The organism is Aeromonas sp. NJAU223, assembly GCF_051125555.1.
GTDB lineage: Bacteria > Pseudomonadota > Gammaproteobacteria > Enterobacterales > Aeromonadaceae > Aeromonas > Aeromonas veronii_G.
The window spans coordinates 1,579,861-1,637,531 of record NZ_CP144204.1; the positions used below are offsets into that span (position 1 = coordinate 1,579,861).

Consider the following 57,671-nt stretch of genomic DNA (forward strand, 5'->3'; position numbering starts at 1 on the left):
AAGCTGGGGCTGGTAGCTCTTGATGAGGCTCGGCAAGTCCACCGAGGCCTTCAGCCAGAAGGCGTGCAGCTTCTCGCCCACCAGCGGAATGGCGGCGATGCTGTCGGAGGGCGCGGGTATGGTCAGGGTGTTGTTCTCCACCTTGTGAACCAGGGAGCTGACACTGTCACCCAGGGAGCTGACCATGGCGATGGTGGGAACGACGATGAGCACGATGCCCAGCAGCACCAGCAAGGTGGAGGCGCGACCCTGCTTGCCACCGAGGCGGGCGGCGAAGCGCTGATGGAGCGGATAGAGGGTCACCGCCAGGATAAGACCCCACAGCATCATGTTCATGAAGGGGGAGAAGACGGTAAAGCAGAAGGAGGCCAGACCCAGGATAAGCCCGAACTTGATAAACATATCCAGGAATCGGGTCACCAGCCTTTTTTCGACTATGACGAGATCGTTATTTTCCATTCTGGTATGACTCCGGCAGGTAGTGAGCACATAACGATGTTGGCCCGACAAAAAAGCCGGGCCAACGGGGATACTGTGATGCAGTAATAAATGAACCTGAGTTCAATAATTGGGTTCGTCTTGGCATTGCTGCATACCCGTGCTTCATTTATGGCACAGGCAATGGGCTTGTAAAGACGGTTCCTAACTATTTGAAATTTATTTGATTGATGGTTCTGATTTGATGGCGGCAAAGCATAAATAGTCCACGCGAGGCGCACAAGTGAACTATTGTTTGCAGTTTAGCCTGGGTTCAGAAAACGGATAAATTCCGGCAGCGATATAATGATGTTCCTACCGAGAGTGGCGATTGAATTATATCCCTGAGACATTCATGGATGGTCTGTTCTGCTTTAATATGCCACTTATGTAGTATCTCGTTCTGGATAAGGGATTTTGTATTAATGAGACGGGATCCCTTATCCTGTACTCCTTGCACCGCCGTCGCGGTGATTCAATCCGGGATGACATCCATGTACCTCTTCGCGCCCCTCTCCAAGCCCCGCATTCTTCCATTGCTTGCCCTGTCGTTGGCCGTGTTGCTGGGGGGCTGCGGCCCTGAACCGGCGGAGCCCAAGGCGGGATCCACTCCGATGGCGGGCACGGAAGAGCCCGGCGCACCTGAACACATCAGCCAGGCCAGTGCGCGGCAATACCGGAATGCCCCGGCGCTGGCCCTGGTCTTCTCCGGCCCGCTCCCGCCAAGGCGCAGCTGGCAGAGCTGGCTTGGGGTGACGGAAGGGGGCAAGCAGGTGCAGGGGGAGTGGATCCTGGCCGAGGATGGTCGCACCCTCTACTTCCCGAGTGTCAAACCCGACACGGCCTATGAGGTGAGTCTCAAGGCGGGGCTGGGGCCCAGAGCCCAGCACTGGACCCTCAAGACCCGGCCGCTGGAGGCGGGGGCCTCCTTTACCGCCAGCGGCATGGTGTTGCCGCTGCGCCAGGAGCTGCGCCTGCCCATCAGCGCGGTCAACGTGGATGAGGTCAATATCGACTTCTTCAGGATTGATGCGGACTATCTGCCCCGATTCCTGGCGCAGTACAGACCCGGCGCCGGCATGGGCAACTGGGATCTGGAGCAGGTCAGTGCGCGGGCCAAGCGGGTGTTCAGCGGCCGCTATGCCCTCGCGCTCGATCCCAACCGCCGCGAGACCCGCCTCATCAACGTGAAGGAGCCGCAACTGGCCGAGGCCGGGGTCTATTTTGCGGTCATGTCCCCCCTTGGCGATTACCACTGGCGCAAGGAAACCACCTATTTCGCGGTGAGCGACATGGGCCTCAGCGCCCGCCGCTATCCGGATCAGCTGGAGGTGTTCGTCAGCTCCCTGGCCAGCGCCTCACCCCTCAAGGACGTACAACTCTCCCTGCTCGACGAGAAGGGCAACCGGCTGCAGGTGCAGCGCTCGGATGCCGAGGGCCATCGCCGCTTCGAGCAGGTGCAAGGTGCCCGCTTGCTGCTGGCGGAGCAAGGCAAGCATCTGGCAGTGCTGCGCCTCGACGGCGCGGCGCTGGATCTCTCCGCCTTCGATCTGGGTACCCAGCCCTGGCAGGCGCAGCAGCTTTATCTGTTCAGCGGACGGGATCTCTATCGCCCCGGTGAGCGGCTCGACAGCGAGATCCTGCTCAAGGGGCAAGATGGTCAGTTGCTGCCCGGCATGGCGGTGGAGCTGGAGGTGAAGCAACCGGATGGGCAGTTGCTTGAGCAGCGGCGGCTGTTGCCGGACAACCTGGGGGCGGCGGGCTACAGCCTGCGATTGCCACAGGATGCCCCCCTGGGTCGCTGGACCATCCAGCTGAAAACCGCCGCCGGCAGTCGCTTCGAGTGGCCCTTCCTGGTGGAGGAGTTCCTGCCGGAGCGGCTGAAACTCCAGCTTGGCACCGGGCCTGACGGGGAGCTGCTCGGCGATGTCGAAGCGCTCTCGCTGTCTCTCAAGGGGGATTATCTCTACGGCGCCCCCGCCAGCGGCACCAAGGCCAAGGCGGAGGTGACCATCAGCCGTGCCCTCATGCCCTTCGGCCAGTGGCAGGGATTCACCCTGGGAGACGTGCGGCTGCAGGATGAGGAGAAAGAACCCGAGCCCCTTTCCCTGACGCTGGATGAGCGAGGGGAGGGGATCGTGTCCCTTGTCGATCAGCTCGACGACGTCAAGGCGCTGGGTCCGCTTCAGGTGGCATTCCGGGTCTCCCTCTCCGAGCCCGGTGGCCGGGCGGTGAATCGCAGTCGCACCCAATACGGTTGGCCGGCGGGCAGCCAGTGGCCCGCCCTCAAGGCGGACTTCGTGGCCGACAGGGTGGAAGGGGGCAGGCCCCTGCCGTTCCAGATCCTCAACCTGGATGGACAGGGGCAGCCGGTGGCGGGGGTGGTGAAGGTACGCCTCATCAACGAATACCGCGACTACTACTGGCACTATTCGGGGGGCGAGGGCTGGAAGTATGAATACAATCCCCAGCCCTACCTCGAGCAGGAACTGACCCTGCCACTGGATGGCAAGGGGCCGACGCCCCTGAGCCTGCCGCTGGCAACCGGTTGGTATCGCCTGGAGGTGGAAAACAGCCAGGGCCATGTCTCCAGCCTGCGCCTCGAGATCGGCAGTTACGCCTGGAGCGGCGGCGGAGAACAGGCCCGCCCCGACAAGATAGCCATCAGCCTCGACAAGCGGGCCTATCAGGCCGGTGACAGCGCCAGGGTGACGCTGGCGGCGCCGCGCGCCGGCAAGGGGTTGCTGATGGTGGAGGATGGCGATGGCCTGCGCTGGTGGCAACGCATCGAGCTGCACGCCCAGGAGGGGGACGCGACCACGGGTCGAGGGGAGTTCGAGATCCCCATCCGTCCCGAGTGGCAGCGCCACGACTTGCACATCTCGGCCCAGATTGCGGCCCCGGATGGTGACGCAGTGCCGAGCCCGGCGCAGGTGCAGAGCCTGCGCTCGGTCGGTCTGGTGCCCCTGACCCTGGACAGGGAAGCGCGTCGTTTGCCGCTGACCCTGAGTGCGCCGGACAAGGCGGTGCCCCTGACTCGCCTCGAGGTGAGCGCGAGCTCCACCCCCAACAGCCGGGGGCGGGTGGTACTGGCGGCCGTGGACCGGGGCGTGCTCAATATCAGCGACTATAAACCCCTCGACCCGTTCGAGATTTTCTTCGGTCGCAAGCGCTTCGCCCAGGACCTGTTCGATAACTACGGCCAGGTGATCCCCCCTCAGGACGGCAAGCTGGCGCGCCTCAACTATGGCGGTGATGCCCCGGCCCTCAAGAAGGGGGGCGCCCTGGAGAGCCGGGTCGAGGTGGCGGCGCTCTGGAGTGGCGAGGTGAGCTTCGATGAGAGCGGCAAGGCGGTCATCCCGCTGGATTTGCCGAACTTCAACGGCGAGCTGGCGCTGATGGCGCTGGCCTGGAACGAGCTGCAGGTCGGTCAGGCGGAACGTGCCGTCAAGGTGGTCTCCCCCCTGGTGGCCGAGATAGGCTGGCCGCGCTTCGGCGCCCGCGGGGACGAGACCCGCGCTCTGGTGCAGTTGCGCAACATGAGCGGCAGCGATCAATCTCTCTCCCTGGACTGGACCCTGAGTGGTGGCCTGCAGGCAGGGAGCGAGCTGCCCGCTACCCTTGCGCTCAAGAATGGCGAGGAGCGCTGGCTCACCCTGCCCCTCACCGTCACGGGGTCGAGCGGGGTCGCGCGTCTGGCGCTGGCTGCCAGCGGCGAGGGCTTTGCCATGAGTCGCGACTGGTCCCTGCCCCTGCGATCCCCCTGGCCGGCCCAGACCCGCCAGCGTTACCAGATGCTGACCCCCGGTCAGCAGATGAGCTTCGCCCCGGACGAGCTGGCAGGGCTTGATAGCACCAACCTGCAGGGGCTGCTGAGCCTCTCGGGTACCCCGCCCTGGGATCCGGCAGCCCAGTGGCAGGCTCTGGCCGATTATCCCTATGCCTGTCTGGAGCAGACCTTGTCGCGCGCCTGGCCCTATGAGCTCACCACGGCCGCCGAGCGGGAGGCCTGGTCCAGGCCTCTGCCCAAGCCCGCCAAGGCGCAGAGTGAGACCGAGGTGCCGCGGGCCCTGATGCAGCGACTGCAACGGTTGCAACTGCCAAGCGGCGGCTTCGGTCTCTGGGATGGTCGATCCGATGAGGAGCAGTGGCTCACCGCCTACGCCGCCGACTACCTGCTGACCCGCAAGGAGGCTGGTGAGTCGGTGCCTGAGGCCATGCTCAATCAAGCCTTGAACCGCCTGCAAAGCTATCTCACCGATAGCCAGTATGGCGAACGCTGGAGCAGTGCTCCCGAGCACAGCCGCTTGGCCTATCAGGCCTACAGCGCTTATGTGCTGGCACGGGTGGGCAAGGCGCCGCTCTCCACCCTGCGCCTCATCTGGGAGCAGCAGGCCGATCACGCCCGCTCCGGCCTGCCGTTGCTGCATCTCTCCCTGGCCCTGTCCGCCATGGGGGATCAGCAAGGCGGCGCCGAGGCTCTGAACCGGGCACTGGCGACCGAGCGGGGGGATGATTATCTCGCGGATTATGGCTCCCCCTTGCGGGATGGGGCGTTGACGCTCGCCCTGCTGCGCCAGCACAAGCTGGCGCCGGATAGCTGGAGCGGGTTGAGCGCCAGGCTGGCCGACACCCTGGCCCACCGCCAATGGCTCAGTACCCAGGAGCGCCTCGCCCTGTTGCGCCTGGCCCAGGTCGACCCCGCCGTCGACTGGCAGGCCAGGATGGTGAGTGCCAGTGGCGAGCGCTCGCTCTCTGGCCACGCGAGCCAGCAGCTCGGCGCCCCCGAGGCGCTGACGATGAGCACAGTGGGCAACGAAGGGCAGGGTTCTCTCTATGTGCAGCGCACCCTCATCGGTTACCCCGAACAAGCCCCCAGCCGCGTGAGCCAGGGGATGAGCGTGACCCGCAGCTGGTTCAACGGGGATGGCAAACAGCTCGATCCCGCCAAGGTGCGGGTCGGCGATCTGGTGGTGGTACGGCTGAACGTATCGAGCGAACAGGCGGTGCCCGACGCCCTGCTGGTGGAGATGCTGCCGGCGGGCTTCGAGCTGGAAAACCCGACTCTTGGCAACAGCATCAAGCTCGAGGAGTTGCGGATCGACGGCAAGCCCGCCTGGCAGAGCGACTGGAATGACTACTTGAAGCATCAGGAGTTCAGGGATGATCGCTACACAGCAGCCCTGGACTTGAGCGAGGGGAGCAACCAGCAGCTGGTCTATCTGATGCGGGCGGTGACCCCGGGGCATTATCAGGTGCCGCCAACCCAGGTGGAGGATATGTATCGTCCGGAGATCCGGGCGGTGGGGCAGGATATCCACGAGGTGACCATCTCTGAGTAGGGCTCCCATGCAAGACGAGGTGCGTCCGGCCGGTTGGTGGCAGCGCGCCCGCCGGCAGCTTGGCGGGGGTTGGCGGGGGCTCTCCCGCCAGCTGCGCCGACTGCCGTTGTGGCTGCGTCTGCTGGGGGCGGGGTTCGCGCTGTTGTGCCTGCTGCTGGTGGCGCTGGACAGACTGTTCCCGCCGCCGCCGCTCGATCCTGCCTACGCGCGGGTGGTGCTCGACAATCAGGGCAAGCCCCTGCGGGCCTTCGCCGATACCAGCGGGGTCTGGCGTTATCCGGTCACCCTGTCGCAAGTCTCCCCCCGCTACATAGAGGCGCTGCTCGGCTATGAGGATCGCCACTTCTGGTGGCACCCAGGGGTCAACCCCGTCGCCATGGCGCGAGGGGTCTGGCAGTGGATCTACTATGGCCGGGCGGTCTCCGGTGGCTCTACCCTCACCATGCAGGTGGCGCGCCTCATCGAGCCCTACCATCGCAGCGTGCCGGGCAAGTTGCGCCAGATGGCGCGGGCGCTGCAACTGGAGTGGCACTACGACAAACGCACCCTGCTCACCGTCTATCTCAACCGGGCTCCCTTTGGCGGCAACCTGGAGGGGGTGCAGGCGGCGAGCTTCGCCTATCTCGGCAAGAGTGCGGCCAAGCTCACCCATGCAGAGGCCGCGCTGCTGGCGGTGCTGCCCCAGGCCCCCAGTCGTTACCGGCCCGACCGGCATCCCGAGCGGGCACGGGCTGCCCGCGACAAGGTGATGCAACGTCTGGTCTCGCAGGGAACCTGGGCGCCATCGGTCTGGGAGCAGGGACGCATCGAACCCGTGCTGGCCCGGGGCCACTTCACTCCCATGGAGGCGCCGCTGTTTGCTCGCCTCGCCGCCAGCAGCCAGCCGGGGGCCCTGGTGCACACCACCATAGACGGCAACCTGCAGCGCTGGCTGGAAGGGCGGGTGGAGAGCTATATCCGCCGCTTCCCCGAGCAGACCTCGGCGGCCCTCTTGCTGGTGGACAACGCCACCATGGCGGTGCGCGCCTACGTGGGCAGCGCCGAGTATGGCAACCTGAGGCGTCACGGTTACCTCGACATGGTGCAGGCCATTCGCTCCCCCGGCTCTACCCTCAAACCCTTCATCTATGGTCTGGCGCTGGACGCGGGCCTGGTGCATTCGGCCTCCCTGCTGGCTGACGCCCCCCGTCTGGGCTCGGACTACAGACCCGCCAACTTCACCGGCGCCTTCCAGGGGCCGGTGACCCTGACCCAGGCGTTGCAGCAGTCTCTCAACGTGCCGGCGGTGCAGGTGCTGGAGGCGCTGGGGCCGGACAGCTTGGTCAACCGACTGGACAACGCCGGAGTGCGGCTCGCGCTCTCGGACAAGCCCAACCCCGCCATCGCGCTCGGGGCGGCGGGTATCCGGCTGGAGCAGCTGGTGGCACTCTACAGCGCCCTCAGTCGTCAGGGTCAGGTGGCGATGCCGGTCTGGCTCTCGGGGCAGCAGGCGGTGTCCCGCCCCCTGCTGAGTCCCGGGGCTGCCTGGATCATCTGGCATATCCTGAGTGCCCAGGGGAGGGCGGATCAGCCCTTCACCAGCGAGGCGACCGGCCGGGTCAATCGCCTGGCCTGGAAGACGGGCACCAGCTATGGCTATCGGGACAGCTGGGCGCTGGGGGTTTCCGGCCGCTGGACTCTCGGCGTCTGGATCGGGCGCCCCGATGGCACCCCCTTGCCGGGCTTCTACGGTCAGAGCGCCGCTATCCCCCTGCTGCTCTCTGTTTACTCCAGGCTCGGGGACGACAGCCCCGTGCCGGTGCAACCCAATACGGTGAGCGAGGCCGATGTCTGCTGGCCACTCGGGCGGCGAGCGAGCATCACCCTGACCGAAACCTGCCTGCAACATCAAAGCGCCTGGCTGCTGGATGAGCGGGATCCGCCCACCCTGCCGGATCCCATGGATTGGCCGTCACCCCTTCGCAAGGTGGCCCTGACCGCGCAGGGCAAGCCGACCCAGGCCCGCTGCCGTGATGCCGATGACGTTGCCTGGCGGGCGCTCTGGCCCCTCTCTCTCGAACCCTGGCGCCCACCGTCGGAGCGGCGTCGGGCGCTCCTGGCCAGCGGCTGCGAGGGGGAAAGCCGGGGGGCGGATCAGCAGGCCCCCATCCGGATCGTGGCGCTGGGGGAGGGGAACCTCATCCGCAGCCAGCGTTATCGGCTGCAGCCCAGGGTGCTTGGCGGCATCGGCAAGGCGTACTGGTTCTTGAATGGCGAGCGGCTTCGCTGGGACGGGGATCAGGTGTTGAGCGCGGCAGGGCGCTATCAGCTGGTAGTGGTTGATGAGGCAGGGAATAGCGATCGCATCGAGTTTCGACTGGAAAACCCCTCCTAAACAGGATGGGGTACTTTTTAACTCCATTTCAATGCGACAAAATATTGACGTCATTCACCCCGGATGACCGATCGACGGTGAAAGGGCAGGCCCTGAAAGCCTCAGGGCTTGACCTGTCCCAGCCGGGTGAAGAAGTGTTGGCTCTTGCGCTGGTGGAAGTGGCTCTTCTTGATGGAGTGGAAGACGAGAGTGCTATCCGGGTGACTCGCCCTGAGGCGGTGGATCATCGCCATGGCCGGCAAGCCGGTACTGACGAGGGTGGTGAGCGGCAGACGCCGGGTATCGGGTCCCAGCAGCAGGTTGAGCCCTTGCTGGGCCTGCTCGAACCGGGTCAGCACTGCGGAGTCGGCATAACCGCTGCCGAGCATGGCGAGCAGGGCATCGAGGGCCTGATGGAACTCGGCCAGCTGCTGGCGAAAGCCGCTGCGCCCACGCAGGGCAACAAGCTCGGCAAAGGAGATGTCGGCGAGGTGAGTGGGTACTTGCAACGGGATCTCGAGGTGGAAGCAGTCCTGGCCGCCGCGATGGTGGTAGCGGGATTCGAGCAGGTGCAACAGGCGGTCGAGGTAGTCGTGATCCGTGATGAGGACGCCCTCATTGGCGAGCGCCCACTCACGGGCGAGGCGCATGGAGAGCAGGTTGGCAAAGCGCCGTGCCATGCGTATGCCTCCGTCGTCCCGGGTGGCGAAGCCGTGGGCAAGGCAAAAGCCGTGCAGCCGCTCAAGCCCTGCCTGAGACGGGCAGAAACAGTCGTGATTGGCGCCCTGGCGCCAGCGCGTGATCAGCTCCTTGTTGCCGAACACCTTGTGGCGCACGAAGTCCGGGGCGATAAGGCCGGCGATCTGGGTTTCAATCTGGGGGCTGATGGCGGAGAAGAAGTCGGCGCTCGGCCGCTCGGCCAGCAGATCCGTCTGTTGGCGCAGGGTGTCCAGCAGGGCGGTGAGGCCGCTTTTCTCGCTGACGGTGAAGACGAAGGCGAGCCGCTCCAGATAGAGCAGGGCAAACTTGAGCCAGAGTTCATCCCGCACTTCCATGCCGGGGTAGTAGATGTAGGTCTTCATCACGCCTATCTGTTGTATGTTGTTGGGGTTGCCAGACCGCAGGCAGAGGAATATACGCAACATGGCCGGTCGGCGGCAAACATTGTGTGGGGAAATGGGCGGGATATGCGGGGGAGTGCTCAGCCTGTAGGCGCTGGCCGCAAACTTCTGATATAATCCGCGCCCTTAAATCGAGGCCACCCGAGTCATTATCATGAAGTTCATTATCAAGCTGTTCCCGGAAATCACCATCAAGAGCAAGTCGGTTCGCCAGCGCTTCATCAAGATCCTGCAGGGCAACATCCGCAACGTCCTGCGACGCTTCGACGACGACGCCCGGGTGCGGATGGACTGGGACAAGCTGATCGTGAGCTCCCGCAATGACCAGTTCCGCGAGCAGACCATAGCGGCGCTGGCCTGCATTCCCGGCATCCAGGCCTTCCTCGAGGTGCAGGCGAGCAAGTTCACCGACCTGCACGACATCTTCGAGCAGGTGAAAGGGGTCTGGGGTGAACAGCTCAAGGAGAAGACCTTCTGCGTGCGTGCCAAGCGTCATGGCAAACACGAGTTTTCCTCCCTCGAAGTGGAGCGCTACGTCGGGGGTGGCCTCAACCAGCACTGCGAGAGCGCCGGTGTGCGCCTGAAGAACCCGGATGTGAAGATCAACCTGGAGATCGACGGCGAGGAGCTGTTCATCGTCAGCGCCATCCACCAGGGGCTGAGCGGCATGCCCATTGCCACCCAGGAAGATGTGCTGAGCCTCATCTCCGGCGGCTTTGACTCCGGGGTTGCCTCCTTCCAGTTCATCAAGCGTGGTTGCCGCGTCCACTACTGCTTCTTCAACCTCGGCGGCGCCGCCCACGAGATCGGGGTCAAGCAGGTGGCCTATCACCTGTGGAACCGCTTCGGTTCTTCCCACCGGGTGCGTTTCACCGCGGTGGACTTCGAGCCCGTGGTGGCGGAGATCCTCGAGAAGGTAGACAACGGTCAGATGGGGGTGGTGCTCAAGCGGATGATGATGCGTGCCGCCGCCAAGGTGGCCGACGAGTTCCAGATCCCCGCGCTGGTGACCGGCGAGTGCGTGGGCCAGGTCTCCAGCCAGACCCTGACCAATCTCAACGTCATCGATCGGGTGACCGACAAGGTGATCCTGCGCCCGCTCATCACCTGGGACAAGCCGGACATCATCAGCGAGGCGCGCCGCATCGGCACTTTGGAGTTCGCCGAGACCATGCCGGAGTACTGCGGCGTCATCTCCAAGAAGCCGACGGTGAAGGCGGATCTGGCCCGCATCGAGGCCGAAGAGGGCAACTTCGACTTCGCCATCCTGGACAAGGTGGTGAGCGAGGCTCGCTACCTCGACATCCGCCGCATCGGCGAAGAGACCGCGGCCCAGGTGCAGGAAGTGGAGATGACCCAGGAGCTGGCCGCCGGCGAGGTCATCCTGGACATCCGCTCCAATGACGAGCACGACGACAAACCGCTGGTGGTGGAAGGACGCGAGGTGCTGCACATCCCCTTCTTCAAGCTGGCGACCGCCTTCGGGGATCTGCCCAAAGAGCAGACCTATCTGCTCTATTGTGACCGCGGCGTGATGAGCAAGCTGCAGGCGCTCTATCTCAAGGAGCAGGGCTTTGACAATGTGAAGGTCTATCGCCCCTGAGTGAGCACGCGCTTACCATAAAAAATCCGGCCATGTGCCGGATTTTTTATGGTCGTCTGCCGAGCCCTAGGGGGTGATGGTCGACTCGGGGCAGGGGACAGGGGTGAAGGTCTCCTGACCGAGACAACGCCAGCCCATCTGGGCCTGACGCATCTGCCAGAGATTGTCACGGCGAAACAGGGTCAGGATGTAGATCATGTCGCTCTTGTGGCCATCGAGGGCGACCGAGAGGACCAGATCCTTGTCCAGCTGCTGGGCATGGATGCGACTTGGCATGTTCTCGTGGCCCACAAAGCGCCGCGCCACTTCACGGTAGTCATTGACCCAGCTCTGCTGACTGCTGCTGGCCTGGCGGATCTGCTGGTTGAACTGCTGCACCGGGGTCGATGCCAGGCGCCCGAACAGGGCCTGTGCGCCAGCATTGGCCGCCACCATCATCAGTATCAGGGTGGTCATGAACCCAAGTTTTTGCATGAGATAGTCCGGATTGAAACGACCCCTTTATGACAACAGAAAAGCGGGCTTGGTTCAATCTTGCACCGGCGGGGGTGAGATCTCCCGCGCCGGTGCGTGTCAGTTGCGTTGCAACGAGAAGGTGGGCAGTGACAGGTGCCAGTAAATGGCCGCCACCCGCAGACCGAAGACGGCCGTCATGCAGATGAGCATGGCGGTCACCCTGTCCATGTCGATTTCCAGGGCCAGGGTGTAGAGGATGCCGCCGAGAATGCAGGCGGTGGCATAGATCTCTTTTTGCAGAACCATGGGCACTTCCCGGGCCAGTACGTCCCGGATCATGCCACCGGCCACCCCTGTCATGGTGCCCATGAGCACGGCGATCAATCCTGATGTACCGAAGTTAAGCGCCTTCTGGGCCCCGATCACGGTGAACAGGGCCAATCCGAAGGCGTCCGCCACCGGCAGCACATACCAGGGCATGCGCCTTGGCAGCTTGACCATCCACATACCGATCAATGCCGTGGCGATGACCACCCAGATATAGAGGGGGTCGCGCACCCAGAATACCGGGGTGGCGCCCAGGATCATGTCGCGGATTGTGCCGCCGCCGATGGCGGTGACCGCCGCCAATACCATGACACCGAAACCATCCATTCGCAGGCGACCTGCGACCAGGACCCCGGAGAACGCGAATACTGCAGTACCAAACATGTCGCTGATATAAACAATCTGCTCAACTAGCGTCTGCATGGGGAACAACTCAGGTCTGATCAATGATGGGGCGGCGATTTTAGGGGCAAGGTGGGCAGACGAGCAATACTGGCGTGCAAAAGTGGGAGCCAGACCAAGTTTCCGGCGACTTGCGGCCTTGCCGGGCAAGCGCGATGGCTGCCTCCAACCCAGGGGTTGGTGGCGGGAGACATCGTCTTTGAGCGTTGCATGAGGAAAAAATGCCAACATTTTTCTCAAGACTCGGAAAGAGGGGCCGATATATAGGTCAGGCGGCGATAACAGCTCCAAAGGCTGTAAAAAAACACTAAAGCATCATCAAAACGCGCCGTTAACCTAAACATATCAGGCACAGAAAAAATAAAGCCTGAGTGAATTAAAGATAAAATTTAATAGCTTAGGAGAAAAGTTATGAGCCTGTATATCAATACCAACGTGTCATCGCTCAACGCTCAGCGTAACATGATGAACAGCACCAAATCTCTGGATACCTCCTACACCCGTTTGGCCTCCGGCCTGCGCATTAATACTGCCAAGGACGATGCGGCGGGTCTGCAGATTTCCAACCGCCTGACCTCCCAGATCAACGGTCTGGATCAGGGCAACCGCAACGCCAACGACGGCATCTCCGTAGCCCAGACCGCTGAAGGGGCCATGGACGAAGTCACTTCCATGCTGCAACGGATGCGTACGTTGGCCCAGCAGTCAGCAAACGGCTCCAACAACTCTGACGACCGTACTGCGCTCCAACAGGAGTACAGCCAACTGATGACAGAGATTGATCGCGTCGCCAAAGACACCACCTTCGGTGGGCAGAATCTGCTTAACGGCGGTTATGTGGGCTCCTTCCAGGTGGGGGCCGATGCAGGTCAAACCATTACCTTCAGAATGACCACCGCCTTTACCATGGATGGTATTGCGTCGGCAACCAAAGGCAGCGCCACCGTGGCGACCGGGACCGGGAAAGAGCCGTATGCAGTGAGCAAGGCGGCAGGGACTGCCGTCACGGCCGCAGATGTGAAGACCATCTCGCAAGCAAGCAGTGCCCAACTGGCGATGGCCAACCTGGACTTCATGATCCAGGCGGTGGATAGCAAGCGTGCCGAGCTGGGTGCCGTGCAAAACCGCTTTGATTCCACCATTCGCAACCAGTCCAACATTTCGGAAAACGTGACCGCCGCGCGCTCCCGGATCCGTGATGCAGACTTTGCGGTCGAAACCGCCAACATGACCAAGCAGAATATTCTGCAACAGGCGGCTTCCAGCATACTGTCACAAGCCAACCAGCGTCCGCAGTCAGCACTCTCTCTGCTGCAAGGCTAAACCACAGGATTTTAGAAAAAAGAAAAGGGCGGTTGTTCAGGCCGCCCTGGTAAGAAAGATGGAACAATGGGGTGTTCGGATTTACGCCTTGTTCTATCGAAAGAGAGATTTTCTTACTTGGTATACCCCTCGAGTGTTGCGCAGATCGTTCACTCTGTCATCCTCGAGGTTATTCTCCTGAGCGTAAGCTCTTCTTTGGCCGACTTGATGTCGGCCTTTTTTATGGGCGCCGGAAAACCGGCGACATATAGATTCAAGCATTTCTTATGCCAATCTTTCATCTAGTACTGCCCTTCTGTGTCAGGAACGTTGTTCTCCTATGATGCCTACTTGGTTGCTTGATGATGCATTGCGAGTGCTGGCGGTTGATGCTTGCCTCTTTGTTGACGAATGCGGCAATAAATTTCCTAAAGCTTCCGATGAGGCTGCCGTTACAGAGTGTGAAGCAAATTGAGGGGTGTTCGGAAAACCAACATTTGCGCAACTGCGGGTCCTGTGTCCGTTCAAACAGAGGACCCGCCAGATGGCACAGTCCGTTCAAACTGTCCATCTGAACGGTGGGATCCTGACTGTATCGACAGCAGAGCCCGCAGTTTCTTGTTCATCAGGAGAGATCTTTTATGGCTATGTATATCAATACCAACACATCATCATTGAACGCCCAGCGTAACTTGATGAACACCAATAAATCGTTGGATACCTCTTACACCCGTCTGGCGTCCGGTCTGCGCATCAACACGGCAAAAGACGATGCGGCGGGTCTGCAGATCTCCAACCGCTTGACCTCCCAGGTCAACGGTCTGGACCAGGGCAACCGTAACGCCAACGACGGTATCTCCGTCGCCCAGACCGCTGAAGGTGCCATGGATGAAGTGACTTCCATGCTGCAACGTATGCGTACCCTGGCCCAGCAATCTGCCAACGGCTCTAACAACTCCGATGACCGTACCGCACTGCAGCAGGAATACGACCAACTGACCACGGAGATCGATCGTATCTCCAGCGATACCACTTTCGGTGGCCAGAAGCTGCTCGATGGTAGCTACAAAGGGTCCTTCCAGGTGGGTGCCGATGCCGGTCAGACCATCACCTTCAAGATGACCTCCGCTTTCACCATCAGCGGTATTGCCTCTGCTACCAAGGGCAGTGCCACCGTCGCGACAGGGACAGGGAAAGAGCCCTACAGTGTGACCAATGGAAGCGGTCCTGTAGATGTTGCGAATATGAATTCCATTACCACGGCCAGTGCTGCGCAATCTGCCATGGCCAATCTGGACTTCATGATCCAGGCCGTGGATAGCAAGCGTGCCGAGCTGGGTGCGGTCCAGAACCGTTTTGACTCGACTATCCGCAACCAGTCCAACGTCTCAGAAAACCTGAGCGCAGCCCGTTCACGTATTCGCGATGCGGACTTTGCGACTGAAACGGCCAACATGACCAAGCAAAATATCCTGCAACAGGCGGCTTCCAGCATCCTGGCTCAGGCCAACCAGCGTCCACAATCAGCCCTGTCTCTGCTCGGCTAAAGCCACCAGCCTGACAGGCTAATTGAAATGGGAGAGAAAAGATGACAACAGAACTGGGCAACTTGTCATCTGCCAGTGGCTCTTCCGTACAGCTAAGTGACAAGAGCGGCCAAGTGGCCGCTCAATTGCTTTCTGGCGGAGTGGAAGATGCCGGCATTGCGCATCAAGGCAAGCAGGGGTCAAAGGAGTTGACACCTTCGATGAAGCAGAGCCAGGCAGATATCGAGAAACAGGTACAGAACTTGCAGGAGTTCAGCCAGTTACAAGGATGGACGGTCAACTTCAGCGTGGAGAAAGAGCTTGGTCAGGTGGTGATCAAGGTCATGGATGCTGAGACGAAGTCAATGATCCGTCAGATCCCCAGTGAAGAGTTGATTGCCATCAACAAGCGGATCCAAGCTTTACGCCAAGGAGAGGCCGGAGCCAATCCCAGGAGAGGTTTGCTGTTTGATAGCGAGATATGAACCGGTCATCGTGAATGAGGAGGCAAGACAATGGCAACGATAACGTCGGCAGGGGCCGGGTCTAATATCGATCTGGAGAGTGTGATCAGCGCGAGTCTGAATGCGAGGAAAGCTCAGCTTCAGCAACCAATCACCACCAAGAAAACCAATGCTCAGATCACTCTGTCTGGTGTGGGTCAGCTGAAATCGGCCATTGCTGCCTATGTCACCACACTCAAAGACATGGCCAAGACGGATGCGTTCAACAAGCGTGCCGTCAACATCACCCAGGACAAGGACAACCCGATCCTCAAGGTGGAGAGCAAGGCTGGTTCCTCCAATGGTCAGTACAATATCACCGTCAATAAACTGGCAACGACCAGTAAGTTTGAAGGGACCTTTGACAGCTCCACTGACCCCTTGATCACCGAAGATGGCACCATGACCTTCAAGGCCGGGGACAAGACCTTCTCCGTGGATGTCAAAGCCGGTGACTCGTTGCAGAGCGTGCGCAAGAAGATCAACAACCATGGTGATAACTTCGGTCTGACCGCCAACATCATCAATACCTCGGATGGCAAGGCCAAGCTGGTGATGGATTCTGGTGTGAGCGGTACCGGCAAGGATCTTCAGATCAGTGGCAACACGACCGGCCTGAGCAACTTCGCCTCCTCTTTGACCCAAACCCAGGACGCGGGCAGCGCCGAGATCAATGTCGATGGCAGCACGCTGACCAGTGATACCAACACCTTCGATGGCACCATCATGGGTTTGAAGGTCACAGTGCTGCGTGAGTCAGATAAAGAGACGGATGGTTCCAAAAAATCCAACAAGGTAGATGTATCGACCGATAAAGATGGCATCAAAGCCATGGTCAAGAGCTTTATCGATGGCTATAACAGCTTGGTGAGCAAGACAGAAGCCTTGGGCAAGCGTAATACCATGGTGGCTGGTCAGAGCAAAGACGATGGGGGCGCTCTCGCTGGTGACTCGGTCACTCGCAGTGTGACCAACCTGATGAGCAATACCATCATCTCTCCTTCTGATAATTCGAGCACCTTCTCCACTATTTTCCAGCTTGGTGTGAAGATGGACAACAAGGGGGTCCTCTCCCTGGATAGTGAGAAGTTCGATGAGGCGTTGGACAAAAACTTTGAGCAGGTCGTCGCCATCTTTGGTGGTGAAAATGGTGTGGCGGGAAAAATGGCTACAGCTCTGGAGGGCTATTCCAAGACCGGCGGTTTACTGGCCCAGCGAGAAGACTCTCTTAATGCAGATCTACGTACGCTAGCCCAAAAAGAAGCGGATGCCTCTGCTCAACTGGTGAAGTATGAAGCCAACCTGCGTGCTCGCTATGGTGGGCTGGACACCCTGCTTGCCAAGATGAATCAGTCGGCCTCTTATCTGAGCCTCATTAATACATCCGGCTCTTCATCTTCCTGATTTATCTCCATCACGATCCCGAATGAGGGGAGTTGTCATGTATCGCAAGAATATCAAAGCCTATACCACTCAAAGTCTGCAAGCCGAGATGGCGGTCGCGGATCCTCATCGTGTCATCCAGTTGATGATGCAAGGTTGTGTCGAGCGTATCGCCCAGTCGAAAGGGGCGATAGAGCGCAAGGATTTTGAAGGGAAATCGGTTGCCATCTCCAAATGCATGGCACTTATCAATGGCCTGCAAGATGCCTTGGATCTCTCCTATGGCAAGGTGCCGGAAGATCTGTTTGCACTCTATGACTACATGAAACAGCGTCTGCAGGATGCCAGCCGCAGCATGGATACGACGCCACTGGACGAAGTCGGTCAGCTGATGTTGACCATCAAGAGTGGCTGGGATGCAATCCCAGCGGAAGAACGTGCGCAGGCACTTGCCCGTCAACAATCAGAGAAGGTCGAGTGATGCCTACCGAGCTGGCAGAACTTCATGCCTTGGGGGAGAGGATCCGGACCATGCTGACAGTCAGCCCCCCCAGCGATGTCGAGGCCTTGATGGATACTTATCTCTCAGGGCTGGATGAACATTTCAGCGATGCGAAACCTCATGCTTTGCAGCATGAAGGACGGCAAGTGCTGCTGCAGTTTAAAGACTTGCTGGCTCTGGTCGAAAGAGAAAGAAGCCAAATAGAAACCGAGCTGTTGAGTCTGTCAAAGGCAGGACGAGCGACCGAGTTGTACAAGAAACACGCAGGATAACGACTGATGGATATCACACAGAAGATTGGCGAAATAGAAGCAGAGCTTTCTCGGTTGAGCCAGCAGCATGAACAAGAAGCGGCGATGGTCCAGATGTTGCCACTGCGCTTTCAAAACAACATGGAAGCCTTCAAGAAATACATGCCAGATATTCATGATTTTTTCGTGGATTATCAGCCGGTGCGTCCATTTCGCTTCTTCTGCAATGAAAATGGCATTCCCAATCTTCTGTGGCTGGATACTGAAATAGCACTCTATGGTGAAGACCCCTTCGCCGATGCACAACTCCAAATCAATGAAGTGCTCGAACAGAGTACGTTGCAGTGTATTGACTTCGCCCCGCAGTGGTATTTTGACGATCAAATTCATATCAAGTACAACAATGAAATTTCAAAGCTAAAGCAGAAATCCAGCCAGGGCAGTCCACTACTCAAAGATGCCTTGAGCACGGATATTCCTTTGTCATTGATGTATGGTGTAGGACTCGGTTATCAACTGGGTTATCTTTACGAGCGATGCAAGATAAGGAATCTGTTTGCTTTTGAGCCAGACCTTGACCTGTTCTATGCCTCGCTGTTCTGTTTTGATTGGCATGCATTGCTGATATATATGGAGCAAGAGTCTCTGACTCTGCATCTATTCATCGGTGTTGACGAGAAGTTATTAGCTGCAGACATGATGGAGGCCTTGCATCGCAAGGGCGCTTTTTGGTCAGCCGCATACTTCTCTTTCCGTCACTACCATTCCCCCAAGTTGGATGCCCTTATTCAGCAAGTCGAAAATGAATTTTACTTGCTCAGAACCGGTTGGGGATTTTTCGATGACAATGTGTACGCATTAGCCCACAGCCATACACACCTGCAAGACGGAACCCCATTCTTGAAGCGGGACCGAGACACCAGGCTGGCTGCGACATTGCCGGTCTTTGTGGTAGGCAATGGTCCTTCACTGGATCAAAGTATCGATTTTATTCGGCAACATCAGCATCAGGCCATCATTATTGCCTGCGGTACGGCAGTGAGTGCTCTCTATAAGGCTGATATCAAGCCTGATATTTATGTTGCCGTCGAACGCACCAAAAGTTCGGCCGATTTTCTGCGAATATTGAATGCAGATGACTTCATCAAAGATTGTGTTTTTCTGAGTGTCGATGTCATTCATCCTGAGTGCAAGGAATTCTTCCGTAAAACAGGGATGGCATTCAAGCCCAATGAACCCATGTATAAAATATTGTCCACGCGTTTTGGATCAAAGTTTGAGTACGAAGCTATTCAGTACTCCAATCCTTTCGTAGGAAATACGGGGGTGAATTATGCCGCGCTGTTAGGATTCAAGGAAGTATATCTATTTGGTATCGATAATGGATATAAATCGGCGGACAAACACCATTCCAAACTAAGCCTTTATTACAATGAAAAACAAGAGGCAAAGTACCAACAGAACCTGAAAGACACCTTCCCTGCTCGGGCCAATTTTGGCGGAGAGGTTCGTATAAACCATCTGTTCGGACTGGCAATCCATAATATGGAGCAGGTGCTAGCGACTCACCCTGATGTAAATTGTATCAATAGTAGTGATGGGGCTTATATCAAGGGGGCTTCTCCCCGCCGTGTCGAGGCATTGATACCGAACTGGTTTGATATTGACAAGCGGGCCGTCGTTGATGAGATCCTGACTAATTGTTTCCAGTCATTTGATGTTACCAGCATCGATTTCCAGGCTGCCATCAACGTACCGCTGTTTCATGAGATCATCGAGAAATTGCGCCATGACTGGCAGAATGTGGATCGTGAACACAATACCATTCAACTGATGATGCAACGACACCACGATTATCTGCTTTATCTCCTGATGAGCAATGAGGGGCATCTGTATCGGGTTCTGATTGGATCACTGAACTACTTCTACGCCAATATCATCAGCTTGATGCTTGCCGAGATGAATAGTGATGCGACTGCACTTAGCGAAAAACTGGATGTCGCCATTGGCATACTGGAGCAGTTTTTTGACGATGCGAAGAGCATCTACGCCGATGCACTAGAGCGGCATGATACCGCTTATTTTGTGGGGCTGAACGTATTCAAATAGAGTGCCTTAAGAGGGCCTGATCATTGATCACGGCCCTCTTGGGTTGCCGAGTCCAACAGCATCACCAGCTCACCTTCCAGCCAGTCGGCCAGTCCCAGCCAGTCGCTACGCTCCTGGCAAGCCAACATTGCCGCGACCATGCCGGCAATATTCGCATGCTGAGCCACGGGAATTGTGGTCAGCACTTTCTCAATCAACACAGGCAAATGTTGCGCACTTTCCAGATGATGACCCAGTCGGAAGCGCTGGGCCAGGTTGATGCACTCTTGTCGCAGACTCATGATACAAACTCCGGATGATAATGACTCCCCAAGATCGCCGCGCCATCACGGCTGGTATTCCAGAAGCGAGTCTGCGGATGCTTGGCGATGTAGCGTTCCAGCTCAATCTGATAAGTGGTGAAATTGGGATTGGTTGCCACTCGATGACCGTGGCCATCCAGTGTCCAGCTGAACGTCTGGTGAACGGTTGGTCCGAGTGCGCCATCCTGCCAGCCTGTGTGGGTCTGCCCTCCCGGAAAAGCGAAATCGCAACCCAGCAGGATTATGTCGCTGCAGCCCATGTTGACGGCGAGATCGACAGCAGGATGCAGGACGCTCCCTCCTTGATGCAGCACCCCTTTGGGCAGTGACTCGCGCAGGCTCTGGTACATGGGGCTGATGGAATAGGCGGTGAGCCTTGGCCCGGGCCAGCTGTTCAATGTGACGTTAGGCACCATGGGGGTATAAACCAGTGGCACTGTGATGAGACCGTCACTGGCCAGATGGTTCTGGGTCAAGCTGTCGTCGATGCAGACAACCAGATGAGGAGTGATGTGATGCTGCCTTAACGGGGCCAATGCGGTATCAACACAGAGCAATTGCCAGTCTGGATGGCAGTCGAGCAATGCCGCCAAGCGGGGGAGGTGTTGCTGCAGTGTCGGACCACTGGCTATAACCAGCGCCGTCCCATGAGGGGCTGAATCAAACAGACTGGTAACGTCACCGTCCGAACGTATCAATGGCAGGTTTTCAGTGAGTCTGGACTGGACTCGTGCTGAGTCCGGCGAAAATCTCAACTTGGTATACTCGGCCGAGATTTCACTGATCAATCGGCCACGGATACGGCTGGCGGCTGTCTCCGCCAGTTCCAGCTCACTGGGGATGGCGAAGAAGGGCAATGAGATTTCAGTTTCATCACTGGCCAGACTGAGCTGGAGCCTGGGATCCTGCAGCCACTCCATTTCCAGCAATGCCAGCAGCAGTGTAAACAAGGCGTGGTTCAGGATGTGGATATGCAGTCGTTCCAGATCCGGGCGGGCCAGCAAAAGAGGAGGCAAATCCCCAAGGGCAGTACCATAGAGATGTAGTTCACGCGCATCTGGCAGGCTGTTGGCCTGCAACTGCGCCTCCGCGATACGGTCATGGCGGCTGCTGAGCTGAATATGATTGACCAGGAGCGTGCTCCCCGCGCCTTCGCACAGTTCGACCTGCAGCTCCCCCAACTGGGCATTGGATAGCGTGATGGCCAGAGTGGGCCAGCGTTCTTCTATCATCGCCAGCTGATTGCGAAGCAACTCTTCATTCATCCTGTGCTATCCACTCCCAGTTCAGCGGTTGGTTGGCGTCCATACTCCGGGTGACCCGCTTGCCGAGCAGGCGATCGTAATCGGCAGGGGGGAGGCCAAGGGCCGGTCGGACCGATTTGATATGAGCCTCGGTCAGGCGCTCTCCAGCGGCTATCTCCTTGATCAGATAGAGAGAGCGGCGAAATGCGCGGTTGTCCTGTTCGCTGGGGGTGAGCTGATAGTCGGCGACACCGAGTGCGGCATGGGCAGTATTGACTGAGGTCACAAGCTCGGTTAACTCTGCGGGTTCCATAGAGAAGGCGCAATCCGGCCCGCCATCGGCGCGTGCCAGGGTGAAATGCTTCTCGATGACGGTGGCTCCAAGGGCAGTGGCAGCAATGGCAGTGGCTGCACCCAGGGTGTGATCGGAGAGACCCACTTCGACTCCGAAGCGTTGGCGCATCATGGGGATTGCACGCAGGTTGTACTCGGCCGCCGGCGCCGGGTAGCCGCTGACGCAGTGCAGCAGGGCCAGCTGGCCATTGCCGTGCTTGAGCGCCATCTCGACCGCGGCGGCGATCTCGGCTTCATTTGCCATGCCGGTGGACATGATGAGGGGTTTGCCGGTCTGCGCGGCATGACGGATGAGGGGCAGGTCAACCAATTCGAAAGAGGCGATCTTGTAGGCCGGGCACTCTAGCGATTCGAGCAGATCGACAGCGCTGAAATCGAATGGGCTGCTGAAAACCGTGAGCCCCAGCTCACGTCCCTTGGCAAACAGAGCCTGATGCCACTCCCAAGGGGTATGAGCCCACTCGTAGAGGTCATACAGACTGTGGCCATCCCACAAGCCGCCATGGATCTGGAATTCGGGGCGATCGCTTTTGAGAGTGATGGTATCGGGACGATAGGTTTGCAGTTTGACTGCACTGGCTCCCGCCTCCTTGGCCGCGGTCATGATGGCCAGGGCGCGAGTCAGGTCTCCGTTGTGATTGGCCGACAATTCGGCGATCACATAGGGGCGCTGAGTCGGGCCGATGGATTGATGGGCAATCTGCATCTGTGATTAGGTTCCTGCGCCAAGTAGCCAACCAGATGGCGCCGACAACCAGGGGGAGGGCGGCGTCACTTGCGGCGAGTTGGCAAGATAGAGTGGAAAATGAGAGAAAATGATTAGCAAGCGATGTGCCAGCTCTTGCCAATCTTCGGATCTAAGTGGACGATGTGCCTGCCAATGCAGTTGTTGGCCGGCGAGTTCTAGATTGAGTAGTGGCGTCCCTTTATGCAGAAGTTGCCACGCTTGCCCCTCTGGCAGCAGTTGATAGTTGGTTTGAGGCAGCAACCAGGCAATGAGACGATCGAGCCCCAATCCATCCACTTGTTGCTGACCACGTTGACGATAGGCCTCAGCTCGCCGTTCGAGTGAAAGCAAGGCCTGCTCGAGGCGTGCCGGTTCGGCCAACTCACTTAGCGTCATGCGTTCGGCCAGCTGGAAGCGGGCGATCACTTCATCGTTGAATTGCTGGTTGTCGACGATGGGGACCGCCAGAGTTGGCAGCCCGAGGCAGGCTCGCTCCCAAGTCATGCCGCCTGCCGCACCGATGGCAAAATCGTGCCGCGCCATCAGCAGTGCCATCTGATCGCTTTGGCACAACAAATCGATCTGAAGATCGGGCAGCTCGGCCACTTTTTGCTGCAACTGGTCCCAGAAAGGATTGGCCGAGCCGGCCACCAGAGTCCACGACATGTTTTTTGCCCAAGGCAATTGGGCCAAGGTATTGAGGGTGATGAGACAAGCGCCGGCCGGGTCGGCGCCGCCAAAGCAGATGAGACCACGCCGCCATTGGGCGATGTTTCGGCGAGCAAGCTGGCGATAGGCAGGGCGCAGCAGCGCATAATCCGTACCGAGCAGCAGTCGGCAATTGTCAGGGATCAGGGTCTGATAGTCGGCCTTGGTGCGCAAGGGCCCCTGATCCAGCAGCAATTGACCGTGGTGTGGCCTATCTGCCAGATCGTCGAGCACGAGCAATTGACCGCAGTGCTGGGCCAGAGAGGCTTCAAGGGACTGTGCGATGGCGTAATGATCGACGACAAGCCAGGCTGGTCGTAAATGAGGCAAGGGGCCCACATCATCCAGTGCTGCAAGAGGGTGATAGCGGTGTTGCTTGAGTAGGGGTTGCAGGTGAGATGGCAATTCATGGCAAAGAAAGTGACACTCGGCCCCCGCCACTTGCAATCGATCGGCTATGGCCAGACAGCGCATCAGATGGCCCAACCCTATCTCGGGGCCTGCGTCGAGCCGAAACGCGACCTCAAGCGCCATGCTGTTGCAACGCCCGATAGAGTAGCTCGGCCAGGTGCCAATCCTCAGGCGTATCGATATCGACCACCCTGTGCCTTGGCAAGATATGGCCTACGCCGTTGCCACCTACCGGACTGATGTTCCCCAGCCAGGCTGCACGACTTCCCCAATAGAACTGCCCCGCATCTTGATAGGCAGGCTCCAGATCCTGGGAACGCAGGGCCATCTGCTCGGGCCAGAAGGGAGTGACGCATCCTCGTTCATCCATGCGTACCGCTCGTTGAATGGGGAAGCCAAACTCCGCGACCGTGTAAACGAAGGGGGCCTGACTCGCGAGCAGATACTGATGTGCACGCTTTAGGTCATCGGCCTGGATGAGGGGGACAGTGGCATAGATGCAGCAATAGTGTTCGGCGGTCATGCCCAGGTGGTCGAGTTGCCGGATGGCATCGATCACCACGGGGGTGGTGCCGGTATGATCATCAGCGAGGTCGGCGGCACGTAAAAAAGGTACCTCGGCACCGAGTTCACGCGCAACGCCGGCTACTTCCTCATCATCGGTGGAGACCACGATATGGCTGAAGCACCCAGCTGCACGGGCCGCATTGATGGCGTAAGCAAGCATGGGTTGGCCACAGAATGCGCGGATGTTCTTGTGTGGAATACGCTTGCTGCCGCCTCGGGCCGGAATGATGGCGATGGCCATGATACAAACTCTCTCAAGATGTGGTGATTGTCGAGATTATTGCGGACAACTCATTGATTATTTTTGATATTATATCGACTTTCTAACGAATATTACTGATTTTTGCTACGGAGTTGCCCCATTGTGGTCGATAACCTAGGCAAGTCGTGAACAATAAGTGGTACCAAGCATGAGCTACGGTGTCGAATTGCGTCCGCTGGAACCCTGGGACTTGCCCATCCTGAGACGCTGGCGCAATCGGGATGAAGTGCGCTTGCAAATGGTTGACCAGGCGCTTGTTTCTCCTCACCAGCAGCGGCAGTGGTTCGTTGCCAGCCAAGAACGGCCGGATCAGCGTCATTGGGTGCTCTGGTGCAAGGGGATGCGGGCGGGCTATGTCAACCTGAAAGGGGCGCACAGAGGCAGTTTGCAGTCTCAGATCATGGCAGATGCAGGCCTCTATCTGGGCGCATCTCCTGTACGTCACCCCATGCTGGGCATTGCCGCTGCCTTGTCACAACTGGATCAGGCATTCGATGGCTTGAATATTGGCCTTATCCGAACCCTGGTGCGGGAAGGCAATGATGCTGCCTTACGTTTGAATGAGCAATTGGGCTATCGTCAATTGGGCTATGATAATGGGTTTGTCTCGCTTGAGCTAAATCCTGTGGATTATTATGCTGCCCGAGAACGGCTGCGGAGATTTTTCAGATGACAATATCTTTGGAACAGGTTTTTGCCGATGCCCTGGGGATCGAGCTCAATACCGTCAGTGATACATTGGCCTACAACAGCATCCCTCAGTGGGATTCTGTCGCGCATATGGGCTTGATTGCTCACCTGGAGGATCACTACGGCGTCCTGCTCGATACCGATGACATCATCGACATGAGCTCGGTCGCCAAAGCTCGCGAGATCCTGGCCAAATACGAGGCCGCTCTCTAATGACGACGCTGTTGCGGGGCAAGCGGGCGCTGATCACCGGCGCCGGGCGCGGCATCGGCCTGGCCATCGCTCGCCAGTTCGCCGCACAGGGGGCCGAGCTGTGGTTGGGGGGACGTGATGAATCCGCTCTGTGCCGGGTCGCGGCAGAGCTAACCACCGAGTTTGGTGTTCCCTGTCAGCCCTTGTGTTTCGATGTTGCCGAGCCGCAGGCGGTCAAGCAAGCTTTCCAGCAACTGTTTTCCCAGACTCGCCAGCTGGATGTGCTGGTCAACAACGCCGGAGTGCTTGAGGATGCTTTGCTTGGCATGGTCAGCCAGGCGCAGCTGGACAAGACGTTTAGTCACAACGCCTTCAGTGTGCTCTATTGCAGTCAGTATGCTGCTCGCCTGATGCAGCGCAGTGGCGGTGGCAGCATCATCAATATGGCTTCCCTGATGGGATGCGTAGGGGCGGCCGGACTCAGCAGCTATGCCGGCAGCAAGGCGGCGGTGATTGGCATTACCCAGTCTCTGGCCAAGGAGCTGGCCGCGAGCCAGATCCGGGTCAATGCCATCGCCCCAGGTTTTATCGATACCGACATGGCGCGTTCGTTGCCATCCGCCAAGTTTGACGAACGGGTGGCCAGCATCGCCATGGGGCGTATCGGCACTCCGGACGAGGTGGCCAAGGTGGCCCTGTTCCTGGCCTCGGATATGTCCTGCTATGTCACGGGCCAGGTGATCGGGGTCGACGGGGGAATGCTGATTTGAGTGCACCCGATTTGCTAACCCATCTGGTCGTTGGCAATAGCGCCCCCGCCTGGCGGGATCCCGATGAAGGCTGGCTCAGCTATGGCGAGCTGGCACAGCGAGTAGAGCGGCTTGCCGAGACCTACCCGGAGGGGCGCCAGCTCATCTACCTGCCGTTTGTTACCTCAACCCGTCATTTGTTGCATTATCTGCTGGCTCTGCGTGAGGGGCATGTGGTGATGCTGGTCGATCCAGCTCAAGATGAGGAGACGCAGCGTGAGCTGTGCGAGCGGTTCGGCGCGAGCCTGGTGGTCACTGCGGAAGGCGGCCTTTTGCCTCTTGGCAACCCCCCCGCACTGTACGCCGATCTTGCCTTGTTGCTGCCCACCTCTGGCAGCACGGGATCCAGTAAATGGGTTCGACTCTCCCGAGCCAGCCTCAATGCCAACGCTGCCGCCATCGCCGAGTATCTGGCATTGGACTCTGGGGAGCGGGCGATCACCAGTTTGCCGCTCTACTACTCCTTCGGCATGTCGGTGCTCAACAGCCATCTGCTGGTGGGAGCCTCGCTGGTACAGAGTGCGGTCAGCCCGCTCGAGCGCCAGTTTTGGGAAGAGGTCAATACTCATCGGGTCACCAGCGTGGCCGGAGTCCCATTTACCTTCCAGATGCTGAGCCGCTTGCGCTTTGATTGGAACCGTTATCCCAGCCTCATGACCCTGACTCAGGCCGGTGGGCGCCTCGAGCCAGCCCTGGCAAGCCAGTTCGCCCGTCAGGCCGCGACGCTGGGGCGTCGTTTTTTCGTCATGTATGGCCAGACCGAGGCTGCACCACGCATTGCCTGGCTGGGGCACGATGAAGTGCTGGTTGCTCCCGATGCTATCGGCCGTGCCGTGCCGGGAGGGCATCTCACCTTGCACCTCGAAGCGGGACTGCCCGAAGGGGAGGGGGAGCTGGTTTATGACGGTCCCAACGTCATGCTCGGTTATGCCGAAGGCTGGGCTGAGCTGTCACACGGACGCGAGGTGGAGTCTCTCTTTACCGGCGATCTGGCTCGTTGCGACGAGGCGGGACGGTTCTATTTGACCGGACGTCTCAACCGCTTCCTGAAGCTCTTTGGCAAGCGGGTGAGCCTGTCGGACGTGGAGTGTTGGCTGCAGGCGCAGGGCTATCTCTGCGCTGCGACCGGTCGGGATGATCGCCTGCTGGTGGCCATCGAAGGGGAGCCGATGGCCTGTGACGAACTGCAACGGGAGATTGCCGGCTGGTTAAAGGTCCCCCCTTCCAGCGTGTTGATCCGTGTGCAGCCACTGCCGCGTCGCAGCAACATGAAAGTCGACTACCCGGCCCTGTTGGCGTTGCTGGAGGCATCATGAACGCATTACTGGATGCTTCAATATTTGGCCTGGCGCAACGAGAGAAGTCGGCTCTGCTGCTGACGCGTCTCAATGAGCTGACTGCTCGCCATCAGCAGGCTTGCCCCGCATACGCCAACGTCTTGTCGGCGTTTGGTTGGGGACAAGCCATCTCTTACGCCGAGCTGCCCTATCTCGCCGCCCGCCTGTTCAAACTGGCAAGGTGGAAAAGCGTACCGGAGGATGAGGTGTTCAAGGTACTTACCTCATCGGGCACCACGGGGACTGCGTCACAGATTGTGCTGGACAGAGAGACCGCTGCCCTGCAAAGCAAGGTGCTGGTGAAAATCCTGCAGGAGTTTGTCGGTAAACAGCGCCTGCCCATGCTGCTGGTGGAACAACCCGCGCTCATCCAGAATCGAAGCGGGTTTTCGGCACGTGGCGCCGGTGCACTTGGACTCTCTTTCCTTGGGCGTGACCACACTTATGCCCTTGATGAACAGATGCGTCCCAATTGGCCTGTGATCGAAGCCTTCTGCGAGAAATATGCCGGTCAGCCCGTACTGCTGTTTGGCTTCACCTTTATGGTATGGCAGTGCTTGTTGGAGCCGCTACGCGAGCGTGGACTGCAGTTGCCACTGGAGCAGGGCATCTTGTTCCACAGCGGTGGCTGGAAAAAATTGCAGCACCTGGCGGTGGACAATCCCGCTTTCAAGGCCCGTTGCCGCGAACAGCTGGGACTGAGCCGAGCTCACAACTTTTATGGGATGGTGGAGCAGGTAGGCTCTATCTTCGTCGAGTGTGAGCAGGGGCATCTCCATGCCCCCGTCTTTGCCGATTTGCTGGTGCGTGACCCGTTGACCCATCAACCGCTGGCAATAGGCCAACCAGGCTTGCTGCAGGTGCTTTCAGCCATACCGGGCAGTTATCCCGGTCACAGCCTGCTGACCGAGGATCTCGGCGTGCTGCTGGGGGAAGATGATTGCCCCTGTGGCCGCCATGGCCGTTATTTTCAGGTATTGGGGCGCCAGGCTGGCGCCGAGGTGAGGGGATGCAGCGACACCTTCCAATGATCCCGCCCGGGAGAATAACCGGGCTCTGGCAGGCGGGGCCGGCCGTCAGCTTCGTGGCACCGACGGGGAGCTGGCAGACGTTTTGCCCGCAGCCACTCTCCTGTTTTGCTCCCGTCATCTGCGATTTCGTGGCGGCGCTGTCAGCCCGATTGCAGCAGGAGGGGTGTCGCCATCCCGACCTGGCCGCGTTCGGTTTCTGGTTGCGACCACGCCAGCTGGCCAGAGAGAGCCTGCGACTGCAGGGAAGGGGAGCGATGGGGGTCACGTTTCATCTGGTACCCTCCAACGTGCCGACGGTGGCTTTCTACTCCTGGCTGGTGGCTCTGCTGATGGGCAACCCCTGCGTGGTGCGGCTGTCGTCACGCCGCGATCCGCAGCAGGAGGCCATGCTGGCGATCCTCAACGAACTGTTCAGCCTCGGTGAATGGCAAGAGATCGCCGCCCGTACCCGCTTCATTCGCTATGACCACGACGAGGGCATCACCGCCTGGCTGTCGGCGCGCTGCCGGCTGCGCATCATCTGGGGCGGCGACGAGACCATTCGCCAGGTGCGGGCCATTCCCCTGGCACCAATGGCGCAGGAAGTGGTATTTCCAGATCGCCGCTCGATGGCGGTGCTCGACAGCCGCTGGCTGGCCGGACTGGATCCGCAAGAGTGGCAACGGACGCTGGATGCCTTGCAGCAGGACAGCACCCGTTTCAACCAGCAGGCCTGCGCCTCGCCGACCACCCTCTGCTGGCTGGGTGAACCCGACGAGGGACTGCGCCGGCGCTTGCTGGAAGCCCTGTTTGCTCCCTTTGCCGCCGATCCCGCCCTGGCGATGGAGAGGCTCATCCACAGTCAACAAAATGCCGCCGAGCAGGGGGGAATGAAGGTGACCAGCTTGCCCGGCGTCACCTTATTGACTCCGACCAGCACGCTGCGGCTCGCACACGTCGGAGGAGGTACAGTTGCCGAATTTGTGGCCGATACCCTGAATGAGCTGCTGGCACAGCCCTGGGACATGCAGACCTGCGTCTGGGTCGGCGGTGACAGGGCCGGGGTCGAAGCGGTGCTGCCGACTGCCCCCACCTGCCGGATTGACCGGGTGGTGGCGCCAGGACAGGCGCTCGCATTCGAATGGCACTGGGATGGTATCGACATGCTGCAACTGTGCAGCCGTGGCCTCAGCCGACGCGAATAATCGGGTATGGTTCACATAAATCCTGTAGCTTCAATGGATTAGCTTGTCCAGGCATAGCTTTTGCATTAAATCTGACAGAGAGGGGAAGGGTTGACAGGGGCCGTGCAGTAGCCTTGCCCATTTTTTCTCATCCGCTTCTTTTCTATTCATTTTTCCTTGGATTTACCTATGAAAGTCAGCGTATTGGTGCCCGTCTACAACTTGGCGCGCTTCATCGAACCCTGCCTGCTCAGCCTGCTTGAACAGCAAACTGATTTCGAGTTCGAGGTGATCGCCATCGATGATGGCTCGAGTGATGACTCCTGGTCCATCATGCAGCGGCTGGCACGTCAGTGGCCGGGGCTGCGGGCCCTGCAAAATGAACAGAACATGGGGCTGGCCAGAACCCAGAAGCGGCTGCTTGCCGAAGCGCAAGGGGCTTACCTTGCCTATGTGGATGGAGACGACCTGGCCTTGCCGGGCAAGCTGCAGCGTCAGGTTGACTATCTGGACACACACCCCGGCTGCACGCTTTGTTACCATGAAGCGGAGATGTTTGACGATGAGACCGATGAGCGCATCAAGCTCTTCACCCGCGATTACTACAACGCCCATTACCTCGGACCCGTGATGACGCGGGAGGCGCTGATCCGCTTTGGGGTCTTCGTCAATGCCAGCTCCATCATGTTCCACCGCTATGACGGCATGGCTGATGCCATCGATGAAGGGTGCAAGATCATCCTTGATTACCCCTGGCACATCCTGAATCTCTCCCTCAACCCAGGGACTCTGGATTTCATTCCCGAGCCGCTGGGGCGTTACCGTTTTCATACTCAGAGCTTTGGTGGGCAGACCCGCAAGTCGGCAGAACGCCGTGAGCAGTCGCTGCACGATCTGCTGCGCGCCTGTGACAATGCCGCTATGTTCGATGCTGATCCCGTGATCATTGCCCAGGGACGTGCCCATCACTACTATTCCGCCGCGCTCTATTTTCTGCGCCAGGATGACGTCGTACGCTTCACGCAGCTTATCGAGCAGTCTGCCGCGGAGGTCGCGAAATTGGCGCCGGGTTGGTTCTTCGATGAGCGGCATCAACTGGCATGGACTCATCGGGCCCACCCATCCCAAGTTATGCAACAACTGTTTGGAGAGGCGGCGTGAACTATCAAGCAATCGTTATCGGCGCCGGACTCTCCGGAGCTGTCATGGCTGAGCGAATGGCCAGCCAGCTTGGCTGGAAGGTGCTGGTGCTGGAGCAGCGCGATCATATCGGCGGTAACTGTTTCGACGAGCAGGACGAGCACGGCGTGCTGATCCATCGTTATGGGCCGCACCTCTTCCATACCGACAGCAAGGTGGTGTGGGATTACCTGTCGCAGTTTACCGAATGGTTGCCATACGAACATCGTGTGTTGTCACGTATCGACGGGCAATTGGTGCCTATCCCGTTCAACCTGACCAGCATCGAGCGATGTTTCCCCGCCGATAAAGCCAGCGCCATGATCGAGACCCTTCGCACCCGGTTTGGTGACGGTGCCAGAGTACCGATCCTGGAGCTGCGAAAAGAACAGCATCCCCTGTTGGGTGAGCTGGCCGATTTCATCTATCAGAAAGCCTTCGTCAATTACACCAGCAAACAGTGGGGTGTGGCGCCAGACGAGATTTCTCCCGAGGTGACGGCGCGGGTGCCCGTGGTGGTCAGTCGGGATGATCGCTATTTCACCGATCCCTGGCAGGCGATGCCAGCCGATGGCTATACCGCCATGTTTGAGCGCATGCTTGCTAACCCGCTGATTGAGGTGAGGTTGTCTACTCCCATGGCGCAGCGTGTCAGACTGGACTGGCGGTTGAAGCAGGTTCTCTTGGATGAGGAGCCCTTTGATGGTCCCTTGATATATACCGGTATGCTGGACCAGCTGATGCCTGAAGAGGGGGAAAACCTGCCATATCGTTCGCTACGTTTCGAGCATCGCCATCTGACGCAGGAACAATTTCAACCGGCCACTACCGTCAATTATCCGAATGAAGAAGCCTTCACGCGGATCACCGAGTTCAAGCATTTCAGTGGGCAGGTGCATCCCGGTACCAGCATCGTATACGAATATCCCTGTGACTATCAGCCAAAACAGGGACTTGAGCCTTATTACCCGCTCTTTACAGACACGGCCAAGCAGCATTATCAAGCTTATCGTGATGAGTTAATCCAGTTCCCACAGTTGATTTCCCTGGGTCGCCTCGCTGAATACCGTTATTTTGATATGGATGATGCTGTTGATAATGTATTGAGACGTTTCACTCAAGTGGCGATGACATACTAACTGTTGGCAGTTGATACAAAATATTAGCTAGCGAGTAATGAAATGAAACCAATATGCGTGGTTATTTGCAATTTCAATAAACAAGATTACGTACTCGGAGCCATTGAGTCGGTACTAAAAACAGCAGACCAGTTGGCGGATGTTTTGGTTGTAGACAACGCGTCAACAGATGACTCAGCAGCATTGATTCGTCAGCTCTATCCTAATATTAGGCTTGATGTATTAAAAGAAAACATTGGTGGATCTGGGGGATTTGCTCATGGCATGCATCAAGCACAACAAATGGGGTATCGTTATATTACATTGCTGGATAATGATGCTGTAGTACTACCAAACACCTTAGCTGGGATGATGGATTTACTGGCGAACCACAGCGATATAGGTGTGGTTGGACCAGCAGTATGCAAGATGGATAATCCGGAGGTCGTACAGGAGGTTGGTGCTAACGTTTCTTTGAAGGATGCTACTTTTAGTTTTCACCTTAATTTTGCAGGTGAATCTTATGCTTCGATAGCAATGGAACTGGTAGATTGTGATTATGTGCCCGCTTGTTGCCTGATGACAAAGGCGGAAATTATCCAACAGATTGGGGGATTTGATGAGGAGTTTTTCCTTTATTGGGATGACATCGATTGGTGTGTTCGAGTCAAAGATGCCGGTTGGCGTGTAGTCGCACAACCACGACTACAGGCTTTGCACAAGGGAGGTGGGGCCAATGCAACGAATACATTGCCTCGCTACTACTACTGGCGTAACAAACTACGCTTCTTCGCAAAACATCCCGTTCGTTACCCTCCGCATCAGGTTCAGCACTATGTACAACGTAGCTTGGCGAGAAGTATCACTTTCCAGCATTTGAACGCTATGGACGAATTGCTTGTTGCCATGCAACGTGGGTTACAAGATGCCGCTACCGGCATCGGTGGGCGTTATCAGGGCGGAGCCTTTCCGGATCGCGGTAGTGGCAAGAAAAAGCTGCTTCACACGATGATACCGCCCGGGGTTTATTTGTTAGATACACGCGCCGTGGCAAACGCTGATATGTCCGCAGCAAGAAAGCACAATAGCCTGTGCCGTTTCATCGTCAGTTGTGGCCAATTTAGTGTAGATAGTCACAGTTTTATGCTAGATCCGGCATTGTATGAGGCCTTGTCGAAGAGCATTCGAGAGTGGCCAGAATGCGTCACTACAGTCCCACTGTCTGAGTTGCCCAATGTAACCCATCTGGTCGTGGTTCCTCACCTGTTTGATATTACTTCAACCGAGGTAGCACATGATGAGCTGCTAACCGACCTGTTCTGGAATTTGTTACCACAGACTGTCGACGGGGCGACTGCCTTGAAGATGGCCACAGTGTTGGAGTCGTCGCGTCAGTCAGTCGATGCATTTTTTGCTGTGGAGGCATGATGAATACAATAGGGTTATACGGGTCCATACTGACGGTTTATAACGTGAACCTTAAAACGCGTGGTCACATGGGTGTTATGCGAAAAGTGTTGGCTCAGGCACAGGGATTTAGTCTGAACCACAAACAGGTTCATATGGTCTGTGGTGATGGCCCTAACATTGTGCGACTGGTGTTCGAAGAGGGTCGAGAAGTTCAGCGCGAGATCATCACTGCAACTGTGGTGCCTGGAGATTTCTTTGTACATGTCGCGGTATGGATTGCTGGGCAACAGGCGATGGCACGCTCGTTCGAATGGGCCTACGTCCGCTATAACCCGATGCATAACGACGAGTTAGTGCAATTGGCTCGCCAATTACGTGATGTGGAAGTTCCCTTGTTCATCGAGATGTACACACTGGAATATCAGAATGAATTGCCAGCACTAGTGGCCAAGGCGGATCAGGCATTTTTTCTGCAACTGGCACCGCTTGTGGCTGGATTCTTTACCCCCAGTCAAGTGGCGGAGAGATCCACCTTGCAAGGCAGACCCATTCGCAAGATGGGTAACGGGGCGACCTGGATTGAACCTCAAGCGCCAGAGCCCAAGCTGGATATCCGCAAAGCTTTCCATCTGTTGGGGGTTGGCTATCTAGCACGCTGGCATGGGTATGACCGTCTGTTCCCACTGATACCTGACTTCGTTAAAGCCTACCCGAATGTCGATCTGCGATTGTTCCTTGTGGGTCAGGGGCCGGCATCCGAACAATTAGCGCAACAGGCTCAGGAATTGGGTGTTGCCGACTATGTGACATTTACCGGTGCACTGGATCCGCAGTGTCTAGCCAATCGTTATTCTGGTGTGCATTTGGGCATCGGGACCTTAGGTTGCCATCGTACCGGAATTACTTATGCAGAAGCGCTAAAACATCGTGAATTCATGTTTTATGGTCTGCCATTTATTTACAGTCTTCAGGACAGTTTTAGTGATGACCAACTGGAAGGTGTCTGGCGCCAGCCAACTGATGAAAGTCCAATAAATCTTATTACCATTTATGAGAAATATCTAGATCTGCCTCAAGTGGATTTATTTTATGGATTGGTGAAATATGCCAAGTCTCATTTTACTTGGCAGATGAAAACTAAAAATATCATGACTGAAATTCAGAAACAGTTGAGAGTAAGTTAATTAATAGAAATACACCCATCAAGCTAAACTGTTTAGTTATATAAACCGTCCTAATGATATAGGTGAAATTGGTCAGATTGTTTACATTCAAGAGTAACTGTGCCCGCTCACCATTGAGTCTGAATATCAGGATGATAGATTAGTCGCTGCCAAATTATTTCCATTCTATGAGACCTAATGAATCAGGGGCCTGAAGGACTAGGTTGATAATGAATATATAGTCTGGTGGAGATGACACATAATTATCAGCACCAAGTTTTACCGACATACCTTCCTATCTTGATGGAATGTTTTGTGCCGTGTTATACTATTACCATAAAAATGAGAAATATTACTTCTCAAGTAAAATAAAGGTACTTTTTGCCGATGATTTTTTCCAGATACACTGGGTCCACAAGCGCTTTCTTGATTTATTGATAAGGACTGTTTAGTCGGTTGTATTGGATCTTTTAAAGAGTAAACGTATTACTTTTTTATATACAGCTAGTCGATGGATGTAATATTTAAATTTCATATATGGAAAATTATTTCATTAGTGTGAAATCCTCAGGCTGTTAGAGGTAAGGGGTAGTAAGGACTTTTATGATTGTACATGTCATGATCATTGAGAAGTTTATGCCATCATTTATTGACTTCATGATGAAACATTTTGATGTAGGGCTGCATCGTTTTGTATTTATTACTAGCCCTAAATATCAATATGGCTTGCAGCCTCACCACCCAGTAGAGTTTTTGTATCGAGATGAAGATTTTTTAACTTTGGAAAGTTATTTCGATGTGGCAGAAAAAATAATTTTACATGGCCTCTGGCGTGATAAAGTAAATGACATTCTTTTAAAAAATAAAAGCTGGCTAGATAAGTCATTTTGGGTGATGTGGGGAGGAGATTTTTATCATAGAAACCAGTATAAGCCATCACAGTTAGAGGTAATAAAAAGAATCGGGTACTTGATTACCTTTATGAAAGAAGATGTGGATTGGGTTCGGTGGAACTATCAATCAATTGGCCAACATATGGAGTGTTTTTCTTACCCTAGTAACATATGCAAGTATGGTTCACATAAGAAAGCCGCTGACGTGAGTCGGAAAAATATTATGGTGGGGCATTCTGGCGTTGAAGATAATATTCATATTGAGATATTTGATTTACTAAATGAGCGCTTACCTTACAGCATAAATGTCTGGTGTCCCCTATCATATCCTTTGATGAACAGCTATATTACTAATGTAGTTAATGTCGGTTCTAAAATGTTTGGTGAGCGTTTTACTCCGCTGGTCTCATGGATGAATGAACATGAATATTACAGCTTCCTTGATTCGATTGATGTAGCTATATTACCATCTTGGCGGCAGCATGCCATAGGCAATATTATCAATTTACTAGGGCGAGGAATACATGTGTATATAAATGAACAGACGACTTCATGGCGGTTTTTTAAACGTCTGGGGTTGCATGTTGATTCTTACAGCCATATTAATGGACTGTGTGCCAATTATCAAAATACTTCAAATATTGAACTGGTTAACCATATATTCTCTGAGCAGAGATTGATTAATGACTGGCAGGCTATTTTTAATAGTTGATCTAGCTGAGAGGGCGGAATGCGCGTTGCGATTTTACAATCAAATTATATTCCTTGGAAGGGATACTTTGATATAGTTTCTAAAGTTGATAGATTTATTTTTCATGATGATATTCAATATACTAAAAATGACTGGAGAAATAGAAATAAAATTAAGTCGCACTCAGGCGTAGCTTGGCTTACTGTTCCGTGTGGTACAGGTGAAAAGAGACTAATTTGTGATGTCGCCCTTGTCGATTCTTTGTGGCAAAAAAAACACTGGGATGCCCTGTATAAATCGTATGCCAAATCACCTTATTTCTCATACTATCGAGATTTCTTTGAGGAGATATATCTTAACAATAAGTGGCATAATTTGAGTGACATGAATCAACATATTATAAAAAGCATAAGCACAGAGATATTGGGAATCAATGTGATTTTTGAAGACTCACGAGATTACCATTTGAACAATAAGAAAGGTGCTCGTGTTATCGAGTTGCTTAATAAAGTAGGTGCAACGGAATATTTATCTGGGCCAGCCGCCAAAGATTATCTTGATACGAACGAGTTCATCGCTTCAGAAATAAAGTTAGAATGGATGAGTTATGACCATTACCCAGAGTATCCACAGTTGTTTCCGCCATTTTGTCATTATGTGACTATATTAGACTTGTTATTTAATGTTGGGCGTGATTTTAAACATTACATGATGCTAGACAATAAATAAGAATTTATTTTCAGTCATGTGAATAAAGTTAGCCGTTAGAGGATTTAGTATGAATATTACTAATAAAGTAAATGTCATGGTCATGGCTGTTGGCTCTCCACTAGGTCAAAGTATTCTAAAGGCGGTCAGAGCAAGCCCATATGTTGATAATATCTATGCCACAGATATAAGTGTACTTGCGGCTGGATTACATTTCGAAAATGTGCATCCGGTGATTCTTCCATTGGTCAAAGAGAATAGTTATTTTGATGAGTTAACCAGTTTCGTGGAAAAATATGATATCAAAGTTATTTTTCCAACTATTGCTGTGGAGCACGAATTCTTTGCAAAATATACTACCTACTTTCATGAACGAAGAATTCATATTGTGAGTTGTGAAGCATCAGTATTTGAAATATGTAACGATAAATATGAGTCAATGCAATATCTCAGGCGGAATAATATAGCTGCACCATCTACAATATTGGGCTGTGAACACGACGCGATTGAAGAGTTCATTAAAAGGTATGGGTTCCCTGTTGTAATAAAGCCAAGAAATGGAGCTTCAAGTAATGATGTTTTTATTATTAAAAACAAAGCCCGATTATTAGCGCTGCTTGGTGCGTATCCTGAAGATTACTTTGTTGTGCAGGAATATCTTGAAGATCCAAAAGACTATACGGCCGGTGTATATGTCTCATCTTCAGCTGATTTCAATGACGTCATTATTTTTGAGCGAGATTTGAAGTTTGGCCTATCATATAGCGGTAAAATCATAATAGATGAAGGTATTAAAAAATACTGTCTGTCAATTGCCAATGCTCTGAAATCGACGTACTCTATTAATATTCAGTTCAAAATGATGGCGGGCCAACCATATTGTTATGAAATAAATCCACGTCTATCAAGCACAACTAGTGTGCGTGCACATTTCGGTTTCAATGAACCTGATATGATAATTCGAGAAATAATTGGTATCAATCCGCTTCGCGATCAGCAACCTGCGCAAGTGGGTAAATTTATGCGTTACTGGGAAGAAATATATCAGGAGGAGAATTGATTATTGGTATGTTTTCGGATTTGCATTCCAATCTTCCTGCATTAGAATCCATGGTTGAGAAGTTTGGTAGCAAAATAGATATTTGGTTATCTGCTGGTGACTCGGTGGGAATATTTCCACAAGTTAACGAGACATTAAATCTACTGCAGCGTATGAATGTTCACATGGTTTGTGGTGATCATGAAAAGCTACTTCTTTCCGGCGAAGACATGGTCTGGAGTTATACTGGTAATCAGGCGCTTCAGGAACAAAGGGAGTCAATAACTAAAGAAAATCTTTATTATTTATCTTCACTTCCTGAAAAGCTTGATTTAAAAATCGATGGTTTAAATATACGACTGATTCATGATGTGACTGGCGTCATTCGCACTGGGAAAGAAAAGAATATTATCAACTCACAACAATTGAATATTCTACACCCTGGTGTTGATTATCTGCTAGCTGGCCACACACATATGGCTACAATGCTTTACACTGACACTCTAATATATTTGAATCCCGGTTCATCGGGTTTTCCTAAAGATCTTAGACATCAAACTGGAATGCTAATGCTAGACACCTCGTCGGGTTTTCATGAGTTTATAACATTTGATTTTGATCGAGATAGATTGAGGAAAGCAATAATAGATAAGAATTATAACCCTAAGCTTCTTCATTATCTAGATAATAACTTCAGGTGGATTTGATATGTATATAGTGGGAGCCAGTACCTTAGGGGAGATAGCTTGTTCTGTTCTCAAGCGGGGAGGTGGGAGGCTGGATGGTTTTTTCGATGATTATTATACTGATGTTGAATTCTGTGGTGCCCCAGTAGTAGGGAAACTTGAGAAAATATTCAAGATGGATGCAGTACAGCAAGCAGGAGTTTTTGTTGCAATAGGAGATAATTCAAATCGTCGTCTAATAAGTGAACGTATTATTGCCGCAGGGATTCCATTAATGAATATCCTAGATCCTACCGCTGTTTTGGAAGATGGCATGATTTTAGGTTCTGGGAATATTATTATGTCGCATACATATCTTGGTGTTAAAACAATTATGGGGGACGGTAATGTCGTTTTCCCAGGGGTTTCTATTACCCACCATAACAAAGTCGGTTGTTATAATTTTTTCAGTCCGAATGCCTCAGTAGGGGGTTACACCGAGATAGCTGACGAATGTAAAATAGGTATGAATTGTTGTATTTTACCTTACAATAAAATTTCCAGTCACGCTCATTCTCTTCCTTGTTCGGTATTGGGTGAAATAAATGATAAATGAATGGAATGAAAGTGTTTTTCCAGTACAGGACCGTCTAGATACTATATCAAAGTATCAGTGTGATTATGAATTATATGGATACTCGCCACGCTCTTTGGGATGGGATAAAGGTAAACAGGATATCCGATTTTATATTCTCACTCATTTTTTTTCTCTGAAAGGAAAACGAATTCTTGATATAGGATGTGGGTTTGGCGACATTAATAAATGTTTACAGGAACAGTACGGGGATGATTATGTTTATCTGGGTATAGATCTTGTCGAGTCATTCATTCGAGAAGCTCGGGCTAGATATTCCTCTGATAAAGTATCTTTTAGGTGCTGTGATTTTATTTCTGATTGGCATTCATTAGGTGAGTTTGATGTGATTCTTGCCTCTGGTATTTTTAATCATAAATTTACTAAAGCTGATAACAAACGCTTTATTTTCGAGGTTATTAAGAAGTCACTTGCGTTAGCCGCAGAAGGCGTCGCCTTTGATTTTCTATCGGACAAAGTGGACTTTATGCATACTCATACATATCATAGCAGCCCCGAAGAGGTTTTATCTCTTGGCTATAGTCTGACTAGAAATGTGGTATTGCGTAATGACTATTTTCCATTCGAATTTGCTATTCGATTATTGAAAGATGATAGTTTTTCGGTTGATGATACAACCTTTAACTCATGGAAAGAGATAAAATAAAGGGCTCTTATTTATCCCCGCATTCGTTTTATAGGTAATCATGTGGGTGGCAAATATAATAAATGTTGAGGGATGCACCTATGTCATATCCAATTCCGTTTAATAAACCTTACCTGCACGGGCGTGAGTTGGTTTATATTTCTTCATCTGTTGCAAGTGGTAAGATTTCTGGTGATGGTGTATTTACTCATAAATGTCATGACTTTATTAAAAATAGATACAACTTTAATAAAGTACTGCTGACAACTTCCTGTACCGATGCTTTGGAAATGGCGGCAATTTTGCTCAATATCCAGCCGGGTGATGAAGTTATTGCCCCTAGCTATACCTTCGTCTCGACCGTTAATGCATTTGTTTTGCGTGGTGCAAGGATTATTTTTGCTGATTCCTACCCTGATCATCCAAACATTGACCCTAAACAGATTGCCGAGCTTATTACTCCACGAACACGTGCCATTGTAGTTGTTCACTATGCAGGGGTAGCCTGTGATATGGATTCGATTATGCTCCTGGCTGAGAAATATGATATTCCTGTTGTTGAAGATGCGGCCCAGGCGATCGATGCATTCTATAAATCCCGCCCTCTAGGTAGCATCGGATGTTTGTCAACATTCTCATTCCATGAGACAAAAAATATAATTTCAGGTGAAGGTGGTTTGCTAGTTATAAATGATCAACAATATGCAGCACGAGCAGAAATAATCCGAGAGAAAGGGACAAACCGCAGTTCATTCTTTCGCGGTGAAGTCGATAAATATGGATGGGTTGATATTGGTTCCTCATTTCTGCCATCGGATATCATTGCTGCTTATTTGTATGCACAGCTGGAGCAGCTGGAAGAGATACAAAAGCGTAGGCTGGAAATATGGCATCGCTACTTTCAGGCATTAACCCCAGTGGCCGATAAATACGGGTTCAAGCTACCATTTATTCCTGATTATGCCACCAACAATGCTCATATGTTTTATCTGGATTGTGTCAGTCTTCACCAACGTAGTCAGCTGATACAGCATCTGGATTTAGCTGGAATTAAAGCAGTGTTCCATTATCAATCTTTGCATTGCAGCCCCTATTTTCAGGAACTACATGATGGTCGTTTGCTGCCGAATGCTGATCATTTTACCGATTCGGTCGTCCGTTTTCCGATGTATTTCGATTTGTCGAATGATGAGGTTGATTTTATTTGTGAGCAGGTAGTTATCTGTCTTAGCCAAAATAGCTAAATAACTGGCCTACTGATACAGTAGGATATAAAGTATATATAGGCTTAGCTGGACCATTCTAGGGTACTTCCACCGTTTTATGATTGCTATCAGCATAGGGGGGCCAGCTGATATGGCTTGTTGCTATGGTTATTGAGCTATGATTGGGTGCAACGAATTGGTCAGTTATTTCCTATCGATTATAGAGGCGTGAGCTATCAACTTCTTCGAGGTTCACCCATATCGTCGATACGGCTATGCTGATTGTGTTCACAACATTTATTAAAAGCATCATGATGGTTTCTGCTTCAAGGTATTCAGCCGTAATTCGGACGTTGAGATTGCTGTCTGTTCCAACTGCCAGCATAGGTATATGTTGAATTTAATGTTCGTTCTACTATATGTCTACCTGTGTTTTATTTTTAAGTTATGACGCATGGTCAGGGATTAAATAAATTAAAAGTAGTATTTGTTACTGGTTTAAAATAATGACATTTAAGTCGCCCAGGTTCTGGTCTATGATGATACTATTTCTTCCTTTTTCAAGAAACTATCTATCTACTACCGTTCCAACTTTTATAGTGATAGGGGAAATCAGGGAGCGGATTGTTGCCACCGTATTGACAGGAAGTTGATGGCATAACTGAGACCGCCGCTTCTTCGATGTTTTACATAATCGCAGGATGTTAGCCGCGCAGACTTGTACGGAGCTGTAGTAATATGAAATTCGATAGAATATCTATTATCGGACTGGGATATATTGGACTGCCTACAGCGGCAGTGATTGCCAGTAACGGTATTCGCGTCTTTGGTTTTGATATCAACCATGGTACTGTTAATACCATTAACAATGGGAAAATCCACATTGTTGAACCTGGACTTGAAGAATTGGTTCGCCGCGCCGTTGATGATGGTTACTTAACCGCACATACGATACCGCAGCAGGCCGATGTATTCCTTGTCGCTGTACCTACGCCATTTCAAGGGGAGAACAAGGAGCCGGATCTAAGCTTTATCCAACAGGCCGCAATCAGCTTGGCACCATGCCTTAAGCCAGGTAATCTGGTGATTTTAGAGTCCACGTCACCAGTTGGCACGACTGAGAAGATGGCTAATTGGCTATCCGAGGCTCGTCCTGACCTGACATTTCCTCACACGGCAAAAGCGGGGGTTTGTTCGGATGTGAAGGTGGCGTATTGTCCTGAGCGGGTATTACCCGGTCATGTTGTTCGTGAGCTGGTAGACAATGACCGGATTATTGGTGGGTTGGATACAGCTAGTACCGAAGCGGCGATGGTGTTCTATCGACTATTTGTTAAAAATGGTGAATGTATAGCTACGACGGCGCGCACTGCTGAGATGAGTAAACTGGCAGAAAACTCTTTCCGGGATGTCAACATTGCGTTTGCCAATGAGTTATCCTTTATTTGCGACCGTCAGGGGATTGATGTATGGGAGTTAATCTCTCTAGCAAACCGTCATCCAAGAGTTAATATATTGCAGCCAGGGTGTGGGGTTGGGGGTCATTGCATCGCGGTGGATCCTTGGTTTATTGTAAATCAGAATCCAGAACAGGCCAAAATTATTAAACAAGCAAGGTTAGTTAATGATTACAAACCATTATATGTCGTAGAGAAAATTGAGGGCGTGTTATCTGAGATGTCGAGTCGGAAGATTGCCTGCTTGGGTTTGTCATTTAAGCCCAATGTTGATGATCTGCGTGAAAGCCCTGCACTGAATATTACACGTATTTTGGCCGGAGCCCCTCAGAATGAAATACTAGTCGTAGAGCCATATATTTCTGCTTTGCCGCATGAGTTTTCTGATTTTGAAAATGTGCAACTGATGACATTGACGGATGCGCTAGAAAAGGCAGATATAGTCGTACAATTAGTGAACCACCGCCAATTTTCAAGTGTTTCTATAGCATGTGGACAACATGTCAGATATATTAAGTTCTGTTGATCTGCAAGTATAATAGCAAGCATCAGGTTGTTATTTCTATCACTGAATGTATATAGCTTAAAGCCTTGGTGGTTTTATTTTTATCAAGGCTTTCATTTACTTCGCATGAATAAAAATCAAATGTTCTTAACCAGTGCAAAACTCAAACATTCGGAAATATCCATCGTTAGATAAAGCACTCGGTAATCATATTCCACACAAAATTCATGTACTGCTTCGATGACTCCATAGCGGTATTGAGAGCACCAGTTGCCTTGTATGTAGTCGTGGCCAGCGATAATCCCAGTTGATTTTACTTTTCTCGCACAGGCTCTGAGCTCGTCCCGGGTTAATTCATAACTGTGGGTCGTGTCTATATATACCCAGTCAAAGGTTCGATCCGGGAAACTATCCAGTGCCTCTAGCGAGGGTTTGCGGTGAATCATCACCTCGCCATGCTGTTGTTGCTGCTGAAAGTGGCTGTTAACACTTAGGTACAGCGCTTCGCCGTAACGCTCTGAACCCCATATATCAATCAGATGCAGTTTGCTGGGGTGGCATATCTCATATATCTGGCGGCTAAAAGCTCCTGCAGCTACGCCCAGCTCTGCAACAACCCCGTGTTTAGGCAATTGCGCCAGCAGCGACGCTCTATCGGTCAATAGGGTTGCACCTTCGATATGTTGTTGCAATAAAGGAGTTTTTGGCTGCATCGCTTCGCGTTTGGCACGCACTGCTTGCAGGGCGTTTTCATATTCACGGCTGGTCTGCATGACCACCTCGTCAAACGCCTCGACGGGAATCCCCGGTTCTATGCCATAACTGGCCAGCGTCTGGTTTATCTCGTGAACAAAACAGCTTGCGATGACAATTCGGTCGAATTGGATCCCTGCAAGTTGACTGGGGTGATAAATCGGTCTGTTCATCCAGCGTGAACTCTGTTTGGCCGGGTCGCTATCAACAAAACCTAACAGGGTATGGTTCAATGCCAGGGCTGGTAAGAAGTGCAGCGCTTGGGTTGAGGTTCCATAAATGAGAATATGCATAAAGTATCCCGGGGATCGATTTCAGACTGTTGATATCAAATAGGCGTGGATGAGGTCTTGCTGGACAGTGTTCAAAGTTGGAAACAGCGGCAGTGTGATGGCTCCGGCGTAGAACTGTTCAGTATGTGGGTGGGGCATCAGGGCCCTTTTTTGATACCAAGGCTGTTTATAAATCGGCATATAGTGCACGTTGGCACCAATGCCTTTTTCTCGGAGTCTCTGGAACGTTACTGTACGTTGCTCGGGGGACACATGATGAACATAGAGATGGAAAGCGCTGCGTCGTTCTGCACTGAAATAACGGGGCAGACGTTCGGGGGCCAATGTTTCGAAGTAACGATGGGCAATTTCGCTACGCTTGGCGATCCAGCCTTCCAGATTCGCCATCTGGCTCAATCCCAGCGCAGCCTGGATATCCGTCATCCGGTAGTTGAAGCCCAGCATCTGCTGTTCGTAATACCAGGGGCCGTCCGGCTCATTGATGAAGTCGGCTGGTTCCCGGGTTATGCCATGGCTGCGCAGCAGGCGCATGGTTTTGGCCAGGGCGGGGTCGTTGGTCATCGCCATGCCACCCTCACCGGTCGTGATGATCTTCACCGGGTGGAAGCTGAAGACGGTGATATCGCTGTAGCGGCCGTTGCCGGTTGGTTCGTCATGGTAGCGAGCGCCGAGGGCGTGGCAGGCATCTTCGATGATACGAAAGCCATACGCTTGTCCCAGGCGGTAGATCTCTTTCATGTCACAGGGGAGCCCCGCGAAATGCACCGGAATGACCACTTTGGGCAGGCGCCCTTCTTTCTTGGCTACTACCAGTTTTCGTTCCAGCTCCATGGCGCACATATTGCCGGTGTCGGACTCGATATCAACGAAATCTACCTGAGCCCCACAATAGAGAGCGCAATTGGCGGAAGCCACGAAGCTGATGGGAGAGGTCCAGACCCAGTCCCCAGGCCCCACACCCAGCGCTAGACAAGCGATATGCAGAGCGGCAGTACCTGAGTTGACGGCCACGCCGAAGCGGGCGCCACAATAATCGGCGACCGCCTGCTCGAAGTGGGGAACCACCGGACCTTGGGTCAGAAAATCGGATCTCAATACCTCGACGACGGCTTCGATATCCGCCTCGCTGATAGACTGTCTCCCGTACGGAATCATGCCACCACCATCTTGTCGTTCAATGCTTTGAGTTGTTCAATGGTCAGAAAATCGCCGTTGTTGCGAGAGTTATACTCGAATCCTTGCTCAACCAAGTTTCCTGCTTCATTCGTCGCGGTGACGGAAAAGTCGTTGTTGCGGTTATTGAAATTGATGGTAGGGCCGATGATGAAGAAGTCGTCAAACTCGAAGGTGTGATAGGAGTCATCTGCGGGACACATCACTTCATGCAGTTTCTCACCAGGCCGAATACCGATGATTTCCTGTTTTAGCTGGGGAGCCATGGCGGTAGCCAGGTCAGTGATCCGGACCGAAGGCAGTTTGGGGACGAAGATCTCCCCCCCCTTCATGCGGGAGAAGTTGTTGATCACGAAATCGACCCCCTGTTGCAGGGTGATCCAGAATCGGGTCATCTCGGCGTGGGTGATGGGGAGTGCCGTTGCTCCCTGATCAATTCTCTTCTGGAAGAAGGGTACGACCGAACCACGAGAGCCTACCACATTGCCATAGCGTACTACCGCGAAACGGGTGGGATCCTGGCCTGCGATGTTGTTGGCGGCTACAAACAGCTTGTCGGAAGCGAGTTTGGTCGCGCCGTAGAGGTTGATGGGGTTGGCGGCCTTGTCGGTGGAGAGGGCGATGACCTTCTTGACCTGATTGAGCAGCGCGGCCTGAATGACATTCTCGGCCCCGTGGATGTTGGTCTTGATGCATTCCATGGGGTTGTATTCGGCGGCGGGCACCTGCTTGAGGGCTGCCGCGTGGACCACATAATCGACCCCGCGCATTGCCATGGTCAACCGGTTGGCATCCCGCACATCCCCGATGAAGTAGCGCATGCAGGGGGCATTGTACTCTTGCTGCATTTCAAACTGTTTGAGCTCATCGCGTGAGTAAACGATCAGGCGACGGGGCTGATAGCGCTCCAGTATGGTCTGGATAAAGAGCTTGCCGAAAGAGCCTGTGCCACCGGTGATCAGGATCGTTTTCTCATTGAACATAGTGAGCATCTCATTAAAAACAGTGATGAATCATATACTAACAAATAAGGCGCGAGTTTCTTGCAAGAAGAATGTGATCGGCCGAGAAAATGCTGGATTTACAGTTATCGACGTTTGAAGCAAGAAACTTAACCGATATCTCAGGATTGACGGTTATCGGCTTCAGGAATGGGGAGCCGTCTCTTGGATCGCCTGTATTGCCTTGCACACCTGTTCCACCGCATTGAGGGCGCGGGGGGTGAAGCGATGCAGTTCGTCGGGATTGATGAGCTTCAGTTGCCCATGTTTGACGGCGTCCAGCATGGGCCACTGCTGCCAGTGGGTCAGCACGGCGGGATCTTGACTCCCGGCCAGGATGAGGCTCGGATTGGCCTTGATCACCTGCTCCAGCCCTATCTGGGGGTAGGGGGTCTTGGCCCCGGCCGCGACATTGGTGGCACCGCACAGCGCGATGGCCTGGGCCGGCCAGGCCGAGCCGCTGACACTGGTGAGCGGCGGATACCAGAGCTGATAGAACACGGAGACGGGTTTTGGCTGGCCGTATTGCTGTTTCAAGCCATCAAGTCTCGTCATATAGGCATCGGCTTGGGCATTGGCGCCTGGCTCCAATGCGAGCAACTTGCCAAGGCGGCGCATCTCGTCCGCCAGCGAGGCAAAGTCGGTGGGTTCCGAGTAGAAGATGGGGATGCCGAGCTGGGCCACCGGGGCCAGCATGCGGGACTGGGCGGAGCGCCAGGCCACCACCAGATCCGGCTTTTGCGCCAGCAGGGCTTCCAGGTTGATGCTGCGGTAGTTGGCCACCTGGGGTCTGGTCTTCACCTCGGGCGGAAAATCAGAGGCGTCGTCGGTGGCGACGATGCGATCCCCGGCGCCGATGTCGAACAGCAGCTCGGTGAGGTGAGGGGTAAGGCTGATGATGCGCTGGGGGGGCTGGCTCCAGCCGCTCTGCGGCCAGCCGAGCAGGAGCGTCAGAGTGAACAGGGCTTTCACGGCGAATCGATTAACCACGGACAAGCTCCAGGGTGGTGAGCAAGAGTGCCAGCCCCATCCATCCCCAACCGATGAGCGCCAGGCGGTTGAGCAGCCGCAGCGGCAGCCCCGCATCCGGCTCGGCGCCGTCGCCGAGCACGGGGAAGCGCACCAGTTGGCCCTGATAGTAGCGGGGGCCGCCCAGGCGAGTGCTTGTGGCGCTCGCCACCAGGCTGAGCAGGCAGCCCATGGCTGGATAGGGCCAGGGCAGGGCGGCGCGCAGGCGAGCCCCGAGTCCGGGCAACTGGCCGAGGCAGAGCTGGGTGAGCAACAGCGGCAGTGCCAGCAGCAGGATGACCGGGGCGCAGAGTCCCTGATAGAGGGCAGAAGCCGCGCGGCCGAAGTGTTCAAACTCCCTCGATTTCGGGCTCCAGGCCTGGTTCATCAGCTGGGCAAGGCGCCAGAGCAGGGCTCCCTGCACGCCCGCCAGCGCAAACCCCAACAAGGGGCCGGCCCATTGGCCGACCAGACGCAGTGCGCAGGTTTCGCTCACCGCTTTGACGAGTCCCATCACCGACAGACTACCCGTCTCGCGTCTGAGCCAAGGGGCGACTTGCAGCCTGGCGACCACCAGGGTGTCCTGGTTTGCCAGAGCCCGGGTCGCCTTGGCGAGTTCGCGCAAGGGGCGGGATTCGAGCATCAACAGCAGGAACAGGAGGTCGAACAGGGGTTCACTCAGGGAGAGATTGCGCACCGCCCAGAGTCCGGCTGCGCAGGGGAGCCAGACTACCAGCAGGGCCAGCAGACCGGCCTGCCACTGCTGGCGCGGGGAACCGTCGGGGCGATAGACCCGGCGACCCAGTCGTACCAGCAGCGGGAGTACGGCGCCGAGTCGAAAGCGGGCAGGCCAGGGCAGCAGGGCTTCCAGCAGGGCGGCCCCGAGCGCAATGGCCGCGCTCGTCGAGAGCAGCGAGGCGGCCAGAGGCTCCCAGGCGGTGGCGTCGATCACAGCTTGCCGAGCAGTCTGATGATCATCTCGGCGGAGTGCTGGCCTGCCACTTCGATGAAGGCATCGAAGGATTCCACCTGCTCCTTGCCGGCGATGTCAGACATGGCGCGTACCACCAGATAGGGCACCTTGAACATCTGGCACACCTGGCCGATGGCGGCCCCTTCCATCTCCACCGCCAGCATCTGGGGGAAGTCGGCGCGAGCTTTCGCAATCGCTTCTGGCTTGCACATGAACTGATCACCGGTGCAGATGAGGCCAATCTTGGTCTGGTGCTTGCCCTGTTCGCCGATGCAGGATTCGGCCAGCGCGATCAGCTTCTCGTCGCAGGGGAAGGCGGCGGGTTGCTGGGCCATCTGCCCCATCTCGTAGCCGAAGGCGGTGACATCCACGTCGTGGAAGCGCATTTCGCTGGCGATCACCACGTCACCGATGTGCAGATCCTGGTCGAAGCCGCCGGCGGAGCCGGTGTTGATGACGCAATCCGGGGCAAACTTCTCCAGCAGCAGGCTGGTAGCGACGCTGGCGGCGACCTTGCCGATGCCGGAGCGGGTCAGGATCACCTCTTTACCGGCGAGCCGCCCCTGATAGAACTCGCAGCCGCCCAGTTGCAGGGTGCGGGGTTCGCTAAGCTGACTACGCAGCAGGGCGACTTCCTGCTCCATGGCGCCGATAATACCTACTTTCATCCTCTACCTCGTCTGTCTCGTGTCTGCACTATGGTGGACGGCACTCGAGGGCCGCCTTGCTTGGCGCGGATGATAACAAATGTTGTCGATGTCGCCGAGCATTGAGCGGCGCGAATGGCTGATTGCGGGAAAATCAATCGTAGCGGGCCGCCAGGGCTGCCAGCTCCCCCCGGCTGGCGAGCCGTTGCAGGGTGTCGCCAAACAGCTTGAGCCGCTCAGGGGAGCTCTGGCGGTGGAACAGGATGTAGAAGGGAGTCTCCTCCATCACCCTGGGCAACAGGCGTATCTGGGTATCCAGCCGATGTTCACGAAGGTCTGATTCGAACCCCGGGGAGCGGTAATAGAAAAAACGCCCCCGTTTCATCAGCAGCTTGTCGTAGTTGGCCTCGCTGCTGATCCCGCCGCTGTCGATGCGAAGGTCACCGATAGCTTGCAACCGTGCGATGGCGCCGCTGCCATGGTTGATGAGAATGACCCCGTCCCGGCCAAGAGCCCTGACATCTTCCCAACTCCGGATCTCGACATCATCGTCGCGGCGCACTGCCAGGTGATAGCGCACCGTGAAAATGGCGGGACTGAGGTAGCTGAAGTCGCGGCGCCGCTGCGGGTTGTCTCCCACGCCGCAGATGAAGTCCAGCTGGCCGTAGAGCACCTTTTTCTCCAGTCGCCGCAGGGGTAGAAAGGCCTGATCCCCGACAATGCGCAGGGCAGGCTCCTCTTGCTCCATCAGCCGAAACAGGTCGACGCAGATCCCGCCTACCCGGCCATCGGATTGGCGCAGATACTTGGGGGCCGAATCGGATTGGGCCGCGGTGCGGTAATACTCGATGGCACCGGCCTCGCCGCCCATCAGCAGCAGGCACAGCAGCCCGGCCATCCTGACCCTCATTCCGTCCACTCCCTGGCAAGTCACAGCCCTCAGGGGCTGCGTGGTGGCTAGATATTAGGTGAGAGATCAGTGCCTTATCAACCCAGCGCGGTGTCGAGGGTCATCATCAGGGCAAAGCCCGCCATCAACCCCAGGGTGGCATAGGTCTGGTGACCGTTGCGATGAGTCTCGGGGATCACCTCGTGGGAGACCACGAACAGCATGGCGCCGGCGGCGAGCCCCAGACCTATGGGGTAGGCGATGGCCATGCCGCTGGCGAGCCCGACCCCGAGCAGGGCCCCCAGGGGCTCAAGCAGGCCACTGCCGATGGCGACCAGCACGGCGAGAGAGGGGCGAAAACCGGCGGCGCACATGGCCAGCGCCACCGCCAGCCCTTCCGGAATGTCCTGCAGGGCGATGGCGGTGGTGAGCGGCAGGCCCACCGCCATATCCCCCTGGGAGAAGCTGACCCCGATGGCCATGCCTTCCGGCAGGTTGTGCAGGGCGATGGCAAATACGAACAGCCAGACCCGGGAGCAGCTCTCGTGACCGGGGCCGCAGGGGCCTGTCTTGTCATGTTCATGAGGGGTGAACTGATCCAGCCCCAACATCAGCAAGACACCGAGGGTCATGCCGGTCACCACCACGGCGGCGGCGAGAAAGCCGTCCCCCGTGATCCCCTCGGCCGCCTCGAGCCCGGGCAACAGCAGCGAAAATGCGCTGGCGGCCAGCATCATGCCGGCGGCAAAGCCCAGCATGCCATCCTCCACCCGCTGGGGGACGGATCGCAAAAACAGCGCAGGCAAGGCGCCCAGCGCCGTGGCGGCAAAACCGGCGACCCCGCCGATGAGGCCATAGCGGGCCCCCGGGCTGATGTCCCCCGCCAGCAGCATGACGAGGCTTTGCAGCAGGAGCAGCAGCACGGCCAGCAGGGCGATGAGCAGGCCGAGGGCGGTGAGGGGACGGGCCTGGATCTGCTCGCGAAGCTGGGTGGTCCAGGAGGGGGAGAGGGTTGATACGTTATCCATGGGCAGACCTTGAGACGAGGAAAAGAGCGGACTCCATTACATCCTCGGCGGGGCCCTTTGTCCACGGCATCGGGGCGATTGCCACAATCTGCTCAAGTTTGGTGACCGCCGGTCGATGTTGTGCCGGGCGCCCCGAACGGTGCAGACCTCTGAAAGGGTTCCGTCGCAACGAAAGGCGATGAGGGCCATGGGGGTCTTGTGGTAAGGTGCCGCCCCTGCGAGCGCCGCTTCCCTTGTCGCTCGCGCTTTTTTATCTCCCGTCAGGACGCTTCGGGCCATCGTTTACAGGGACGTGATCGCCATCGTGCACCTGCTTGTCAGCAGTCGAGGATCACCAACCAAGATGTCTTATAAAAATCTCTCCATCGGCAAGAAGATTGCCGTGGTCTTTTCGGTCATTGCCGTCATCAATGTGATATTCGGTCTCTTTCTCGCCAGCGAGCTGCGCGGCATCAGGGATCGGGTGCTGAACTTCACCGATTCCACCCTGCCCAGCGTCATCTCGGTGGAGAATCTGCTCTACGACGTCTCCTATGTTCGTCGCGCCCAGTTTGCCTTGCTGATGATCGACGATGTGGCCGATCTGCAGGCTCGCCGTGGCCGCATTCAGGACAGCATCGGCAAGGTCGAGCGCGCCCTGAGTGCCTACGAGGCGACGGTGGGGGCGGCTCACGAGCGTCAGGCGTTCAACCGTGCCAAGCAGCACTGGCAGCAGTATCTGCGCCAGGTCAACCAGATCGATGTGCTGCTGTCTCAGGGCAACCTGGTTCAGGCGAAGGAGGCGTTGTTCCAGTCCAATGCCGCTTACAGCGATCTAGAACAGTCGGTCAATGCCCTGGTGGACGTGAACCTCGGCTTCGTGCAGGAGAACCGGGGCAGCCTGCTCGGCAGCGTCACCATGGTGACCACCTCCGCCACCCTGAGTATCGGGGCCTTGCTGCTGTTCATGGGGGTGATGACCTGGTTCCTGACCCGCCAGATCTGTCTGCCGCTCCATGCGGTGGTGGCTCAGGCCAATGCCATTGCCGCCGGCGATCTCACCCATCAGCTGGATCGCCAGCACATCGGCCAGGATGAGCTTGGCATGCTGGCCAAGGCCTCCCTCAAGATGCAGGACAACCTGCGGGGTCTCATCGAGGAGGTGGTGGCCGCAGTGACCCAGCTCGGCGCCGCCATCGAGGAGGTGAGTACCGTCTCCGAGCAGTCGGCGCAAGGGATCCAGAGCCAGCAACAGGAGATCGCCATGGTGGCGACCGCCATGGCCCAGATGAAGGCGACGGTGGCCGACGTGGCGGGCAATACCGAGGTGGCATCCGAGTCAGCCAGCTCCGCCAATGCCCTGGCCAGACAGGGCAATCGTGAGGTGCAGGGGGCCCTGGTGGCCATCACCCGGGTGGCCGAGGAGATGGAGCAGGCCGGTACCCTGGTGGCCGAGCTGGAGCGGGAATCGGCCCAGATCAACGTGGTGGTGGACGTCATTCGCGGCATCGCCGATCAGACCAATCTGCTGGCGCTGAACGCCGCCATCGAGGCGGCCCGGGCGGGCGAACAGGGCCGTGGCTTTGCGGTGGTCGCCGATGAGGTACGCACCCTGGCGGGTCGCACCCAGGCCTCCACCGGCGAAATCGTCGCCATCATCGAGACCTTGCAGGCCCGCGCCAATCAGGCGAAAGCGGTGACCGGCCAGAGCTGCGAGATGATCCGTCAGTGCGTGAGCCAGAGCGAGCAGACCAGCGACGGCATCCAGCAGATCGAGGTGGCGGTGGGGCAGATAGCCGACATGGCCATTCAGATCGCCAGCGCCTGCGGTGAGCAGGATGCGGTCTCCGACGAGCTCGGCCGCAACGTGGAGCGGATCAATGACTCTTCCAATGAGGTGGCGAGCGGCGCCGATCACACCGCCCGTGCCTGCCTGGAGCTGAGCCAGCTGGCGGCCGGTCTTCGCCAGACCATCGGCCGCTTCCGTCTGGCGTGATGCCAGGCATCGATTGCCGAGACTCGGTGCGCCCCGATGTCGGGCGCACCGGGGAGCTGGCAGATAAAAAAACGGGGCCAATGGCCCCGTTTCTTTATCTCTGGCAAGCGGTGGGTCAGACGCTCTCGCCCAGACCCGCGCCCGCATCCTTCTTGGCGATCAGCTCAATCTTGTAGCCGTCCGGGTCTTCAACGAAGGCGATGACGGTGGTGCCACCCTTGACCGGGCCCGGCTCGCGGGTGATCTTGGCGCCGGCGGCACGCAGGGCCTCGCAGGTGCCATAGATGTCGTCCGCTTCCAGGGCGATGTGACCGTAGGCGGAGCCCAGCTCGTACTCGCTGACGCCCCAGTTGTAGGTCAGCTCGATGACGGCTTCATCCTTCTCGTCGCCGTAACCGACGAAGGCCAGGGTGTACTTGTACTCGCTGTTCTCGCTCTTGCGCAGCAGCTTCATGCCGAGCACCCGGGTGTAGAAGTCGATGGAGCGTTGCAGATCGCCGACGCGTAACATCGTGTGCAGAATTCTCATTGCTTGCCTCTCCAGGTTGGTTATTTGTACTGATTGAGATTCATTCTATGAAATAAAATATCGTTAAAGGCGAGGTGGAAGCACATGCCTCGATACCTAGCTCTCCGGGTAGACTTTTTCTTTGTACTCACACAAGTCCTCGATGATGCAGGATCCGCAGCGAGGCTTGCGTGCCAGACAGGTGTAGCGGCCGTGCAGGATCAGCCAGTGATGCACATCCAGCTTGAACTCGGCGGGCACCACCTTGAGCAATTTCTCTTCGACCTGATCCACGTTCTTGCCCACCGCGAAACCGGTGCGGTTCGATACCCGGAAGATGTGGGTGTCGACGGCGATGGTGGGCCAGCCGAAGGCGGTGTTGAGCACCACGTTGGCGGTCTTGCGTCCCACTCCGGGCAGGGCTTCCAGGGCTTCGCGGTTTTCCGGCACCTCGCCGCCATGGCGCTCCAGCAGGATGGCGCAGGTCTTGATGACGTTCTCGGCCTTGGTGTTGAACAGGCCAATGGTCTTGATGTAGTGCTTCACTCCGTCCACCCCGAGGGCCAGCATGGCGGCCGGGGTATTGGCCACCGGATAGAGCAGGGCGGTGGCCTTGTTGACGCTCACGTCGGTGGCCTGGGCCGACAGCAGGACGGCGATAAGCAGCTCGAACGGCGAGTTGAAATGGAGCTCTGTGGTGGGGTGGGGATTGTCATCCCGCAGTCGCTCCAGAATTTCTCTGCGTTTTTGGTTGTTCATTGCTCTCGAATCTGTGTTTAAAGCTCTGTGGCTCGGGCGCCGGGAGCGGGCACGGCGCAGTGGGCCTTGTCGGCATTGTGCTTGCGGCCCAACCGATCGTTGATGGCATTCTTGCCGGCGATGAGCAGCCCCAATCCGATGAAGCCACCCGGCGGCAAGATGGCCAGCAGCAGGCTGGCATCGGCGTGGAACAGCTCGATGCGCAGTGACTTGGCCCAGTCCCCCAGCAGCAGATCCGCCCCGTCGAACAGGGTGCCCATGCCGATGATCTCCCGCAAGCCCCCCAGCACCAGCAGCACCAGGGTGAAGCCGAGCCCCATCATGAAGCCGTCGACCGCCGCCAGCAGGGGCGGGTTCTTGGAGGCATAGGCTTCGGCCCGGCCGATGATGACGCAGTTGGTGACGATCAGCGCGATGAAGATGCCCAGCGACTGATAGAGGCCATAGGTGTAGGCGTTCATCAACAGCTGCACGCTGGTCACCAGGGCGGCGATGATCATCACATAGATGGGGATACGGATATCCTTGGGCACCAGGTTGCGCACCAGGGAGACGGCAAGGTTGGAGCCGACCAGCACCACCAGGGTCGCCAGGCCAAGCCCCAGGGCATTGGTGAAGGTGGAGGAGACCGCGAGGGTCGGGCAGAGCCCCAGCACCTGCACCAGAGAGGGGTTGTTCTTCCACAGCCCCTGCAGCATCAGCTCCTTGAGCTCTTCACGGCGGGCATTGCCCTCGGCCGGGGAGGCCGTGTCAATCACGTCCACCTGTTCCATGGACTCTTGCATTGTCTGTTGCATGGTTGGCTCCGGCATCATGAGGCTGCGTCGCAGGCGGGGGCATCCCGCAGCAGCTCGGGGTGTTCCTGTTGCAGGCGCAGCAGGTTCTTCACCGCCTTGACCACGGCGCGAGGGGTGATGGTGGCGCCGGTGAAGGCATCAAACTCGCCCCCATCCTTCTTCACCGCCCAGGCCGCGTCATTGTCTGCATTGAGGGTACGGCCGACGAAGCTGTCGATCCAGCGGGATTTTTTCAGCTCGATCTTGTCGCCAAGCCCCGGGGTCTCCTTGTGGGCCAGCACGCGCACCGCGCTGACCGTCCCCTTGGCGTCGGTGCCGACCACCATGCGAATGGCGCCGCTGTAGCCGTCGGGGGCGATGGTCTCCAGCGCGTAGCCGGTGGGCTCCCCCTTGAGCGTCGCGCTGTAGAGGGGCATGGGCTGGTCGCTGCCGAGGTATTCACGGCTGGTGACCAACTTGCAGCTGGCGACCAGATCGTTGTCATAGCTTCCCTCCGGCAGCAGGGCCGAGAGGATGCGCAGCTTGTCGAGCTGCTGCTGGTGAGCGATGCGATCCTTGGTGAGCTCGTTGGTGAGCACCACCATGGCGGTGCAGGCGAGGGCGAACAGGGCCAGCGTGACGCCGTTTTTGCGCATGCTCTTTAACATGGAATTGCCCCCATGGCACGGGTTGGAGAGAGAAGAGGTCGGGTCATTTGCGGCGCGCTCCGTAGACCTTGGGCCGGGTCAGGCTGTCGATGAGGGGCACGCACAGGTTGGCCAGCAACACCGCGAAGGCGAAGGCGTCCGGGTAGCCACCGAAGCGGCGGATGAGGTAGACCAGTACCCCTATCATGATCCCGTAGACGATCCGGCCTCGCGGTGTCGTGCTGGCGCTCACCGGATCCGTGGCGATGAAGAAAGCCCCCAGCATGGTGGCGCCGCTGAACAGGTGCAGCATGGGAGTAGCGGTGGCATCTGGCGTCGCCAGATATCCCAGGGTGGCCGAGAGCAGCAGGGCGCCCAGCACGGCCACCGGAATGCGCCAGTGGATCACCTTCTGCTGCAACAGGAACAGGCCCCCCAGCAGGTAGCCGAGGTTGACCCAGCTCCAGCCGATGCCGCCCCAGCCCTCGAAGACCTTGTGGGTCATCACCTCGGTGGCGGTGAGGCCCTGGGTCAGACCTGTCTTCAGGGTGTCGAGCGGGGTCGCCATGGTCAGGCCATCCACCCCCTGCTTGAGCTGCAGCATGCTGTAGCCATCGAGGCTGAAGCCGGTGAAGATCACCGAGACCGCATCCCCGAAGCCAATGCCGTAGGCGGCGATGCTGGCGGGGGGGAGCCAGCTGGTCATCTGCACCGGGAAGGAGACCAGCAGCAGCACATAGGCCACCATGGCCGGGTTGAACAGGTTCTGACCGAGGCCGCCATAGAGGTGCTTGGCGATGATGATGGCAAAAGCCGTGGCCAGTACCAGCATCCACCAGGGCAGCAGGGGCGGCAGGGAGAGCCCGATGAGCACGGCGGTGAGGGCCGCGCTGCCGTCCAGCAAGGCCGGTTTCACGGGGCGGCCACGCAGTGTCAGCACCAGTGCCTCCGAGGCCAGCGCCGTCACCAGCGCCAGCACGATCTGAATCAGGGTACCCCAGCCGAAGAACCAGGTTTGCGCCAGGAAACCGGGCAGGCAGGCCAGGATCACCAGCAACATCAGAGTCTGGGTCTGCTTGCGGTTATGGGCAAAGGGCGCAGTCGCGATATTGAACATGGATCAATGGCTCTTGTCTGAAAGTGGGTCTGGCTCGGTCTGGCCTTTCGCGGCGGCCTCGGCTGCCAGTTTTTTGGCCTTGGCACGGGCGATGGCAGCGGCGATGGCCGCTTTCTTGGGGTCGACCTCGGCTACGGGTTCATCCGCTGCAGGAGTGGGTTCCACCACGACAGTATCGGCATCGGACTCCGAAGCCTGGGCCGCCTTCTTGGCCTTGGCCCGGGCGATGGCGGCTGCGATGGCCGCTTTCTTGGGATCGACCTCGGCTGCGGGTTCATCCGCTGCAGGGGCAGGCTCCACCACGGCAGTCTCGGCATCGGACTCCGAAGCCTGGGCTGCCTTCTTGGCCTTGGCGCGAGCGATGGCGGCGGCGATGGCCGCTTTCTTGGGATCGACCTCGGCTGCGGGTTCATCCGCTGCAGGGGCGGGTTCCATCACGGCAGTATCGGCATCGGACTGCGAAGCCTGAGCCGCCTTCTTGGCCTTGGCACGGGCCAGGGCGGCTGCGATGGCCGCTTTCTTGGGGTCGACCTCGGCCGCGGGTTCATCCGCTGCAGGGGCGGGTTCCACCACGGCAGTCTCGGCATCGGACTCCGCCGCTTGTGCCGCCTTCTTGGCCTTGGCGCGGGCGATGGCGGCTGCGATGGCCGCTTTCTTGGGATCGACCTCGGCTGCGGGTGTATCCGCTACAGGGGCGGGTTTAACCACGGCGGCATCGGGCTCCGAAGCCTGGGCTGCTTTCTTGGCCTTGGCGCGAGCCAGGGCGGCGGCGATGGCCGCTTTCTTGGGATCAACCTCGGCGACGGGAGCACTCTCCCGGGCCTCGGCGGCCAGGTTCTGCACTCCCTCTGCCGCTTCGGCCGCCTTGGCAGCGCGGCGGGCCAGTGCCTCCTGTTTGCGCGCCTCCCGGGCCGCAGCCATATCCGCATTGTCCGGTCTGAGATCCGATGGGGCTGCGCCGTCGGCCGCCTCCTGCTTGGCCTTGAGACGGGCCAGGGCGGCGGCAACGGGGTCGTCGCCCCCCGCCTTGGTCATGGCCTGACGGCGCTGGGCGGCGGCCTCGGCGTGACGAGCCTCGCGGGCGGCCTTCTCCCGTTCGAAACGCGCCTGCTTGGCCTCGAAGCGCAGCTTGGCGCGCTCGGCCTTCTCGGCCTCGGCACGGGTCTCGCGGATATCGTCCTTGGCAATCTTGTAGTACTGCACCAGGGGGATCTCGCTCGGGCAGACCCAGGCGCAGGCACCGCACTCGATGCAGTCGAACAGGTTGAGCCCCTCCGCCTTGTCATACTCCTTGACCCGGCTGTACCAGTAGAGCTCCTGGGGCAGCAGGTTGGCGGGGCAGGCATCAGCACAGGCG

The 57,671-nt window shown here is 56.2% G+C and carries 52 protein-coding genes (2 of these 52 only partly in view); 29 read left to right on the forward strand and 23 right to left on the reverse strand.

Going from position 1 to position 57,671, the window contains the following annotated elements; translation table 11 throughout:
- Positions 1-402: the start of an AI-2E family transporter gene (locus VZC39_RS07395; RefSeq protein WP_434667110.1), read on the reverse strand. 636 nt of this gene lie to the left of the window's left edge; only the first 402 of its 1,038 coding nucleotides appear in the window; the start codon lies at positions 400-402; its stop codon lies beyond the left edge, outside the window.
- Positions 403-971: 569 nt separating this feature from the next.
- On the opposite strand from VZC39_RS07395, the gene VZC39_RS07400 reads away from it, so the two are divergent.
- Both VZC39_RS07400 and pbpC read left to right on the forward strand, forming a co-directional pair.
- Entirely contained in the window at positions 972-5,819 is a 4,848-nt protein-coding gene (locus VZC39_RS07400; protein WP_434667113.1) for an alpha-2-macroglobulin family protein, read from the forward strand.
- A 7-nt stretch (positions 5,820-5,826) separates the two neighbouring features.
- Positions 5,827-8,193: a penicillin-binding protein 1C gene (gene pbpC, locus VZC39_RS07405; RefSeq protein WP_434667116.1), complete on the forward strand. Its 2,367-nt coding sequence runs from the start codon at positions 5,827-5,829 to the stop codon at positions 8,191-8,193.
- Positions 8,194-8,294: 101 nt separating this feature from the next.
- Here pbpC and VZC39_RS07410 read toward each other — a convergent pair whose 3' ends face one another.
- Positions 8,295-9,254, reverse strand: coding sequence for a hypothetical protein (locus VZC39_RS07410; protein WP_434668400.1), 960 nt, complete (start codon positions 9,252-9,254; stop codon positions 8,295-8,297).
- A 193-nt stretch (positions 9,255-9,447) separates the two neighbouring features.
- Between VZC39_RS07410 and thiI the strand changes: the two genes are divergently transcribed.
- Entirely contained in the window at positions 9,448-10,896 is a 1,449-nt protein-coding gene (gene thiI, locus VZC39_RS07415) for a tRNA uracil 4-sulfurtransferase ThiI (RefSeq protein ID WP_349921757.1), read from the forward strand.
- Positions 10,897-10,962: 66 nt separating this feature from the next.
- Here the strand turns inward: thiI and VZC39_RS07420 are convergent, their stop codons facing one another.
- Together VZC39_RS07420 and VZC39_RS07425 are read right to left on the reverse strand one after the other, a co-directional pair.
- Complete coding sequence (locus VZC39_RS07420) at positions 10,963-11,370, reverse strand: hypothetical protein (RefSeq protein WP_349921759.1); 408 nt, start codon at positions 11,368-11,370, stop codon at positions 10,963-10,965.
- A gap of 99 nt (positions 11,371-11,469) precedes the next feature.
- Positions 11,470-12,102: a trimeric intracellular cation channel family protein gene (locus VZC39_RS07425; RefSeq protein WP_349921761.1), complete on the reverse strand. Its 633-nt coding sequence runs from the start codon at positions 12,100-12,102 to the stop codon at positions 11,470-11,472.
- 390 nt (positions 12,103-12,492) lie between these two features.
- On the opposite strand from VZC39_RS07425, the gene flaA reads away from it, so the two are divergent.
- The 7 genes from flaA to VZC39_RS07460 all read left to right on the forward strand — a co-directional run bounded on the left by flaA (position 12,493) and on the right by VZC39_RS07460 (position 19,657).
- Positions 12,493-13,404: a flagellin A gene (gene flaA / locus VZC39_RS07430; protein ID WP_349921762.1), complete on the forward strand. Its 912-nt coding sequence runs from the start codon at positions 12,493-12,495 to the stop codon at positions 13,402-13,404.
- A gap of 620 nt (positions 13,405-14,024) precedes the next feature.
- Entirely contained in the window at positions 14,025-14,930 is a 906-nt protein-coding gene (gene flaB / locus VZC39_RS07435; RefSeq protein ID WP_349921763.1) for a flagellin B, read from the forward strand.
- A gap of 41 nt (positions 14,931-14,971) precedes the next feature.
- Positions 14,972-15,394, forward strand: coding sequence for a flagellar protein FlaG (locus VZC39_RS07440; protein ID WP_349921764.1), 423 nt, complete (start codon positions 14,972-14,974; stop codon positions 15,392-15,394).
- A 30-nt stretch (positions 15,395-15,424) separates the two neighbouring features.
- Positions 15,425-16,816: a flagellar filament capping protein FliD gene (gene fliD, locus VZC39_RS07445; RefSeq protein ID WP_349921765.1), complete on the forward strand. Its 1,392-nt coding sequence runs from the start codon at positions 15,425-15,427 to the stop codon at positions 16,814-16,816.
- 37 nt (positions 16,817-16,853) lie between these two features.
- The gene (gene fliS / locus VZC39_RS07450; protein ID WP_349921766.1) at positions 16,854-17,276 is read left to right on the forward strand and encodes a flagellar export chaperone FliS; all 423 of its coding nucleotides are present in this window, start codon (positions 16,854-16,856) and stop codon (positions 17,274-17,276) included.
- 50 nt (positions 17,277-17,326) lie between these two features.
- A complete protein-coding gene (locus VZC39_RS07455) occupies positions 17,327-17,569 on the forward strand; it encodes a hypothetical protein (RefSeq protein ID WP_349921767.1) in 243 nt (80 codons plus the stop codon).
- A 6-nt stretch (positions 17,570-17,575) separates the two neighbouring features.
- Positions 17,576-19,657, forward strand: a complete 2,082-nt coding sequence (locus VZC39_RS07460; RefSeq protein ID WP_434667125.1) for a motility associated factor glycosyltransferase family protein — start codon at positions 17,576-17,578, stop codon at positions 19,655-19,657.
- 20 nt (positions 19,658-19,677) lie between these two features.
- Here the strand turns inward: VZC39_RS07460 and VZC39_RS07465 are convergent, their stop codons facing one another.
- The 5 genes from VZC39_RS07465 to pseF are packed head-to-tail and all read right to left on the reverse strand — an operon-like array spanning position 19,678 to position 24,211.
- Positions 19,678-19,938 (reverse strand): hypothetical protein, encoded by a 261-nt coding sequence (locus VZC39_RS07465; protein ID WP_434667128.1) that lies wholly within the window; start codon positions 19,936-19,938, stop codon positions 19,678-19,680.
- A complete protein-coding gene (locus tag VZC39_RS07470) occupies positions 19,935-21,224 on the reverse strand; it encodes a motility associated factor glycosyltransferase family protein (protein ID WP_434667131.1) in 1,290 nt (429 codons plus the stop codon). The genes VZC39_RS07465 and VZC39_RS07470 overlap by 4 nt, the downstream gene beginning before the upstream one ends.
- Positions 21,217-22,263, reverse strand: a complete 1,047-nt coding sequence (gene pseI, locus VZC39_RS07475) for a pseudaminic acid synthase (protein WP_434667134.1) — start codon at positions 22,261-22,263, stop codon at positions 21,217-21,219. Before pseI ends, VZC39_RS07470 begins: the two co-directional genes overlap by 8 nt.
- A 6-nt stretch (positions 22,264-22,269) precedes the next feature.
- The gene (gene pseG, locus VZC39_RS07480) at positions 22,270-23,526 is read right to left on the reverse strand and encodes a UDP-2,4-diacetamido-2,4,6-trideoxy-beta-L-altropyranose hydrolase (RefSeq protein WP_434667137.1); all 1,257 of its coding nucleotides are present in this window, start codon (positions 23,524-23,526) and stop codon (positions 22,270-22,272) included.
- Positions 23,516-24,211, reverse strand: a complete 696-nt coding sequence (pseF, locus tag VZC39_RS07485; protein ID WP_434667140.1) for a pseudaminic acid cytidylyltransferase — start codon at positions 24,209-24,211, stop codon at positions 23,516-23,518. The genes pseG and pseF overlap by 11 nt, the downstream gene beginning before the upstream one ends.
- Positions 24,212-24,368: 157 nt before the next feature.
- Here pseF and VZC39_RS07490 point away from each other — a divergent pair, with 157 nt between their 5' ends.
- The 18 genes from VZC39_RS07490 (at position 24,369) to wecC (ending at position 42,788) form a co-directional block, all read left to right on the forward strand.
- A complete protein-coding gene (locus VZC39_RS07490; protein WP_434667143.1) occupies positions 24,369-24,905 on the forward strand; it encodes a GNAT family N-acetyltransferase in 537 nt (178 codons plus the stop codon).
- Positions 24,902-25,135: an acyl carrier protein gene (locus tag VZC39_RS07495; protein WP_349921775.1), complete on the forward strand. Its 234-nt coding sequence runs from the start codon at positions 24,902-24,904 to the stop codon at positions 25,133-25,135. Before VZC39_RS07490 ends, VZC39_RS07495 begins: the two co-directional genes overlap by 4 nt.
- Positions 25,135-25,884, forward strand: a complete 750-nt coding sequence (locus tag VZC39_RS07500; protein ID WP_434667147.1) for an SDR family NAD(P)-dependent oxidoreductase — start codon at positions 25,135-25,137, stop codon at positions 25,882-25,884. The genes VZC39_RS07495 and VZC39_RS07500 overlap by 1 nt, the downstream gene beginning before the upstream one ends.
- A complete protein-coding gene (locus VZC39_RS07505; protein ID WP_434667150.1) occupies positions 25,881-27,239 on the forward strand; it encodes an AMP-binding protein in 1,359 nt (452 codons plus the stop codon). Before VZC39_RS07500 ends, VZC39_RS07505 begins: the two co-directional genes overlap by 4 nt.
- Complete coding sequence (locus tag VZC39_RS07510; RefSeq protein ID WP_349921778.1) at positions 27,236-28,291, forward strand: acyl-protein synthetase; 1,056 nt, start codon at positions 27,236-27,238, stop codon at positions 28,289-28,291. Before VZC39_RS07505 ends, VZC39_RS07510 begins: the two co-directional genes overlap by 4 nt.
- Positions 28,288-29,475: an acyl-CoA reductase gene (locus tag VZC39_RS07515; RefSeq protein WP_434668403.1), complete on the forward strand. Its 1,188-nt coding sequence runs from the start codon at positions 28,288-28,290 to the stop codon at positions 29,473-29,475. The genes VZC39_RS07510 and VZC39_RS07515 overlap by 4 nt, the downstream gene beginning before the upstream one ends.
- Before the next feature lie 156 nt (positions 29,476-29,631).
- The gene (locus VZC39_RS07520; protein ID WP_349921780.1) at positions 29,632-30,615 is read left to right on the forward strand and encodes a glycosyltransferase family 2 protein; all 984 of its coding nucleotides are present in this window, start codon (positions 29,632-29,634) and stop codon (positions 30,613-30,615) included.
- Positions 30,612-31,772 (forward strand): UDP-galactopyranose mutase, encoded by a 1,161-nt coding sequence (gene glf, locus VZC39_RS07525; protein ID WP_349921781.1) that lies wholly within the window; start codon positions 30,612-30,614, stop codon positions 31,770-31,772. Before VZC39_RS07520 ends, glf begins: the two co-directional genes overlap by 4 nt.
- Before the next feature lie 42 nt (positions 31,773-31,814).
- A complete protein-coding gene (locus VZC39_RS07530) occupies positions 31,815-33,179 on the forward strand; it encodes a glycosyltransferase family 2 protein (protein WP_434667154.1) in 1,365 nt (454 codons plus the stop codon).
- On the forward strand, positions 33,179-34,345 hold the full coding sequence (locus VZC39_RS07535) for a glycosyltransferase (protein WP_434667157.1): 1,167 nt from the start codon (positions 33,179-33,181) through the stop codon (positions 34,343-34,345). Before VZC39_RS07530 ends, VZC39_RS07535 begins: the two co-directional genes overlap by 1 nt.
- A gap of 582 nt (positions 34,346-34,927) precedes the next feature.
- Positions 34,928-35,929, forward strand: coding sequence for a TDP-N-acetylfucosamine:lipid II N-acetylfucosaminyltransferase (locus VZC39_RS07540; protein ID WP_434667160.1), 1,002 nt, complete (start codon positions 34,928-34,930; stop codon positions 35,927-35,929).
- Between the two features lie 18 nt (positions 35,930-35,947).
- Positions 35,948-36,637: a WbqC family protein gene (locus tag VZC39_RS07545; protein WP_434667163.1), complete on the forward strand. Its 690-nt coding sequence runs from the start codon at positions 35,948-35,950 to the stop codon at positions 36,635-36,637.
- A 49-nt stretch (positions 36,638-36,686) separates the two neighbouring features.
- Positions 36,687-37,676, forward strand: coding sequence for an ATP-grasp domain-containing protein (locus VZC39_RS07550; RefSeq protein WP_349921786.1), 990 nt, complete (start codon positions 36,687-36,689; stop codon positions 37,674-37,676).
- Positions 37,673-38,362, forward strand: a complete 690-nt coding sequence (locus VZC39_RS07555; protein WP_434667166.1) for a metallophosphoesterase family protein — start codon at positions 37,673-37,675, stop codon at positions 38,360-38,362. Before VZC39_RS07550 ends, VZC39_RS07555 begins: the two co-directional genes overlap by 4 nt.
- Position 38,363: 1 nt before the next feature.
- Positions 38,364-38,936 carry a hypothetical protein gene (locus tag VZC39_RS07560; protein WP_434667169.1) on the forward strand — a complete coding sequence of 191 codons (573 nt, stop codon included), beginning with the start codon at positions 38,364-38,366 and terminating at the stop codon, positions 38,934-38,936.
- A complete protein-coding gene (locus VZC39_RS07565) occupies positions 38,926-39,621 on the forward strand; it encodes a class I SAM-dependent methyltransferase (RefSeq protein ID WP_349921789.1) in 696 nt (231 codons plus the stop codon). The genes VZC39_RS07560 and VZC39_RS07565 overlap by 11 nt, the downstream gene beginning before the upstream one ends.
- An 80-nt stretch (positions 39,622-39,701) precedes the next feature.
- A complete protein-coding gene (gene rffA / locus VZC39_RS07570; protein ID WP_434667172.1) occupies positions 39,702-40,844 on the forward strand; it encodes a dTDP-4-amino-4,6-dideoxygalactose transaminase in 1,143 nt (380 codons plus the stop codon).
- Positions 40,845-41,543: 699 nt separating this feature from the next.
- Positions 41,544-42,788 carry a UDP-N-acetyl-D-mannosamine dehydrogenase gene (gene wecC, locus VZC39_RS07575; RefSeq protein ID WP_434667175.1) on the forward strand — a complete coding sequence of 415 codons (1,245 nt, stop codon included), beginning with the start codon at positions 41,544-41,546 and terminating at the stop codon, positions 42,786-42,788.
- Positions 42,789-42,904: 116 nt separating this feature from the next.
- Here wecC and VZC39_RS07580 read toward each other — a convergent pair whose 3' ends face one another.
- The 8 genes from VZC39_RS07580 to VZC39_RS07615 all read right to left on the reverse strand — a co-directional run bounded on the left by VZC39_RS07580 (position 42,905) and on the right by VZC39_RS07615 (position 50,532).
- Positions 42,905-43,813, reverse strand: a complete 909-nt coding sequence (locus VZC39_RS07580) for a class I SAM-dependent methyltransferase (protein ID WP_434667178.1) — start codon at positions 43,811-43,813, stop codon at positions 42,905-42,907.
- 21 nt (positions 43,814-43,834) lie between these two features.
- Positions 43,835-44,968, reverse strand: a complete 1,134-nt coding sequence (gene pseC / locus VZC39_RS07585; protein WP_434667180.1) for a UDP-4-amino-4,6-dideoxy-N-acetyl-beta-L-altrosamine transaminase — start codon at positions 44,966-44,968, stop codon at positions 43,835-43,837.
- Positions 44,965-45,969, reverse strand: a complete 1,005-nt coding sequence (gene pseB, locus VZC39_RS07590; RefSeq protein WP_434667182.1) for a UDP-N-acetylglucosamine 4,6-dehydratase (inverting) — start codon at positions 45,967-45,969, stop codon at positions 44,965-44,967. Before pseB ends, pseC begins: the two co-directional genes overlap by 4 nt.
- Positions 45,970-46,131: 162 nt before the next feature.
- Entirely contained in the window at positions 46,132-46,950 is an 819-nt protein-coding gene (locus VZC39_RS07595; RefSeq protein WP_434668406.1) for a cobalamin-binding protein, read from the reverse strand.
- A 19-nt stretch (positions 46,951-46,969) separates the two neighbouring features.
- Positions 46,970-47,947, reverse strand: coding sequence for a cobalamin biosynthesis protein CobD/CbiB (locus VZC39_RS07600; protein ID WP_349921795.1), 978 nt, complete (start codon positions 47,945-47,947; stop codon positions 46,970-46,972).
- Entirely contained in the window at positions 47,944-48,636 is a 693-nt protein-coding gene (gene mtnN, locus VZC39_RS07605; RefSeq protein WP_349921796.1) for a 5'-methylthioadenosine/S-adenosylhomocysteine nucleosidase, read from the reverse strand. The genes VZC39_RS07600 and mtnN overlap by 4 nt, the downstream gene beginning before the upstream one ends.
- A gap of 133 nt (positions 48,637-48,769) precedes the next feature.
- Positions 48,770-49,525: a substrate-binding periplasmic protein gene (locus VZC39_RS07610; RefSeq protein WP_349921797.1), complete on the reverse strand. Its 756-nt coding sequence runs from the start codon at positions 49,523-49,525 to the stop codon at positions 48,770-48,772.
- A 77-nt stretch (positions 49,526-49,602) separates the two neighbouring features.
- Positions 49,603-50,532: a ZIP family metal transporter gene (locus tag VZC39_RS07615; protein WP_349921798.1), complete on the reverse strand. Its 930-nt coding sequence runs from the start codon at positions 50,530-50,532 to the stop codon at positions 49,603-49,605.
- Positions 50,533-50,875: 343 nt separating this feature from the next.
- On the opposite strand from VZC39_RS07615, the gene VZC39_RS07620 reads away from it, so the two are divergent.
- Positions 50,876-52,507 carry a methyl-accepting chemotaxis protein gene (locus tag VZC39_RS07620; protein WP_434667187.1) on the forward strand — a complete coding sequence of 544 codons (1,632 nt, stop codon included), beginning with the start codon at positions 50,876-50,878 and terminating at the stop codon, positions 52,505-52,507.
- A 115-nt stretch (positions 52,508-52,622) separates the two neighbouring features.
- Here VZC39_RS07620 and gloA read toward each other — a convergent pair whose 3' ends face one another.
- The 6 genes from gloA to rsxC all read right to left on the reverse strand — a co-directional run.
- A complete protein-coding gene (gloA, locus tag VZC39_RS07625) occupies positions 52,623-53,036 on the reverse strand; it encodes a lactoylglutathione lyase (RefSeq protein ID WP_100859804.1) in 414 nt (137 codons plus the stop codon).
- A 96-nt stretch (positions 53,037-53,132) separates the two neighbouring features.
- Positions 53,133-53,774: an endonuclease III gene (nth, locus tag VZC39_RS07630; RefSeq protein WP_349921801.1), complete on the reverse strand. Its 642-nt coding sequence runs from the start codon at positions 53,772-53,774 to the stop codon at positions 53,133-53,135.
- Between the two features lie 17 nt (positions 53,775-53,791).
- Positions 53,792-54,547, reverse strand: a complete 756-nt coding sequence (locus VZC39_RS07635; protein WP_434668409.1) for an electron transport complex subunit E — start codon at positions 54,545-54,547, stop codon at positions 53,792-53,794.
- A 38-nt stretch (positions 54,548-54,585) separates the two neighbouring features.
- Positions 54,586-55,218 (reverse strand): electron transport complex subunit RsxG, encoded by a 633-nt coding sequence (rsxG, locus tag VZC39_RS07640; RefSeq protein WP_434667192.1) that lies wholly within the window; start codon positions 55,216-55,218, stop codon positions 54,586-54,588.
- Between the two features lie 43 nt (positions 55,219-55,261).
- Positions 55,262-56,314, reverse strand: a complete 1,053-nt coding sequence (gene rsxD / locus VZC39_RS07645; RefSeq protein WP_434667195.1) for an electron transport complex subunit RsxD — start codon at positions 56,312-56,314, stop codon at positions 55,262-55,264.
- A gap of 3 nt (positions 56,315-56,317) precedes the next feature.
- On the reverse strand, positions 56,318-57,671 hold the 3' portion of the coding sequence (gene rsxC / locus VZC39_RS07650; RefSeq protein ID WP_434667198.1) for an electron transport complex subunit RsxC. Its footprint extends 1,142 nt past the window's final position; only the last 1,354 of its 2,496 coding nucleotides appear in the window; its start codon lies off the right edge, out of view — the gene reads right to left on this strand; the stop codon is at positions 56,318-56,320.

Bases quoted from the DNA above. Each gene is read 5' to 3' on its own strand.
- VZC39_RS07400 (WP_434667113.1), top strand. From the start codon at position 972: ATGTACCTCTTCGCGCCCCTCTCCAAGCCCCGCATTCTTCCATTGCTT.
- pbpC (WP_434667116.1), top strand. From the start codon at position 5,827: ATGCAAGACGAGGTGCGTCCGGCCGGTTGGTGGCAGCGCGCCCGCCGG.
- VZC39_RS07410 (WP_434668400.1), bottom strand. From the start codon at position 9,254: ATGAAGACCTACATCTACTACCCCGGCATGGAAGTGCGGGATGAACTC.
- thiI (WP_349921757.1), top strand. From the start codon at position 9,448: ATGAAGTTCATTATCAAGCTGTTCCCGGAAATCACCATCAAGAGCAAG.
- VZC39_RS07420 (WP_349921759.1), bottom strand. From the start codon at position 11,370: ATGCAAAAACTTGGGTTCATGACCACCCTGATACTGATGATGGTGGCG.
- VZC39_RS07425 (WP_349921761.1), bottom strand. From the start codon at position 12,102: ATGCAGACGCTAGTTGAGCAGATTGTTTATATCAGCGACATGTTTGGT.
- flaA (WP_349921762.1), top strand. From the start codon at position 12,493: ATGAGCCTGTATATCAATACCAACGTGTCATCGCTCAACGCTCAGCGT.
- flaB (WP_349921763.1), top strand. From the start codon at position 14,025: ATGGCTATGTATATCAATACCAACACATCATCATTGAACGCCCAGCGT.
- VZC39_RS07440 (WP_349921764.1), top strand. From the start codon at position 14,972: ATGACAACAGAACTGGGCAACTTGTCATCTGCCAGTGGCTCTTCCGTA.
- fliD (WP_349921765.1), top strand. From the start codon at position 15,425: ATGGCAACGATAACGTCGGCAGGGGCCGGGTCTAATATCGATCTGGAG.
- fliS (WP_349921766.1), top strand. From the start codon at position 16,854: ATGTATCGCAAGAATATCAAAGCCTATACCACTCAAAGTCTGCAAGCC.
- VZC39_RS07455 (WP_349921767.1), top strand. From the start codon at position 17,327: ATGCTGACAGTCAGCCCCCCCAGCGATGTCGAGGCCTTGATGGATACT.
- VZC39_RS07460 (WP_434667125.1), top strand. From the start codon at position 17,576: ATGGATATCACACAGAAGATTGGCGAAATAGAAGCAGAGCTTTCTCGG.
- VZC39_RS07465 (WP_434667128.1), bottom strand. From the start codon at position 19,938: ATGAGTCTGCGACAAGAGTGCATCAACCTGGCCCAGCGCTTCCGACTG.
- VZC39_RS07470 (WP_434667131.1), bottom strand. From the start codon at position 21,224: ATGAATGAAGAGTTGCTTCGCAATCAGCTGGCGATGATAGAAGAACGC.
- pseI (WP_434667134.1), bottom strand. From the start codon at position 22,263: ATGCAGATTGCCCATCAATCCATCGGCCCGACTCAGCGCCCCTATGTG.
- pseG (WP_434667137.1), bottom strand. From the start codon at position 23,526: ATGGCGCTTGAGGTCGCGTTTCGGCTCGACGCAGGCCCCGAGATAGGG.
- pseF (WP_434667140.1), bottom strand. From the start codon at position 24,211: ATGGCCATCGCCATCATTCCGGCCCGAGGCGGCAGCAAGCGTATTCCA.
- VZC39_RS07495 (WP_349921775.1), top strand. From the start codon at position 24,902: ATGACAATATCTTTGGAACAGGTTTTTGCCGATGCCCTGGGGATCGAG.
- VZC39_RS07500 (WP_434667147.1), top strand. From the start codon at position 25,135: ATGACGACGCTGTTGCGGGGCAAGCGGGCGCTGATCACCGGCGCCGGG.
- VZC39_RS07510 (WP_349921778.1), top strand. From the start codon at position 27,236: ATGAACGCATTACTGGATGCTTCAATATTTGGCCTGGCGCAACGAGAG.
- VZC39_RS07515 (WP_434668403.1), top strand. From the start codon at position 28,288: ATGATCCCGCCCGGGAGAATAACCGGGCTCTGGCAGGCGGGGCCGGCC.
- VZC39_RS07530 (WP_434667154.1), top strand. From the start codon at position 31,815: ATGAAACCAATATGCGTGGTTATTTGCAATTTCAATAAACAAGATTAC.
- VZC39_RS07535 (WP_434667157.1), top strand. From the start codon at position 33,179: ATGAATACAATAGGGTTATACGGGTCCATACTGACGGTTTATAACGTG.
- VZC39_RS07540 (WP_434667160.1), top strand. From the start codon at position 34,928: ATGATTGTACATGTCATGATCATTGAGAAGTTTATGCCATCATTTATT.
- VZC39_RS07545 (WP_434667163.1), top strand. From the start codon at position 35,948: ATGCGCGTTGCGATTTTACAATCAAATTATATTCCTTGGAAGGGATAC.
- VZC39_RS07550 (WP_349921786.1), top strand. From the start codon at position 36,687: ATGAATATTACTAATAAAGTAAATGTCATGGTCATGGCTGTTGGCTCT.
- VZC39_RS07560 (WP_434667169.1), top strand. From the start codon at position 38,364: ATGTATATAGTGGGAGCCAGTACCTTAGGGGAGATAGCTTGTTCTGTT.
- VZC39_RS07565 (WP_349921789.1), top strand. From the start codon at position 38,926: ATGATAAATGAATGGAATGAAAGTGTTTTTCCAGTACAGGACCGTCTA.
- rffA (WP_434667172.1), top strand. From the start codon at position 39,702: ATGTCATATCCAATTCCGTTTAATAAACCTTACCTGCACGGGCGTGAG.
- wecC (WP_434667175.1), top strand. From the start codon at position 41,544: ATGAAATTCGATAGAATATCTATTATCGGACTGGGATATATTGGACTG.
- VZC39_RS07580 (WP_434667178.1), bottom strand. From the start codon at position 43,813: ATGCATATTCTCATTTATGGAACCTCAACCCAAGCGCTGCACTTCTTA.
- pseC (WP_434667180.1), bottom strand. From the start codon at position 44,968: ATGATTCCGTACGGGAGACAGTCTATCAGCGAGGCGGATATCGAAGCC.
- pseB (WP_434667182.1), bottom strand. From the start codon at position 45,969: ATGTTCAATGAGAAAACGATCCTGATCACCGGTGGCACAGGCTCTTTC.
- mtnN (WP_349921796.1), bottom strand. From the start codon at position 48,636: ATGAAAGTAGGTATTATCGGCGCCATGGAGCAGGAAGTCGCCCTGCTG.
- VZC39_RS07610 (WP_349921797.1), bottom strand. From the start codon at position 49,525: ATGAGGGTCAGGATGGCCGGGCTGCTGTGCCTGCTGCTGATGGGCGGC.
- VZC39_RS07615 (WP_349921798.1), bottom strand. From the start codon at position 50,532: ATGGATAACGTATCAACCCTCTCCCCCTCCTGGACCACCCAGCTTCGC.
- VZC39_RS07620 (WP_434667187.1), top strand. From the start codon at position 50,876: ATGTCTTATAAAAATCTCTCCATCGGCAAGAAGATTGCCGTGGTCTTT.
- gloA (WP_100859804.1), bottom strand. From the start codon at position 53,036: ATGAGAATTCTGCACACGATGTTACGCGTCGGCGATCTGCAACGCTCC.
- nth (WP_349921801.1), bottom strand. From the start codon at position 53,774: ATGAACAACCAAAAACGCAGAGAAATTCTGGAGCGACTGCGGGATGAC.
- VZC39_RS07635 (WP_434668409.1), bottom strand. From the start codon at position 54,547: ATGGAACAGGTGGACGTGATTGACACGGCCTCCCCGGCCGAGGGCAAT.
- rsxG (WP_434667192.1), bottom strand. From the start codon at position 55,218: ATGTTAAAGAGCATGCGCAAAAACGGCGTCACGCTGGCCCTGTTCGCC.
- rsxD (WP_434667195.1), bottom strand. From the start codon at position 56,314: ATGTTCAATATCGCGACTGCGCCCTTTGCCCATAACCGCAAGCAGACC.